Source organism: Pseudodesulfovibrio cashew, from assembly GCF_009762795.1.
GTDB classification, from domain to species: domain Bacteria; phylum Desulfobacterota; class Desulfovibrionia; order Desulfovibrionales; family Desulfovibrionaceae; genus Pseudodesulfovibrio; species Pseudodesulfovibrio cashew.
The window spans coordinates 597,501-655,171 of the sequence record NZ_CP046400.1; the positions used below are offsets into that span (position 1 = coordinate 597,501).

Genomic DNA, 57,671 nt, shown 5'->3' on the forward strand with positions numbered 1-57,671 from the left:
GAACACGGACGCGCCTTCATCCTCAGCAGGTCAGGCGATCTCATCGCCCACGCCGACGTCGACAAGCTGAAGCACCACGGCGACGACGAGAAGATACGCCTGACAAAGATCGACGAACTGGATGACACCGTCGCCCGGGAGGCGTTGCGCTCATTGAATAAGCCCCACGGCAACCTGAGCCTGACCGAACCGGTCTTCACCTCCTTCACCCTGGAGGGCGAAAAATACAACGCCATGTTCGCACCCTTTGTCGAGTCCCAGTGGCCCTGGATCATCGGCATCTACATGCCTGAGGACGACTATCTCGGAGCCATCAAGAAGAACAGCCTGCTGAATATCCTCATCGCCGTGTTCGCCGTGGGAATCGCCCTGTCCGCCGGACTGATGGTGGCCCGCAAGCTGAACACGGCCCGCGAGACTGCCGAGTCGGCGGGGCTGGCCAAATCCCAGTTCCTGGCACGCATGAGCCACGAGATACGCACCCCCCTCAACGCCATCCTCGGCGCCGGGGAACTGCTCGCCGAGACAAAGCTGGACTCGGAGCAACGACGCCTGGTCGCCATAAACCAGTCTGCTGGAGAACACCTTCGCGACCTCGTCAGCGCAGTACTCGACATCTCCAAGATCGAAGCCGGGCGCTACCGCCTGGAGATCACCCCCTTCGACCTCTACGCCGTTACGGAAAAGGCCTGCCGAGTATTCACCCTGGCCGCACGGGAAAAGGGTATCGACCTGAAATGGACAATCGAACCGGGAACTCCCGAACGCCTCATGGGCGACCCTACCGTTTTCCGCCAAATCCTGGTCAACCTGCTGGGCAACGCCGTCAAATTCACCCATGAGGGAGCGGTGCGCCTTTCCGTGAACACCCTGGAGCGAAGGACCTATGCCGACGCCCCGGACGAGGTGGTACTGGAGTGCCAAGTCGAGGACACGGGCATCGGCGTCACCGAAGACCAGATGTCCGTGATCTTTGAGCGCTTCACCCAGGCGGACGGCTCCACCTCGCGCAAGTACGGCGGGTCGGGCCTCGGCCTGTCCATCAGCCGGAACCTGGCCAGGCTCATGGGTGGTGAATTGACCGCGTCCAGCCGACCCGGCAAGGGTAGCGCCTTCCGTTTCACCGCGCCGTTCACCGTGGATGATAGCGCCGAGTCGACCCAGGACAACAACGGAACGGAGCAGGCGTCTTCCTCCCCCGTCCAGCCCAGACGAGTCCTGCTGGTCGAGGATGACGAGCGTAACCGGCTGCTCTTCTCCATGTTCCTCATGGACATCCCGCACACCCTGGAGACGGCGGAGTCAGGCGAAGAAGCGTTGAAACGGCACTTTTCCGAACCCTTTGACCTGATCTTCATGGATATCGAGATGCCCGGCATGGACGGCTACCAGACCACCGAGGCCATCCGGGCCCGCGAGGCAAAGGAAGGACTGCCGCCCGTCCCCGTGGTGGCGGTCACGGCCCACGCCCTCCTGGAGGCCGAGGAACAGTGCGCCAGGAGCGGCTGCACCGGCTATCTGCCCAAACCCTTGTCCAAAGAGGCGCTACGGCAGGCCGTGGACGACTACCTCAAGGGATAGCGGTCTAAACGGGCTTGCCGAAGGTGTCGGTTATCCGCTTGATCTCGCGCAACACCTCGGACGCCAGCCGGTACTGCTTGTAGGCGTCCCCTTCCTCCGGGTGGCCCATGACCAGGATATTCTCGTCATTGAGCAACGTGGCGGGCCTGGTGTAGTTGAAACTTCCCGCAATGACGATGCGCTCGTCGATGACCATGATCTTGTGGTGCAGCTTGCGCACGCCCTGCCCTTTGGGAATGGTGAACAGCTCGGCCCCGGCCGCCTTGACCGTATCCTTGGGGGCCCAGGACTGGGAGGCCATGGTCCCGTCCATGGCGCCGACGATCCTGACGCCCACCCGTGCCAGCTTGATCATGGTGTCGTCGATGCCCGAAGAGCGGGCAAAGGTGAAGATGGCGAAGTGAATGCTCTTCTCGGCGCGCATCATCTGCTTCATGATCTCCATCTCCGGGTTGTGATCCGGGGCGAAGAGCACCTTGACCGGGATGCCGGAGACCTCCACCGTGGACGGAGCCGTGTCATGCTCGCTCCACTTGCCGAAACGCCCCCTCCGTATTTCACGAAACTCGCGGGCATACTCGCCGGCCACCTTGCGGTCATGAATGACCACAATGTGGTTGAGGTTGGTACCGACCCCGGTGTCCGTGAAATTGGTCGAACCCGTCAGCAGGGACTCCCGGTCACGAACGACGAATTTCTGATGGAAGATAGCTCCGTTGTAATCGGACTTGACGTCTATCCCGGCCCTGAGCATGGCGCTCATGATCTCCAGGTTGGGCTCCAGCTTGCCCCTGGGAGTGGGGGTGAAGGGCTCGCCCTTGGGCGTGCCGAAACAGAGATAGTCACCCTCAAGCACAACCTGAACCCGTACGCCCCGCTGCCGGGCGCGGACAACGGCATGGGCGATCTCCATGCAATCCAGTTCCTGAACCGCGATCTCCAGGGTCTTGACCGCCCCATTCACGAAATCGATGATCACTTGCTTGAGATCGTCAGGGCCGCCGCATTCGCGAGGCCCAAGGTACATTTCCAGATTGCCGATCCTGCATCCCATGCCGCACCTCCGGGAAAGATTTTATCCATACTACATATAGATAAACCCGCCCGCCATGGCAACAGGCAAGGCATGACGGATGCGCAGGCGCAACAACAGCCCCACTAAAGTCATCTTCTTAGACAATGCAGCCAGTTGAAACGCTCGACAAACGCAGCAGGCAGCACTGGTGACGGCAGGTTCAAATCAATAGACTCGGGGCAGAATCCAGGCAAGCCATCCGGTGATGAGGACGGCGGCGGCCAGATTCAAAACCACGCCGAGCCCGAGCATGATCCGTAGCGATGCCCCGCGCATCTCCCCGAACGCCAGGGCGCTGGTCGGGGTGGCCACCGGAGTCATGAAGGCGCAGGTTGAGGCAAGGCTTATCCCGACCATGAGCGGAAGCGGGTCCATGCCGTGCCCTTGCGCCGCGTAGTAGGCGATGGGGTAGAAAGCGGCCACCACCGTGGTGTTGGACAGGACTTCGGTGAGGAAGATGACAGCCAGGACGAGCAGGAAGAACAGCGCGAGTCCCGGCATATCGCTCTGGAGCGTCTCATGGGCAAGAACCGCCAACCGCTTGTCCATCCCGAGCCACTGGGCCAGACCGATGAGCACGGCCAGCCCCAGCAGGAAGATGAATCCGCGGCGCGGCAGGGAAGAGAGCAGGTCGATGGGTCGAAGCAGCGGGCCAATCCCGGCTGGCGAGGTCGGAGCCCGGCGGATGAAGACGAAAAAAAGGAAAAGGACGGTAAACGCGACGCAGACCCACGGAGCCAGGAGCGCGAACCCCGGTATGGCCTCCTGGGCCACGGCCTCCAGTATCCAGAACCCCATGTACACCCAGAAGAGCGTGCCCGCGTATCGCTGGCGGCCCGTGGTCCCGCCGCCTCCGGTCAGGCACTCCAGGTGTACGGCCTTGCCTCTTGCCGAGGCGGGCAGCCCGAGCCCTGCGGCCACCCCCCACGCGACCAGCACCAGCATGGCGGCCAGGGGCAACGACCAGAGGAACCAGTTGAAAAAGGTGATCTGCTCCCGCCCCGCCACCTCGAACAGGTCGAGCGCGCCGAACAGGATGGCGTTGGCGGGCGACCCGATCATGGACCCGAACCCGCCGATGGCCGCACCGTAGATGGCCGCGCACATGAGCACCGTGGTCATGCCCCGGCCCCCGTTCTCCCGGAACGTATTGTCCAGCCGCTTGAGCAGGGGCAGCATCGTCAACACCGTAATGGCGTTGGGGATGAACGACGACAGCGCCGCCGCCGTGCCGATGACATACAGCAGCAACAGCGCGGGCCGTCCCCCGCTCTTGCGCAGCGCCCAGCAGACAAAGGCGTCGGTCAGCCGCGTCACGGCCATGATCTGGTAGACCAGATACCCGCCGCCAAAAAGCAGGAGCAGCGGCAAACGCTGCCAGAGGTAGCCAAGAATATCGCCGTTCAGCTCCACGCGTCGGTCCTCGAAAAAACAGGGTTAAACGTCAGGGTAATGGAGCCTTTTCAGGCAATGCTGTCAATCGAAAACCGGGGCACCATTCCCCGCTGGAACTCCGAGCGAGATTTCGCTATCATCGGCCCCTTAACCAGAGAGGATTTTTCAAGTGGCCGAATTCGTTCATCTTCACGTCCATACCGAGTACAGTCTGCTCGACGGCGCCATTCGCATCAAGGACCTGCTCTCCAGGGCCAAGGACCTGGGCATGCCAGCCGTGGCCATAACCGACCACGGGTCCATGTACGGGGCCGTGGCCTTCTACATGGCGGCCATGGATATGGGCATCAAGCCGATCATCGGTTGCGAGGTGTACGTGGCCCCCGGCGATGTGGACGAGGAAGACGCGCATCTCAAAAAGAACAAGCCCGGCGGCTATCACCTGGTGCTTCTGGCCAAGAACCAGCGCGGCTACAAGAACCTGATCAAGATCGTGTCCGGCGGCTACCTGGACGGCTTCTACTACAAGCCGCGCACCTGCAAGAACGAGCTGAAGAAGCACTCGGAGGGGCTCATCGCCCTGTCCGCCTGCCTGGCGGGCGAGGTGCCGCGCAAGCTGATGAACGAAGGGCTGGACGAAGGCGTGGCCATGGCCAGGGAGTACGAGGCCATCTTCCCCGGCAACTTCTACCTGGAGCTTCAGGACAACGGCATCGGCAAGCAGACGCGCCTGAACGATCTGCTCATCCAGTGCGCGGAAAAGACCGGCCTGCCCCTGGTGGCCACCAACGACTGCCACTACCTGACCGCCGAGGACTACGAGGCACACGACACCCTGCTCTGCATCCAGACCCAGACCACGGTGGACGCGGAAAAACGGTTCCGCATGGACACCAGGGAACTCTATTTCAAGACTCCCGAGGAGATGGAGCAGGCCTTCGCCCACGTGCCCGAGGCCATCGCCAACACCCAGCGCATCGCCGAGCGGTGCAACCTGGAGATCGAGCTCGGCAACTACTATTTCCCCGAGTATGAGCTCTCCGCCGACGTCTCCAACCTGGACGAGGAGTTCATCAAGCTCTGCCGCGCGGGCCTCAAGAAGCGGCTGGAGACCATCACCTACGAGGTGGACGAGCAGAAATACTGGGACCGCCTGGACTACGAACTGGGCGTCATCACCGAGATGGGCTTCCCGGCCTACTTCCTCATCGTCCAGGACTTCATCAACTGGGCCAAGGACAACCGCATCCCGGTGGGTCCGGGCCGCGGCTCGGCGGCAGGTTCCATCGTGGCCTGGTCCCTCAAGATCACCAACCTCGACCCCATCCCCTACGACCTGCTCTTCGAGCGCTTCCTCAACGTGGAGCGCGTGTCCATGCCGGATATCGACGTGGACTTCTGCGAACGGCGGCGGCTGGAGGTGGTCAAGTACTGCGCCCAGAAGTACGGCCACGACCGGGTAGCGCAGATCACCACCTTCGGGACCATGAAGACCAAGGCGGTCATCAAGGACGTGGGCCGCGCCCTGGGCATGACCTTCGGCGAGACAGACCGCATCGCCAAGCTCATCCCGGACGACCCTGGGGTCATGGCCAAGCTGCTGGGCGTGGAGAAGGCCAAGATCAACGTGCCCAACGCGGTCAAGGGCGTGGTCGAGCTGGGCGACATGGTCGCCACCGACCCCAAGGTCGAAAAGCTCATCGATATTTCAACGAGGCTGGAGGGGCTCTGCCGCCACGCCTCCACCCACGCGGCGGGCGTCGTCATCTCGGACAAGCCCATGACCGAGTATCTGCCGCTCTACAAGGGCAAAAAAGAGGAAATCGTCACCCAGTTCGACATGAAGAAGGTCGAAAAGGTCGGACTGATCAAGTTCGACTTCCTGGGGCTGCGAACCATGACGGTCATCGAGGACTGCCTGGACATCATCCGCGAGCAGGGCAAGGACGCCCCGAACCTGGACACCCTCCACCTGGACGACCCGGACACCTTCGCCATCTTCGCCAAGGGCGACACCGACGGCGTGTTCCAGGTCGAGTCCTCGGGCATGCGCAAGTATCTCCGCATGCTCCGCCCGGACTGCTTCGAGGACATCGTGGCCATGCTCGCCCTCTACCGTCCGGGCCCCCTGGGCATGATCGGCGCCCACGGCGTAAGCATGGTGGACGAGTTCATCATGCGCAAGCACGGCGACATCGACGTGACCTACCCGCACCCCTCGCTGGAGGACACCCTCAAGCCCACCTACGGCGTCATGGTCTATCAGGAGCAGGTCATGGCAACGGCCATGACCATCGCCAACTACTCCCTGGGCGAGGGCGACCTGCTCCGCCGCGCCATGGGTAAGAAGATCGCCGAGGAGATGGCCAAGCAGCGCTCCCGGTTCCTCGAGGGCGCACGGGAAAACAAGATCCCCGAGAAGACCGCCAACGAAATCTTCGACACCATGGAGAAGTTCGCGGCATACGGCTTCAACAAGTCGCACTCGGCCGCCTATGCGCTCATCTCCTACCACACCGCCTACCTCAAGGCCCACTTCCCGGTGGAGTTCATGGCCGCCCTGATGTCCTCGGAAATGAACAACACCGAGAAGATCATCATGTACATCAACGCCTGCCGCGACATGGACATCGCGGTCCGGCAGCCGAACATCAACGCGGGCATGGCGCGTTTCTCGGTGCGGGAGGGCGAAATCCTCTTCGCCATGGCCGCCATCAAGAACGTGGGCGAAGAGGCCATCAACGAGATCGTGGTCGAGCGCAACGAGGGCGGCACCTTCAAGGATATTTTCGACTTCTGCGAGCGTGTCAACCTCAGGCGGGTGACCAAGCGCGTGCTCGAATCGCTGATCAAGGCCGGAGCCCTTGACTGCTTCGACTGCCCACGCGCAGCCCTGATGGAGGACCTGGAAAAAGCGGTGGCCCTAGGCCAGAAAAAGGCCAAGGAAAAGGAGTCCGGCATGCTCAACATGCTGGACATGCTCGGCGGCGACGGCGGGAGCAAGTCCGAGGCGATCACGCCCACCTGCTCCTCCTGCGAAGAGTATGACGACAAGGAAAAGCTCCAGTTGGAGAAGGAGGTCCTCGGCTTCTTCCTGTCCGGGCACCCCCTGCTGGCCTACCGCCAGGACATGGCACGGCTGCGCACCTCCACCCTGGACGAGTGCAAGTCCATACCCAACGGCACCGAGGTCCGCGTGGCCGTAATCATCCCGGACTTCAAGCAAATTCTGACCAGAAAGGGCGACCCCATGGCCTTCTGCACTGCAGAGGACCTGACGACCTCGGGCGAGATCACCATGCTGCCCAACGTCTGGGAGGAGGCCCGGGAGAAGGTCGAGGCGGATCGCCCGTTGTTCGTGCAGGGACGCATTGACCTGCGAGAGGAGCCGGGCCAGGAGGAAGCACCCAAGACGGCCAAGATCCTGGCGGAAAAAGTCCTGTTCCTGGCCGACGCGGCCCACGGGTCGGACAAGCCGGTCCCCCTGTGGATTGGCGAAAAACACGCCACAGACGAGCACCTTGATGCGCTCAAGGTCATCCTCAAGCGCTACCCCGGCACCACTGCCGTGAACCTCGGCGTGATCACCAGGGAATCGGTGGTCAACCTCAAACTGGGCAACGGCTGGCAGGTCATTCCCAGCCGGGAGTTCTGGAAAGACGTGGAAAAGTGGCAAAACGGAGACGCCCTGCGCCACTTGGCCGCCCCAAAATAGAATATTTTACAGAAAGACCGTCGGAAGACTTTACATCCAGCCGTCTGTATTTTTCTATTGATCTAGAATCAATGAACTTTTTGCCTGGAATAGATTTTGCTATTCACTGGCAGAGGTTCGCTATGCATAAATCAACCATACTGCTCCATATCTGTCTGTCCGCGTTGCTGGTAATGGCCCTCCATTCACCGGCGTTCGCCTATATTTATATCGAATACAACGAAGTCTATACAGGCGATACTCCCGGCGGCGATGCCCCGTGGCTTAAGGCCCTGTTCGAAGACGCGGGAGAAAACATCTTCTATAACGGGGACTTCAACTTCAGCTCCGGGGTGCTCCTGACGCTTTTCACGGACAATCTGGTGGCTGAAGAGTTCGTTTCCGACTGGTATTTCACCTTCAATCCGGACAAGAACGTCGAAGATCTGGTCTTTACCTATATCTCCGGCGTGGAGCCCAACGTCAAAAAGAACGTCGATTGGACTGACGCGGACGGCTTCACCACCACGGGTGCCGCCATCCCGCTGGAAATCAATGTCCCGTTCCTGAACGGCGACAGTGACCGTTTCGACGCCGGTCTCATCTGCCAGATCTGGATAACCGGCATTGACGACCTGACCTCCGAGGATTTCCATTTCCTCATTGATGCCAAGGATGAAGAGTTCATTTCCGTGGCTCACATTCAGGGTATCGACATCTCGGAAGACGGCGCCGAGGCGAACTCTGAAGGCAGCGCTTGGGTCAAGGGTTACGACCCGCCGCTCCCGACCCCCGAACCTTCTACCTGGCTCCTTCTGGGCGTTGGGTTGGCACTCCTGCCATTGGCTCGTAGAAGACGCCGCTAGCATTCCTGACGCGGAGTTCTGCTCATAGTGATTTTATCTATAGCAGCGATAGATAGTTGCAATTGTAAAGTTTTTTTCGTTTGTCGGAAAACCTCACACATTTCCCGCCGCGGTCATTTCCCTTTTTATGTAAAATTAAGGTGTTATCTTTCGGCTTGATTTTTGCTTACTCTTCTTAACATAGCTTCTCACATTTTTACAAAAGGAAGCCACCATGAAGAGAGCAATCATAGCCATTCTTTTTATTGCCAGCATATTCCTCGTTGCCCGCCCCAATAACGCTAAGGCATTCACCCTGCCTCCTGCAACGGATCCGGGCCTCACCCATACTTATGGCGACTTCTACTCGTACTCCCTTCCCATCCTCGAGGAGTTCTATGGATCTGAGTATGCCGTAAAGTCCTCCGCCGGACAGATCAAGGACGCCATCGTCATCGCCACAGGTGCTACGGGACAGGACATCAGCACCAACGACGGCGACATGGATGATCCCTATCAGACCCCTGGCGGCGAAAGCGGCGGCCCCGAATTCGAGACCGCTATCGCCCCTGATCCGGACCCCGACCTGGGGGCGAATGAAAACTTGACCACCTGGGACTCCACCTTGGCGAGCCTCACTGCATATCTCGATGGACAGGCGCCGATATTCTTCTTCAACAACAACCAGGAGAACAGTGGCGACGCAGTCAACCAGAGCCTTTGGGTCTGGGCCCAAATCATTCTCTGGAGTTCCGAAGGATTGGCCAATCCCATCTACTTCGAATTGACCAGCACCACGCGGGACGGCGCCGGTGATGAGAACGGCGATCCCTACGCCTTCGCCGCCAACATCTACAGTGATCCTTCCTACGTTCCGGAAAAGTACGATCCGCTCGATCCGGATGCAGGCACCGATTATGTTCTCTCCGGCGGCGCCGTCTGTCTGGATGCCGCCTACTCGACCGTCAATTGCGGCAGCGCGGAAGCCGTGTATGGACCTTTCAACCACAACCTGGGTGAAAACGAAGCTGCCTATGCGGTCATAGCGCCCGAACTGAATGATTTCCTGTTCGCTTGGGAACGGGGCGATTACCAGGAGTACGACACGTTCTCCATGGACCTCAAGATGACCGAGCTGAACGCCGGTTACGAACAGGCCTTCATCCTGCCCGGCACCGTGCAGAGCGCCGTGCCCGAGCCCTCCACCTGGCTGCTCCTGGGCCTCGGCATGCTGGCCCTGCCCTTTGCCCGCCGGTTCATCAGCTGACGGACGCTTGAACGAAAAGATAAATATGGCCCCGCTTCGGCGGGGCCTTTTTCGTGAGGCGTTGGGACAGGAAACGGCGAAGCCGGGAAGCGCCCGCCACCTCCCTTCTTCGGTTGACAAACCGTTCGGCTCGACACACCATGCCTCCATGCATGACTCTCTGAAAGAACTCACCAAGCGGCACCGTGTCTTTGTCGAGGAACGAAACTGGCAGCAACATCAATCGCCCAAGAACCTGATCATGGCCCTGACCGGCGAGGTCGGAGAGCTCACTGAACTCTTCCAGTGGCTCACGCCGGAGGAGAGCTGGAAAGTCGAGGGTGAGCGCAGGCAGGCCGTGGCCGAAGAGATGTCGGACGTACTGCTCTATCTCGTGCGCATCGCCGACGAACTCGACATCGACCTGGTTGCGGCGGCCCATGAGAAATGCGAAAAGAACGACCGCAACTACCCTAGGGAAGAATTTCTGGACGGCAAACGCCGTCCGCACGAATACAAGGAAACCACAAGCAGGTAACCATGGCAGGAAAATGGCGTCTGACCATCACCCGGGACTTCTCGGCCTCGCACCAGCTGCGCAACTACGGCGGCAAGTGCGAGAACATGCACGGCCACAACTTCGGCGTCGAAGTGGCGGTTGAAGGCGACAAGCTGGACGACAAGGTCCACTATCTGATGGACTTCAAGGAGCTCAAGCGCCACACCGACTCGGTGCTGGACAGGCTGGATCACAAACACCTCAACGAGGTGGAATGTTTCACCGAGGCCAACCCGTCCTCGGAAAACATCGCCCGGTTCATCTATCGCGAACTCAAGGGGATGCTCCCGGAAAACGTCCGCCTCGTTGAAGTCTCGGTATCTGAAAAGGCCTCCTCCAAGGCGACATATTGGGAAGAATGATGGCAGGACGCAAAGAAAAGCGCGAATCCGGGGAGATGTCCTACGGCAGGATCATGACGTCCCTGCTTATCCCCAAGGACTCCCGCACCAATCCCAAACGCATCCTGTCCGGCATCGCCTTCCTGGCCTTTGTCTGCTTCTTTCTCTTTGCCGCCATGGGCAAGAGTTGCCAACGGACCGACGCGCCGGCGCAGGACGAGCAACGCGTCAGCGTCCTTGCCGTTTCCCCGCACAGGAGTTGACCCGTGCGCATGGTTATCCAACGGGTATCGGACGCGAAAGTTACGGTGGGCGGCAAATCCCTGGGAAGCATCGGAACAGGCCTGCTGGTCCTGGTCGGCTTCGGCAAGCGCGACACCGCCGAGTTGCCCGATTCACCGGCCTGGAAAAAGCTGCTCGACAAACTGACGAACCTGCGCATCTTCCCGGACGACGAGGGCAAGCTCAACCTCTCTCTGGCCGATATCAAGGGCGGATTGATGCTCGTCTCGCAGTTCACCCTCTTTGCGGACTGCAAGAAGGGACGTCGCCCCTCGTTCACCGACGCATGCCACCCCTATCTGGCCGAATCCCTGTTCAACCGGTTTGTGGAGGACGCCCGGTCCCTGGCTCCCGGCGACTTCGCCACGGGACGATTCGGAGAGGAAATGCACCTCGACTTCACCAACTGGGGACCGGTGACCATCATCCTGGACTCCGAAGACATATAATCGGGTTGCCCATTCCAGTCGACTCCCCTATCACTGTTTCATGAGCATCAAAGCCCGCCTCCTCACCGCTCTCTCAGTCATCCTGGTGGCCGCGTTCGTGACCAGCAGCCTGATTAACTATTACGTGACCCGCCGGGCCGTGCGTGCAGAGCTGCTGACTTCCTCGCTCCCCCTGACCGGCAAGAACATCTATTCGGAAATCCATTCGGCCATGATGCGTCCCATCCTGGTCTCCTCGTCCATGGCCTCGGACACCTTCCTTCAGGACTGGGCGCTCAAGGGCGAAAACGTCGACGAAATCACGAAATACCTTAGCGAGATACAGACCAAATACGGTTTCCTTACCGCCTTCTTCGTTTCCAGCACAACTGACCGGTACTTCTACCAGAACGGCGTGCTGAAAAAGGTGGGACCGCGCGATCCTCACGACGTCTGGTACTACTCCTTCGTCCGCACCAACAGGGAATACCGACTTGACGTGGACACCAACGAGGCGGAGCAGGGCAAGCTGACGATCTTCATCAACTACCGCGTGGAAGACAGCAACGGCAGGCTGCTGGGCGTCACGGGCGTCGGCGTGAGCATGGACCGGGCAACAGCCATGCTGGCACAGGCCAAACGGCAGTATCACCGGAACGTCTACCTCGTGGACCGGGATGGCCTGGTTCAAGTCGATTCGGACAAAAGCCGCATTAGAAAAACCTACATCACCATGGAGGACGGCATCCGCGACGTGGCGGCCAGCATTCTCATACCAAGAGAAGACGCAGCCAACTTCGAGTACGAACACGACGGACGTCGCATCCTGCTCTCCACCAGCTACATCCCGGAATTCAGCTGGCACCTCATCGTGGAACAGGACGAAGGCGAAGCCCTGGTCACGGCCCGGAGCAATCTCGCCCGCAGCCTGATCATCGGCCTGGCCTCATCCATCCTGATCATCATCGTGTGCATGATCACGGTCAACCACTTCCAGAAGCGGCTTGAGCGCATGGCCAAGACAGACCCGCTGACCGGTGCGGCCAACCGGCACGCCATGGAGGAGCGGTTCGAACTTTCCTCCTACCGGGCGGGCCGATACGGGGAGACCTTTTCCGTCATCCTCCTCGATCTGGATGACTTCAAGGCCATCAATGACAGGCACGGCCACCTGGAGGGCGACAGGGTCCTCCGCGATGTGGCCCGAACCATAAGGGACACCATCCGGCCCGGCGACCTGCTGGCCCGCTGGGGAGGCGACGAATTCCTGATTCTCATGGATGGCGCGCCCAGCGACGCAGAGGCTCTTGCCGAACGGGTGAGAGAGGCTCTGACCAGCCCTTCAATGGAGACACCCGTGGCCTTTTCCTGCGGCATCGCGGGCTACCGGAACGGCGACGGCATAGACGTCCTGACCCAGCGCGCCGACCGCGCTCTGTACCTGGCCAAGGCTGACGGCGGCGGGAACACGCAGGCGGAGTAGCCCCCAAGCCACGGCAAAGAGAGTCTTTCTTCACGTCCGGGGACGGCGCAGAGCCTTGGAACGTCTAACGGGTCCGTGCCCCAAGAGTTCATTTTCCCTCGACACCGCAGCCAGTTGAAATCCCGGCCTCCAAAAGCCGGAATGACAATTGCCGACACGCCCTAGCGCAGCAGCAACCGCTGTGCGGGAGAGAAGCAGCGACGCCGCACCAGACCGGTGACCAGCACCGCACCCAGCGAGGTGGCGGCCACGATCATGAGCATAACCACGATCTGGTAGCGGATGGCCATGAGCGGGTCGGTGCCGGACAGGATCTGGCCGGTCATCATGCCCGGCAGCGAGACCAGGCCCACGGCCATGAGCGAATTGATGGACGGGATCATGCCCGCCTTGACCGCGCCGCGCAGGATGTCCTGGGACGCCTCGCGGTAGTCCGCGCCCAGCGCCAGCTTCATCTCCACCTCGGCCCGACGGGCCTTGAGGTCGGAGAAGAGCCGTTCCAGGGCGATGGCGATGGCGGTCATGGAGTTGCCCACGATCATCCCTGCCAGCGGAATGAAATACCGGGGCGTCCACCACGGCTTCGCTCCCACGATCACGGCCGTGACCACGGTGGTGACCAGCGCGTAGGAAAGGAGCATGGACACGAAGGTGGGGACCACGAACGGGATGGACCGCTCCGAAACCCTCCCCCGGATGATATGCACGGCGGCGGTGATCATGCCTGTGAAGATGAGCATGACCAGCCAGCTGAAATTCACCTCGAAGACAAACTTGAGCACGTAGCCCATGAGGAACAGTTGGGCAAAGGTGCGGACCGTGCCCACGGCCAGATCCCGGCCCAGGCCGAGCCTGTGGTACAGGGACGCGCCCCCGGCCAGCATGACGAAGCCCAGGCACAGGGCGAGCTGAAGGGGGCCGATCTCGATGACGTGCTGCACGGGACTCATGCATACTCCAGTTTGTGGTCACGGATAACGATGGTCCGGGAAGCGCCGTCTGGAACGGTTTCCGAGTGGGAGATCATGATAACGGTCATGCCCGCCGCGTTGAGTTCGGCGGTCTTGTCCAGCACCACCCTGGCGCTTTCCGCGTCAAGCGAAGCCGTTGGTTCGTCCATGAGGATGACCTCCGGGGCGAGGAGCAGGCTGCGGATCAGGCACAGCCGCTGCGACTGGCCCACGGAGAGGGTATCGGCCCGCGTCTCAGGGGTCACGCCATCGAGCAGAAAATCCCTGAGCCGCTCCAGGATGGCCTCATCACCGGGCGGCGTCAGCGCCTCGTTGGCCTTGAAGGAAAAGGGCAGCAGCAGATTCTCGCGCACCGTGCCCCGCAACAGGGTGGGCATCTGCTGGACGTAAGCTACGGCCCGCCGCAGGTCAGCGGGGGCGAGTTCCTCCACGGAGCGGCCCTGAAACAGGATCGCGCCGGACTGCGGTTCCTCCAACCGGCAAAGCAGCCTGAGCAGCGTGGATTTTCCCGCGCCGGAGGGGCCACGAACCAGGGAGTAGGTTCCGGCCTCAATGTGCAGGGACGCGTCCTCAAGGATAACAGGGCCGCCCTCATAAGCGAAGGAGACCCGGTCGAGGGCGAGGGACATGGATCAGCCTCCGCGTTTCTCCAGGTACTCGAGGAACTTCTTGGCCTCGTCAAAGCCGGGATGGATTTCCAGTGCCTTGGACAGGTTCTCCCGGCACTGGTCCACATCGCCCCGCTCGAAGTAGGCACGGGCGATGTTGTAGAAGAGATTTTCGTCGTTTTCGGTGAGCTCCAGGGCGCGGGAATAATAGGCCACGGCCTGGTCCAGCAGCTTGGACTTGCGCAGGTTGATGCCGAACTCGTTGAACAGGTGTTTGTGCTCCGGCGCAAAGGCCGCGTCCAGGCCGACCACGCGCTCGAACAGGTCCGCAGCCTTGGCCGCATCGCCCCGCTCCATGTAGGTCAGCCCGAGCCCGAAGTTGGCTCGAACGTTCTCCTCGTCCACAGCCAGGGCATTGGAGAACTCGAACTCGGCGGAGTAAAGCGCTCCCTGGTCACGCTGGGCCTCGGCACGCTGGATGGTGGTGCTGAGCTCCTTCATCTTGGGGAAGACCACCTTCTGGTGGTACTCGATCTCCGGGTTGAACCGGTCGAGAAAATCGGAGAGGGGGACCTCGTCCTTGGGGCCGGACGGCACGTTGTTGGTGTTCAGGGGCTGGACCACGACCACGGGCTCCTCGCCGGGGGCAGGCGCCTTCTCCTCGGCGAACCAGTAGGCCTTCTGGATGGTCTTGCGGGTGGTGGTGCCGGTCCCGACCTTGGCCACGGTCTGACTGGAAAAAACGCCGGAGAGCCGCTTCCGTTTCACTCCGGGGGGAATGGGAGTCCCTCCCTTCTCATCCTTCCCGGGCGCGGCCTCGGATGAAGGTTCGGACGGTTTGTCGGCGGACTTGCTCGGCTTATCGAATGATATCTTGATCTCGTCGGCGCTCACGGCTGTTCCTTGATGAGGTGTACCTTAGCCAATAAAATAACACTTCTACGGAGTTCTTGGCAACCTGCCCCGAGGCCCAAACCCGAATTTATCGCAATTGACCTCCTTTCCACCCTCTTTTCAGGCCCGAAAGCGGACCATACAGGCGCCGGACAGCAGGCCGCTTTGCGGAATTGTCAAAAAACAAAATGCAAAACAGTACAATTCATCGAGCCGATACCGACCAAAAGCGAGGCAGACCGAGTCATTCAAGTACGCAAGCGGCATTGCGAGCCCGGCTTCGGACAATTCCGTCCTTTGCCGGATGACATTTTTTCCGGTTTCGGGTACAGGCAGGGGCTGCACAGTATTGTCTTCCGGCCAGCCTCGTTCCAGAAGATTGCACATATAGTCGTATTCATGAAACCGTTGAGGAGAAACAACGAATGAGCACCATCGGTAAAAGGATTCAGTCCTACCGTGAAAAACAGAATCTGTCCGTCGAGGACCTGGCCAACCGCACCGTCCTGCCCGAGGACTTCATCCGCGCCGTGGAGGAGGACGACATGTACCCCTCACTGCGCCCCCTGGTGAAGATCTCCCGCGCCCTGGGTGTGCGTCTCGGCACCTTCCTGGACGACCATATCTCCAGCGATCCGCTCATCATCAGGCTGGCCGAGCGCGAGGAGGAACTGGTCATGCATCCGGACGGCGAGGAGCCGGGCATGATTTTCCATTCCCTGGGTAAAGGCAAGACAGACCGCCACATGGAGCCTTTTTTCATCGAAATGCTGCCGGAATCCGCCAAGGACACGACCCTTTCCTCCCATGAGGGTGAAGAGTTCATCCTGGTCCAGTCCGGCAAGATGCGCCTCATCTACGGCCAGGAGGAGTCGATCCTCGAGCCGGGCGATTCGGTCTACTTCAACTCCATCGTCCCGCACAATGTTGCCTGGGCCGAGGGAGAGAAGGCCGAAATCTACGCTGTCCTCTATTTCCCGGAGTAGGCCTCCATGTCTGCACTCCGCGAAATCACCCTCGGACAACTGCTGGACGAAACCGTCGCCAACAACCCGGACACCGAGGCCGTGGTCTATGTGGACCGCGACTTCCGGCTGACTTACCGGGAGTTCGGCGAACTGGTGGACACCGTGGCCAAGGGGCTCATGGCCCTGGGCGTGAAAAAGGGCGAAAAGGTGGCCGTCTGGGCCAACAACGTCCCCTATTGGGTGACCCTGCAATTCGCCACCGCCAAGATCGGCGCGGTCATGCTCACGGTCAACACCCACTACCGCTCCCACGAGCTCAAGTACCTGCTGGAGAACTCGGAAACCGAGAACCTCTTCCTCATAGGCGAGTATCGTGACCACGACTATCTGAACACCGTCTACGAGCTGATCCCCGAACTCAAGGTTCAGGAACGGGGCAGGCTCAAGACCAACAAGTTCCCCAAGCTCAAGCGGGTCTTCTACCTCGGCCACGAGAAGCATCGCGGCCTGTACTCCATCCCCGAGCTTCAGGCCATGGCTTCCATGGTCTCGGACGAGGAGTACAAGGCCCGCCAGGACGAGCTCGACCCGCACGACGTGGTCAACATGCAGTACACCTCGGGTACCACCGGGTTCCCCAAGGGCGTACAGCTCACCCATTACAACATCGCCAACAACGGCTACTGGATCGGCAAGAACCAGAACTTCCAGCCCGGCGAACGGCTCTGCCTGACCGTGCCGCTCTTCCACTGCTTCGGCTGCGTGCTCGGCGTGCTCGCCTGCATCAACCACGGCGTGACCATGGTCATCCTGGAGGACTTCGTGCCGCTGGACGTCATGCTCGCCATCGACCAGGAAAAATGCACTGCGGTCTACGGCGTGCCGACCATGTACATCGCCATCCTCGACCATCCCATGTTCGAGCGCTTCAACTACTCCTCCCTGCGCACCGGCATCATGGCCGGTTCGCCCTGTCCGGTTGAGGTCATGAAGCGGGTCATGGACAAGATGAACATGAAAGAGATCACCATCTGCTACGGCCTGACCGAGTCCAGCCCGGTCATGTCCCAGACCAAGATCGGGGACACCATCCGGCAGATGACCGAAACCGTGGGCGCCGCCATGCCCGAAGTGGAACTCCGCATCACCGACCCCGAGACAGGCAAGGAATGTCCCGTGGGCACCGTGGGCGAGATCTGCTGCCGGGGCTACAATGTCATGAAGGGGTACTACAACAACCCCAAGGGAACCGCCGAAGCCATCGACGAAGACGGCTGGCTGCACTCCGGCGACCTCGGCGTCATGGACGAGGACGGATATCTCACCGTCACGGGGCGGCTCAAGGACATGATCATCCGCGGCGGCGAGAATATCTATCCCCGCGAGATCGAGGAGTTCCTGTACACCATGGACGGCGTCCTGGACGTGCAGGTGGCGGGCGTGCCCAGCGCCAAGTTCGGCGAAGAGGTCGGCGCGTTCATCATCCTCAAGGATGGTGCGGACGTGACCGCCGAGGACGTGATCGACTTCTGCCGAGGCAGTATCTCCCGCTACAAGATCCCCAAGTACGTGGCCTTTGTCTCCGAGTACCCCATGACGGCCTCGGGCAAGATCCAGAAGTACAAGCTGCGCGACATGGCCCACGAGATGTGGCCGGACGCGTAGGAACGTGAAACAAACCGGGGACGCCCATACAGGCGTCCCCGTTCCCCCTCCCCCGGCCGCCGAGGAAACAGAGGGCAAAGCGACAAGACTGGCGGCGAATGGATGCGCAGGCCCCATCCGGGAACCCGGGCCCGCGCACCGCAAAACCTGTTTGCGAGCAAGTTGGAGGCTCAAATGGAACAGTACAAGGATATCGCGCCCCGCCTGATCGGCGTGCGCGAAGGCATCGGCTGGACAGTGGAGGAAATGGCCGACCTGCTCGGCGTGTCCGCTGAGAAGGTGACCCAATACGAGTCCGGGACCGAAGAAATTCCGGTGGGCTACCTGCTGGACGTCTCCCGGCTCTGCCGGGTGGACCTGACCACCCTTATCTCCGGGCGTGAACCCCACCTCAAGTCCTACTCCCTGGTGCGCAAGAGCGAAGGATTCTCTGTGGACCGGCGCAAGGACTACGACTACAAGTCCCTGGGCTACAAGTTCGCGGGCCGCGAGATGGAGCCCTTCCTGATCACCGTGCCGCCCAAGTCCGGCGATGACATGGCCGAGACCAGCCACCGGGGCCAGGAGTTCATCTACGTCCTCGAAGGACGGCTGGAAGTCCGCCTGGCGGGCGAACCGCTCATCGTCGAAGCCGGAGACTCCCTCTATTTCAACTCGGAAACGCCCCACGCCCTGCGCGGCCTGGACGGCAAGGACGTCAAGTTCCTCGACGTGATTCTATAGGGCCGGACAGCTCGCCAGCGTCCCGCCCGAACCAAGTGTGCCGGTTCGTTACCAACATTCAGACATACCAACACGGAATCACGGAGTAAAACCCATGCTCGTCAAGGAACAATACGACAACTACGAGGACTTCTGCCGCCGCTACAAACCCGAAGCGCCGGCCAACTTCAACTTCGCCTACGACTTTCTGGACAAGGCCGACCCGGACAAGCTCGCCCTTGTCCACCTGGACGACGACGGCAACCGCCGCGAGTTCACCTACGGCTTCTTTCAGGAGCGCTCTGCCAGGCTGGCCAACGCCCTCATGGCCAAGGGCGTCAAGAAGGGCGACCGGGTCATGCTCGTGCTCTACCGCCGCGTGGAGTACTGGACCGTCATGCTCGCCATGCACCGCATCGGCGCGCTGCCCATCCCCTCCCCGTCCCTGCTGACCAGAAAGGACATCACCCAGCGCGTCAACTACGCGGGCATCTCCGCCATCATCTGCGAAGACTCCATCTGCGAACGCGTGGATGAGGCCAAGGGCGACTGCGAGGGACTGAAGATCTTCGTCCAGGTAGACGGTGAGACCAACGACGGCTGGCTCGGCTACGAAGCCCTGCTGGCCGAAGGGGACGCCTCCTGCCCGCGCACGGACGCCACCCCCTGCGGCAGTGATCCCATGGTCATCTTCTTCTCGTCCGGCACCACCGGCCTGCCCAAGATGGTCATGCACACCTTCGACTACCCCTGCTCCCACTTCACCACGGGCGCGCACTGGCACGACCTGGAGGACGGCGACCTGCACCTGACCCTGTCCGACACGGGCTGGGCCAAGTCGGTCTGGGGCAAGTTCTACGGCCAGTGGATGGCCGGCGGCGCGGTCTTCGTCTGGGATTTCCGGGGCAAGTTCGAACCCGCCGAGCTGCTTCGGATCATGGCCGAAAACAAGATCACCACCTTCTGCGCCCCGCCCACGGTCTACCGCTTCCTGGTCCGCGAGGAGCTCACCAAGTACGACCTGTCCGGCCTGCGCCACTGCACCACGGCGGGCGAACTGCTCAACGACTCGGTCTTCCACGCCTGGCAAAAGGCCTTCGACATGCCCATCTACGAGGGCTATGGCCAGACCGAGACAACCCTCCAGGTGGGCACCTTCAAGTTCATGACTCCCAAGCCCGGCTCCATCGGCAAGCCCGTGCCCGGCTGGGATATCGCGCTCCTCGACGAAGAGGGCAACGAAGTGCCCCAGGGCGAGGAAGGCGAAATCTGCATCCGCATCGACAAGCCGGTCCTCGGCCTGTTCGACTCCTACATGGATGAGCCCGAGAAGACCGCCGCGGTCAAGTTCGACGGCTGGTACCACACCGGCGACAAGGCCTGGGCCGACGAGGACGGCTACCTCTGGTTCATGGGCCGCACCGACGACCTGATCAAGTCGTCCGGCTACCGCATCGGCCCCTTTGAGGTCGAGTCCGCCCTGGTCGCCCACGAGGCGGTCATCGAGGCGGCGGTCACCGGCGTGCCCGACGACGTGCGCGGCCAACTGGTCAAGGCCACCGTGGTCCTGGCCCCCGGCTACGAGGGCAACGAAGAGCTGACCAAGGCCCTCCAGGCCTTTGTCCGCGAGCTTACTGCGCCCTACAAGTACCCGCGCATCATCGAGTATGTGAGTGAGTTGCCCAAGACCATCTCCGGCAAGATCAAACGCAAGGACATCCGCGAGGCCGACCTGAAGAAAATGGCCTAACGAAATAGGTGAGAATGAAGAGCCCGGCCCGCCGTCGATACGGTGTGGCCGGGCTTTTTTGCGCCTGCGGCGCGGCCGGAGAGTCAGTGTTGGGGCCGGCGGCCCCTCGCTTCCGGGTTCGTGCCTGTGGCGCAAAAAGAGCCGGTGTTGGAGCGTGCCGCTCCTCCCCCTCCGGGAATCGCGCTTGCAGCGCGAGAGAGCCGGGTTTGGGAGCTGCGCTCCCAAAAGCCCTCCATGCCCTCCCGGCGGGGTCCATTTCTTTTGCTGCGCCAAAAGAAATAGACGAAAGAAAAGGCGCTTGGAGTGGTATCCCCGCCCCGGAGCTCCCGGACAAGAATCTCATCCAACCCGGTCGGCTCCGGACTTCGTTGAGTGGCGCGCACTGCCAGTTTTATCGTGCGGAGGCCGTCCCGCTCCGTGCGGGTTCCGACAAAAGAGCCGCCGCCCGGCTTGGTGAGCTTCTAGGCCCGTGAGCAAGGGGCTCAGGGCGGACCTCCGAAGGGAAGTCGAAGAGCCGAATGGCTTCTTTCCTATTTGTACAGAGGGGCTAGCCCAACTTGGCGAACCAAGGGCAGTCACCCGTATTACGTAGTTGGGCGCTAACCCGATCGGTCGGACAAAGACCGCTTGCCCCATCCGGCAAGTTACCAATCACCCAGGCAGCGACCGGTCATCGAGCTCGGGGCTTAGAGCCGCTTGCACACGGCTGAAGAGCAGCCCGAAGCGCGCCTGCCCGCAGGCTTTCGCTTTTCGGGCAGCGAAAGCCGTGTTCGGCTCTTAGGCCAGAGATCGCGCTGCAGCACAAAAAAAGAGCGACTTTTGCTTACTTTTGGGCGCTCCGGTCCAAAAGTAAGTCGGCCCGAAAGGGCCGAAACCCTTCATCCATCAATCGCCGCCTAAGAGGCGGCTTCCTTATCTCTTCTCAGCACCTCAAAGCAGAACGGCCCGGCAATTTCTTGCCGGGCCGCCTGCTTTCGATGTCCCGCGCTGGTCAGACGCGGAACGCTTGGAGAAGGAGTCTTTCAGTATGGGTTACTTAAGACCTCTATTGACTTAACGCTTCATGGCGATAACTTCGCCGAGCATGGAGTCCGTTGTCGTGATGACCTTGGTGTTGGCCTGGAAACCGCGCTGTGTGGTGATCATGCGCACGAATTCCGTTGCCATATCCACGTTGGACATCTCCAGGGCGTTGCCGTCGATGGTGCCCTTGCCCGCGGACCCGGCCTGACCGGTCAATGCCGGTCCCGACTCGTTGGTCTGCGAGAAGAGGTTGCCGCCTTCCCGGCGCAGCCCGTGCTGGTTGGTGAACGTGGCAAGGGTGATTGCATAGAGTTCAAGCACCTGGCCGTTGGAATAGTTGCCGGACAGGATGCCGTCGCGGTTGACGGACACGTTCTGCAGGATGCCTGCGGAGTAGCCGTCCTGGCTCTGGAACAGGGTGGAAGAACCGCCGGTGTCGTAGGACTGGGTTGCCAGCGCGCTGACGGACGGCGACTTGAAGTTGGGCAGCCAGCCGGAGTTACTGATGTAGGACAACTGAGAGGCAGCGGCGGTGGTGGGCAGAGTGCCGAGAGCGGCGTCCCAACCCTTGGAGATGGCGCCGGAGCCATCACTGGACAGGTCCTTGTTGATCAGGCCGAAGTCAACCTGGATGGGCGAGGCGTTGACCGCCTCCGCCGTGCTGGCGTTGGACTTGCCCAGGAAGTTGGCGGTCATGACCGGGTAGCCGCTGGTGGAAAAGTCCGCCAGGGTCCAGTTATCCAGGTCCTTGACGCCGCCGTATGCGCCGCCGTTACTCTTGAGCGTATAGGCGGACATGCCGGAGAGCTGCCCCGAGGTGAAGGTCAGGGTGCCGATCATGAGCACGCCCGCCGCGCTGGTCAGTCCCTGGCCGATGCTGGTCGTGTTGCCGTTTGCTCCAGAGAGCATGCGGTGATCCGCTGTAGGATCGACGGTGGCCATGAATTCCCAGACCGTATCGCCGCCCGCGTTGCTCAAGGCGACCTGGTCGAAGTAGAAAGTCAGGTTGTGGGCGGTGCCGATGTCATCATAGACCTTCAGGGTGGTCGAATACCCGTACAGGGTGGAGGCCAGCGGAGTGTCGGCCGAGCCGTCCCAATTCTGGAACATGGCAAAGTACGGGTTGGTCGAGGACACCGAGTTATCCGGGGAGGACGGGTCCAGGTTGGTAACGATGGACACGCTGCTGGTCGCCTTGGGCGGCGACTGGAAATTCTCCAGGCGAATGTCGGTGGGCACACCGATGATGCGCGTGGAAGAGGCGGAGCTCGACGTGTTCGAGCTGGTGGTGGACACCGTGGTCGAGGACTGCTCCACTTCCCATCCCTGGAGCACGTAGCCGTGGGGATCGGTCAGGTAGCCGTCGCTGTCGAAACGGAAGTTGCCCGCCCTGGTGTAGAAGGTGTCCTCCTCACCCGCCGGTGAGACGATGAAAAATCCGTTGCCCGAAATGGCCATGTCCGTGGACTCGGTGGAGTTCTCGAAGGACCCCTGGCCGTAGTCGGAATAAATGGACGACACGCGCGCGCCGCGACCCACCTGGCCCACGCCGTTGACCGTGGCGTAGTCCTGGCTGAGCAGGTCCTCGAAGTACATGCGCGAACCCTTGAATCCGGTGGTGTTGACGTTGGCGAGGTTGTTGCCGATGACCGTCATTCTTTCGGAATGCACCGTCAGGCCGGTGATGCCCGAATACAATGATGCTCCTAAACCCATAATGACCTCCTGTATCTTCTCCAAGATCCCGGGCGTTTCCGCCCGGTGAAAATGCGCGGTTGGCGGTTACTGTTCTTCCGTGGTTTCCTCGGCTTCGACGACCTCGCTGCTGCCGGGGTCCACGACTTCCGTGATGTTCTCGAAACTCAGGAAACGACCGTCCTTGAGGCGCAGGTACTGGGTCCCGCTCTCGTTGACCACGGCATCGACCGTTCCCGAGACTTCGGTCTGGATCATGACGGCCTTGCCGTCCGCGTCCGTGCCGAGGATGCCGATGCCGTATTGACCGTCCGGCAGCGATTCCCCGGCCTCGTTCTTGCCGTCCCACTCGTACTGGTAGGAACCGGCTTCCTTGCTTCCCAACTCCACAGTGCGCACGATGGCCCCTTCGGAGTCGTAAATATTCATCATGATGGCCGAAACCGTCTCGCCCATACCGTAGTAGATGGAGGACACGTTGCCGTCATTGATGGAAATCTTGTAGCCCTCGGCCTTGACCTCCTTGCCGATGAAGCTGACCGCGGTGAGCATGTCGTCCTTGGTCATGGTATCGCCCAGGCTCTTGACGTTCTCATTGATGTTGGTGAGCTGCTCCAGGGAGGAGAACTCGGCCAACTGGGAGGTCATCTCCGTGTCTTCCATGGGGCTCAGGGGGTCCTGGTGGGTAAGTTGCGCCACCAGAATAGTCAGGAAATCGTCCTGATCCAGGCTGGTCTTGTGCTCTGGCGTGTTGGAGGCCGCGAGTCGCGACTCCTGCTGGCCGAGTATGCTTCCGGTGCTGTCAATGTAACCCATGATAGACCTCGCTTACGCGATGATGTGTAACCCTTGGTCGGCAACCATTGCCTGCCTGCCTACACTTTGCATGTCCTGGGCCAGAGCCGAGCCGTTTTCACGCATCTGCTGCATGTGCTTGCGCATGGCGACCATTGCCTCCCGCTCGCGGGACAGATTGTGCTCGTTCTGACCGAACCAGTCGTTATAGCTCTGATTGTTGGCCAGCCCGGTCTGGACATCCAGCTTGTCCACCTTGAGTCCCTGGGACTCCAGGGAATGGCGAATCATGTCGATATTGTCGGCGATGAGCCTGGCCGCATCGGCGTTCTCGGCCCGAATGGAGGCGGAGACTTCCTTGCCGTTGACCTGAAGCAGGATGTTCAGCTTGCCCAGGTCCTCGGGGGTCAGCTGCAGGGTGAGCTGCTTGCCGCCGTTGGCCATGTTTTTGATGACTGCATTTTCCACCTGGCGCATGACCTTGGGGGCGGAAATCTTTTCCATGGTCTTGGAGGCGTTCTTGGAAATCGAGTCGGTCAGTCCGGCCTTGAGCAGGGACTCGGTGTTCTCGGTCTTGCCGCCCAGCTTGTTGGCAGCCGCCTGCGACGAATCATCCCTCAGCTTGCCGAAAAAGTCGTTCCAGGTGTCGTCGGATTCCGAGGCATCCTGATCGGCCATGTCGGCCTGAGCCTGTTCGGGCATGGCCTTCTGCTCGGTCTTGCGGGCGTTATTGGCGGGCAGGGAGTCCTTGCGGTTATCCACGGCATCCTTCAGCTCTTCCTTGGGCTGTTCCCTGGGGGCGTCCTCGCCCACCCTGGGCTTGAGGTCCACGGCCTCGCCGATATCCTTGGCCGCCGTGGTCTCCTTGCTCTCGTCACCCATGGCCTTGACAAACGCCTTGCTCACGGAGCGAACCAGGTTGCGGTCCTTCTCATCCATGTCGGCCAATTCCTGGCGGATCAGGGTGAAAGCCTCCTTGATCTCCTTGGGCAGCACGTTCTGGCCGAGCGCCTCCTTGATCTTGGAGGTGAACTCCTTGGAAAAATTCATTGCCGCGGAAAAGGCTTCCACCTCGTCCTTGGTCAGCATCAGCTGCTTGCCGTCGGGCATGGCGTCCAGCTTCTTCTGCAGGGCAGCCATGACTTCCTTCTGGTTGCCGTTCTCAAGTTGCTTGATCAGCTTGGCGGACTCGTCGGAGGAGAAGCCGAACTTGGCGAAAAAGTTTTCGAGCTGGGCCACCTGATCGTCGCTCAGGGAAACCTTGCGCATCTCCTTCATCTTGTGGGCGAGGGTGGAGACGAACTCACCCCAGGTCATGCCGTCCTCGGAGTTAACCTTGTCCTCGATCTCGGAAATTTCCTCTTCGGAGAAGCCGTACTCCTTGAGATCGTCCCGAACCTCGTCCAGGTCCTCCTGGGTCATCTTCTCGTCCTTGCCGTGCTGCTCCTTGACCTTGGCGCTTTGCTCAGCGCTCTTGTGGACGGAATTATTGTCCTCGGTGTGGGTGGCCACGGAGGATGTCGAGGCGGTGGAGGAGGAAGTGCTTGCGGGTTCGGCGATAGTCTCGCTGACAACATCGAGCATCTTCTCGTCGGACGTAACCGGAGTGAGAGCCAGTTCGTTCTCGATCCGGGAGGAATGCTGATCAAACAGCTCGGAGAACAGCTGCTGCTGATCCTCCTTCTTGACCGATGAGTAGCTCACGGTCTTGATCTGCTCGTTCACCTTTTCCGCTGCGATGCCGGGAATATTTTGCATGGTTCACTCCTTCGTCCTCCTTTTCATCAAAAGGCGTGCCAAAGTGAAACAAGCAATATTCCGGCAAGTTAAACAGGAAAGAGGTGGGAAGAAAACGCCACTTCACCCCCCAAAGGGCTAGCGGCAGCAGGCAATAAGGGCTTCAAGATCGGCCATGGCCCTGACCCAGGAAGCGCGAGAATGGTCCCCATTTTCCAGGGCCATCTGCGCAAATCCGGTCAGGGGGCGAATGACCGTCGGGCTCCCAGACCAGAACGCGCCGTCACGGAGGCTTCCCGTCTTGAGGCCGTGGCTGAACTGGCGACCCATCTCCGGCAGGTGGGCGAGCAGGATGTCGGCGGCCTGCGGAGCATGTCGGGCCGCATCGGCCCAGGCGCGCGCGGGGCGATCCTCTCCCCAGAGGCCGAAGCGCGAGCCGAAGAACGCCTGCCAGAACCGGGCGAGCAGACGCTCCTCATCGGGATCGGTCCGGGCCACCCTCTCCAGGTGGTAAAGGCCGTCCCGCCTGCCTGTGACAAACAGGTCCAAGCCCGGCAACCGCAACCCGGCCAGCTTGGCGGACGCAGCCCCGGCCACCAACCGCGCGGCCAATGCGGCGATCCTGCGGGGTTCGAAGGCCTCGTGGCAATGCAATTTCGAACGCGAGCAGTGCCAGCATCCTCTGGCGCATTCCAGGTCAGACCGCAGGACGTAGTGTCCCTCCGGATAGGGACCGGTCTCCCACGGATTGACGTGCCCCATGGAGAGATTCAGGCACTTGAGCCCGGTCCAGGCGGCCAGGTGCATGGGCCCCGTGTCCGGGGTGATGAACAGGGAGAGGGTCTGGCCCACAGCCCCGAACTCCTCCAGCCCGAGCTTGCCGCAGAGGTTGAGCACAGGCACCCCGGCCCGCCGCTCGATATCCGCGCCCAGCTCCTTTTCGGCGGGTCCGCCGAAGAGCACGGGACGCAATCCCCGGTTCAACAGCTCGCGCAGGAGATCGGCCTGAAACGCCGCGTCCGGGCGCTTGGCCTCCTCACTAGCCCCGACGAACACGCCCACCTTGGCGTTGTCCGCGGGCATCGTGCGCGGCGGCTGGAACCGGGTGGCGGCCATGTCCGCATGGGGCACTACATCCAGGGCGTTGAGATCGGCCCAGTGGAAGCGGTTGTAGAGATTGTTGCCCACCAGCGAGGTCCGGTAGAGCTGCCAGTCACCATGCACGAAGCGGGAACCGTCAGGGGCCAGGACCGGGCCTATGACGCGGTCGGCCTCCAGTTCGTGCGCCAGGCGGGCCGCCCTGTCCCGGATGGAGAGATTGATCACCAGTTCGTAGCGTTGCCCTCGAAGAACGCCTGCCCCTGACCAGGGGAAGTAGGTCGCCGCGGGGGAGAGCTTCATGAGCGGTTTGTAGAAGTTCTCCTCTGCCGCCACATAGAGCGGGTGGCCGGGATAGCGCCGGGCGAGCCAGAGCAGGAGCGGATAGGAGAGGATGAGGTCCCCCATGCGCTGCATCTGAAGAATCAGGATCGGCTTTTTGGACACGGCTTACTCGAAGGTCCGGCGCATGGTCTCCACCAGCGCGGCCATGCGGTGGTCGTAGGTGTGCTCGGCCAGGACTCGTTTGCGGGCGGCCTCGGCCACGGCCCGCCGCCGCTCGGGGTCGTTCAGGTAGAGGTCCACGAGGCCGGGAATCTGGTCAGGATGCTCGTAGTAAACGATCTCCGAACCAGGCTCGAACAACTCCTCCATCTGGCGGCGATAATCGGTGAGCAGGAACGCGCCGCAGGTAGGCACGTCGAAGACCCGCTGATTCACCGCGCCCTTCATCTGCTGGCTGGTGCAGTTAAAATTGATCTCGCTCAGGGGATAGAAATCGGGCAGGTCGTCGTAATATGAGAGTTCGCCATGATAGCGCCACCCCTTGCGGTCCTTGAGCAGTTCTTTCCAGCCCGGATCGCCCACGATGAGCGGGTCGAAATCGAGAATGCGCAGGACGCAGTCCAGTCGGTACATGAGCGTGGACTGCCAGGTGAGGAAAGTCTCGAAAGCCTGCTTGCGCTCGGGGCCCAGCGCTTCGAACTCGTCGCGCAATTCGGGGAAATGGCGGATCAGGAAACGGCCCGAACAAGGCTCATCGGATTCCCCGAAGGCCTTGGCCACCATCAGCCCCGCCTCCACCAGCCGTTCCGAGGGGCGTGCCGCGGCGATGCGCTTCACCGTCTTGGTCAGCATGGAGTTGCCCACAAAGGAAATGGGCGCGCGCCACTCCTCCACCGGTTCGGTGCGGCGAGGCACCAGCCGGGTGGGGTCGGCTCCCAGAGGGAGATGAAAGACATTCCGGAAGCCCATCTCACGCAGGGAGTCGAGGTTGTCCGCGTCCCAGGAAAAAATGGCCGTGCGCGCGCCGTGCAGGTTGCTGTAGACCCCGAGGATCAGGTGGGGGTTGTCCACGAACCAGGAGGCCAAGGGCACGTCGAACTTGCGCAACAGCGAGGCCAGGACCCCCTCCCTGTCCACGCCAAGGTGATTGACCGTGAGCACGAAGTCCGGCTTGAACTGGGTCAGGGTGGAGACCATCCGGGAGACGAACGTATCCATGTCCATCTCCTTGGTGTCCAGATCCATGAGCAGATGCTCGATGCCCAGCCGCTCACAGGCGGCCTTGAGCTCGCCGATGAGAAAATACTGGCTGGTCAACAGCAGAATGCGGGGCAGCTTGCCCCGAAATTTTGGCCAGGCGGAAGATTCGTGCATTGCACCTCCCTATCGGCAGGAGCCCTTTTTGTCCATAGGGCTGGCCGAGATATGGCGGACGGAACAAAAAAAGACACCCGCACGGATGCGGGTGTCTCATATATTCTATAGTAGTGGCTCCGATCAGCGCTGGATGGCGAAGGGCCAGGCCATGATGCCGCCCTCCATGACCTTGACGTTGGTCCAGCCGTTAGCTTCCAGCACCCGCTGCGCTTCATAGCCGCGCATGGATATCTTGCAGAAGGTGATGATCTCGGCGTCCTTGTCCTGGGGCAGTTCGTCCAGGGCGTTACGCAGCTTGCCCAGGGGGATGAGCTTTTCGCCCACGCCGAGGCGCATCTCCTCGAACTCCGCCGGGGCGCGCACGTCCAGGATGAACGGCGTTTCGCCGGAATCAACCAGCTTCTTGACATCGGCGTTGCTGATGCCCGCCATGCGGCCGTCGATCTTGTTGCCGAGGATGTGCGCGGTGGTGATGAAGTGGTCGATGGCCAGGGAGAACGGCGGCGCGTAGGGAAGGTCGGCCACGCCGATGTCCCAGACCGTGTTGCCGTTCATGACCGCCATGGCCGCTTCCGCAACCTGCCGGTTGACCTCGCCGGGGCCCACGCACTGGAACCCGAGGATGCGCCCGGTCTTGGCGTCGGCGACCATCTTGGAGACCAGCAGCTTGGCGCCCATGAAACCGGGCTTGTCCATGCTGGCGTTGGTGGCGGTGACCACCTCGTAGCCTTCGTCGATGGCCCGCTTCTCGGACAGGCCGGTGGAGCCTGCGCTGAGATCGAAGACCTTGCAGATGCCGCTGTTGATGGTGCCGGGGAACACGGCCTTGTCGCCAAGGATCATGTTGTCGGCCACCACGCGGGCCTCCAGGTTGGCCAGGTCGCCGTAGGGGGCAAAGGCTTTCTTGCCGGTGATCCGGTTATTGATCTCCACGCAGTCGCCCGCAGCGTAGATGGAGGGATCGGAGGTGCGCATGTGCTCGTCAACCGCAACAGCGCCGGTCACGCCGATCTCGAGTCCGGCTTCCTTGGCCAGGGAGACGTTGGGGACCACGCCGATGGAGACCACGGCCACTTCGCACGGGATGATCGTGCCGTCCTTGAGCTTGACGCCCGTGAGCTTGCCGTTCTCGCCGACGAACTCGGACACGCCGTTCTCGGTGTGCACGGTGACGCCCTTGGAGCCCACGTGACGCTCCACCAGCTTGGCGATCTCCCAGTCAAGAAAGAGGAGCAGCTGGGGCAGCATCTCGACCACGTCGACCTTCATGCCGGAATCGGCCAGGGCCTCGCAGACCTCGATACCGATGAGGCCGCCGCCCACGATGACCGCGTTGTTCACCTGACCGGAGTCGCGCAGCTCGCGGAGCTTGTCCGCGTCCCGCATCTCGGACAGGCCACGCACGCCCTCCAGGTCGATGCCCGGAATGGGCGGACGGCGCGGAGTGGCGCCGGTGCACAGCACCAGCTTGTCGTAGGGCAGCGTGCCGGACTCGCCGGTGGCGCTGTTGGTGAAGGCCACGGTCTTGTTGTCGCGGTCGATGGCCGTGACTTCCGTGTTCACGCGGGCCTTGACGCCCTTGGCCGCAGCAAAAAAGGCCTCGTCGCGGACCACGCCGGTGGGGGTGGCCAGCAGTGCGCTGCGCTCGTCGAAGTTGCCGCCGATGTAGTAGGGATAGCCGCAGGAGGCCATGGACAGCTCGGGGGCCTTCTGCAGCAGGGTCACGTCCGCGCTTTCGTCAAGCCGTTTGGCGCGGGCCGCGGCCTTGGGACCGGCGGCGGACCCGCCGACGACGATGATTTTCTGTTCGCTCATGTGAAATCTCCTATGTTCGATTCGCTGCCTTGCAGCGATTGCAATACATGCCCGGATGGGCATCGGATGAGTCCTTGCCAGGCCGTCTCCCCAAAGGGACGGCGGACGCGTCTTGCGGAACTCTGCTGCGAATAAGGCCGCATGGCTTTTGTAGCCAGCCATGGCCGATTGTCTCCGCCGGACGCAACTAGGGTCTACTCAATCCGCCATGCGATAACATTGATTGAGATCAACGGGTTGATTTTTTTTGCGGTCCTCCACCGCGCCGCGCCATCCGGGCCATTTCTTTTCAGGATCACGTCTTGTCCTTTGCACGCCAAACGGGTAATTTCCCCCGAACTCGGCACGCGCCCTCCAGAATAGAAACCGCAACGGGAGAGAACATGTCAAACCCATCCGTCACCGCCGTCATCCTCGCCGCCGGCAAGGGCACCCGAATGCACTCGGACAAGCCCAAGGTTCTGCAGACGCTCCTCAACGAGCCCATGCTCCACTATGTCTACGCCGCCCTTAAGCCGGTCCTGGACACGGCCCTGACCGTGGTGGGACACGGCGCGGAGATGGTCGAAGCGGCCTTCCCCGACAAAAAAGACGGCTTCGTGGTCCAGGCCGAACAATTGGGCACGGGCCACGCCCTCCAGGTGGCCTGGGACGCGGTCAAGGCCAGCGGCGCCGAGTACTGCATGGTTATCAACGGCGACACCCCGCTGGTGACGAGCGAGGCGCTCTCCCGGCTGGCGGACGTGGCGGGCTGTTGCGACCTGGCTTTCCTGACGATCACGCCCAAGGACCCGGCCTCGTTCGGGCGGGTGGTCCGGGACGAAGACCGGAGAATAACCGCCATCGTCGAGGCCAAGGACTACGACATCAACGAACACGGACCTGTCACCGGCGAGGTCAACGCAGGTCTGTACCTGCTCAGGGTTGCGACCATCGAGCCGTTGCTCGACGAATTGCGCAACGAGAACGCCAGCGGCGAATACTACGTCACCGACCTGGTCGGCCTGGCCGTGTCGCGCGGCTTGCGCGTGGACGGCGTGCAGTGCGGCGACGACCTGAGCCTCATGGGCATCAACTCCCCCAGGGAGCTGGCGGCTGCGGAAAGCGCCCTGCGGCGAGGCATCGTGTACGACCTCCTTGATAAGGGAGTGCTCATCCACAACCCGGAGACCGTGATCATCGGCCCCGAGGTGAACGTGGAGCCGGGCGCGGAAATTTTCGGTCACTGCGAGATCTACGGGCGATCCACGGTAAAGCGCGGCGCGCGACTGGGCTCGTACACCTACATCACCGACGGCGTATTCGAGCCGGGCTGCGACGTCAGGCAGTTCTGCCACATCGAGGGCGCGCACGTGGGCCCCGGCGCCTGGGTGGGCCCCTACGCCAGGCTCCGTCCCGGCGCGGTGCTCAAGGAAGGAGCCCGGGTGGGCAACTTCGTGGAGATGAAGAAGGCGGTCCTGGGCGAAGGCTCCAAGGCGAGCCACCTGACGTATCTGGGCGATACCGAGGTGGGAGCCGGGGCCAATATCGGCGCGGGCACCATCACCTGCAACTACGACGGCAAGAACAAGTTCAAGACCGTTATCGGCGACGGCGCGTTCATCGGTTCCAACACGGCCCTGGTGGCCCCGGTCACCGTGGGCAGGAACGCCCTGGTCGGAGCGGGCTCCACCATCACCAAGGATGTCCCCGATGAAGGTGCTGGAATAGCCCGGGGCAAGCAGGTAAACATCAAGAGGCGATTGAAAAAATCAGATTGATTTTTCATGGAAGCGAGGATAGATAAGAAGTATGGAAATTGTTGAGAGACTTGAAGAAAAGTTTAACGGCTTATTAAATAAAATCAGTGAGTTGAGGGAAGAAAACCAGCGCTTGAAGGAACAGGTCGAAACCGAAAGGCAGACACGGCGCGACATCGAATCCCGCATCGATACACTTTTGGAGAAAATCCAAGACGAGCTGGAATAACGGCGATATACGATGCCACGCTATACCCTGAATCTTTTTGGGCTCGAAATATCCTTCAAGACGGACGCGGAAAACGACCGCATCGAGGCTGCGCAGGAGTACCTGGAAAAGAAGTACGGCGAACTGACCGTAGCGGCAGGCGACCTGAGCAAGGAGAAGGTACTGACCTTCATGCTCCTGAGCCTGGCCGACGACTACCTGGTCAATCGGTCGCGGCTTGCGCAGTTGGAAGAGAGGATCGGAGAGATTTTGGAAAAGGCCGAGTAGTCCCAAGCCGATGATAGGAACGGACGAAAGGCTGGCAAAGAATTTACCCCTGGGACGTTAGTGATCGCCTGGAGTGTTATTGAGCCAATACTCCCTAAAAGGGCGACGACTCCAGCGTGCTGGTGTGCAGGCCCGGCTTGGCCGGGAAGCCTGAAGGTGCGCGAGACATGCCCACCTGGACATACCAGGTTCAAAACAAACTGGCGACACGGCCTCCCGGGGACTTTTCCCGACCGGGCGCAAGCCCGGCGGGATGATATAATCCACATTCAGCCTTCCATTCTCCTCCCGACACCTGCCCTTTCAGGCCCTTCATGGGCGATGGGCTTTTTCCAATAATCCCGCTGGACTGCGGCCGCGAGGCCAAATGTTGATCCAGAGGCGTCGCCTTGTGCGGCGCTCCAGACCCCGCCAGGCCCCAGCCGCGCGGCGGTTTAGGCGCAGGTAAAACCCGCGCTGTCCGGATTGGCGACAACACCGCGGAAGGCTCCGGTCATCCGCCACAGTAAAGGGCGAAAACAGGCCGCCCAAAGCCTGTCAACACTATATATAAGGAGAACCCCATGTTAACCGAAATCGCCATGATCGGCGCTGGAGCGGTTGCCGGCCTCGGAGCCGGGTTCATGCTCCATCGATACATATCCGAAAAACAGATTTCTGATTCGCGGGGCTTGGCCGAACGCATCGTCGAGGAGGCCAGGAAGGAAAGTGAAGCCCTGAAAAAGGAGGCTCGCCTCCAGGCCCAGGACGAAATCTACAACCAGAAGAAGGAGCTGGAACGGGAATCCAAAGACCGGGAAAACCAGCTCAAGAGCGAACAGAAACGCCTCCACTCCAAGGAAGAGAGGCTCGACGCCAAGCGGGAACAAGTTGCGGACAAGGAAGCCCAGGTCGTCGAACTGGAAAAACAGCTCATCAAACAAGAAAAGCACCTCGCCGACCTCGAAGAGGAACTGGACCAGAAGGCCGGTGAGCACGAACGCAAATTGCAGGAAATCTCCGGGCTGACCGTGGAGGAAGCCAAGGAAAACCTGATGACCGAAATCGAATCCCGCACCCGCCACGAAGCCGCCAAGATGATTCGCAACATCGAGATGGAGGCCAAGGAAAACGCCAGCAAGAAGGCCAAGGAGATTCTTTCCCTGGCCCTGCAGCGCTACGCGGGCGACTATGCGGGCGAACAGACCGTCACCGCCGTGACCCTGCCCTCCGAGGACATGAAGGGCCGGATCATCGGCCGCGAGGGCCGGAACATCCGCGCCCTGGAAGCGGCCACCGGCGTGGACCTGATCATCGACGATACCCCGGAGACCGTTGTTCTCTCCGCCTTCTCTCCCCTCAAGCGAGAGGTGGCCAAGCTGGCCCTGGAGCGGCTCATCCATGACGGGCGCATCCATCCCGCCCGCATCGAGGAGATCGTCAAGAAGGTCGAGGGCGAGATGGACACCAAGCTCAAGGAGATAGGCGAGCAGGCCACCTTCGACGTGGGCGTGCATGGCATCCACCCCGAGCTGGTCAACCTGCTGGGCCGCCTGCACTACCGGACCTCCTTCTCCCAGAATGTGCTCCAGCACTCCATGGAAGTCGCCTTCCTGTGCGGCGTCATGGCCGCCGAGCTCGGCCTCAACGAGAAGGAAGCCAAACGCGCGGGCCTGCTTCACGACCTGGGCAAGGCCGTGGACCACGAGATCGAAGGCCCTCACGCCATCATCGGCGCGGACATCGCCAAGAAACACGGCGAATCCAAGGAAATCATCCACGCCATCGCCGCGCACCATGAGGATACTCCGCCCATGTCCATCCTGGCCAACCTGGTCCAGGCTGCGGACTCCCTGTCCGGCGCCCGCCCCGGCGCGCGCAAGGAGCTGCTGGAAAACTACGTCAAGCGCCTTGAAGAGCTGGAAGGCCTGGCCACCAGCTTCGACGGCGTGTCCAAGGCCTACGCCATTCAGGCCGGGCGCGAAATCCGCGTCATGGTCGATTCGGACAAGGTCGGCGACGAGAACACCTATGTCCTGTGCAAGGACATAGCGGAAAAAATAGAAAACAACATGACGTATCCCGGACAGATACGGGTCACCGTCATCCGCGAAAAGCGGGCGGTCGGCTACGCCAAATAATGACACTACGGGGGCCCGGTTCGCATCTGCGGAGCGGGCCCCTTTTCCGTCCCCCCCCTCGCGTTCGGGAGGACACAAGTCGCGAAAGATTATCATGGCGTAAAATGTCCGCCATGACATAAAGTGGCATCGCTAGACGGTTTCGCATTCCGCCCGGCAAGGCCACAGGAAAGGCGATGAACAGGAAACATCTTTTCAACGACAAAAAGGCCGCCCCCATGGACAAGGACGACTTGAACAAATCCATGAAGAATACCATGCACATCTTCCGGGCGGAGATGGGCGATGACGAATTCAGCCGTTTTGCACAGTTGATCCAGAGCGAGTTCGGCATCAAGATGCCGCCCACCAAGAAGACTCTGCTCCAGTCCCGTTTCCAGAAGAGGCTCCGCGCCCTTGGCATGCAGTCATACAAGGAATACTGCGACTACGTTTTTTCCGAGAAGGGACGGGAGATGGAACGCTCCCACCTCATCGACGTGGTGACCACCAACACCACCCACTTCTTCCGCGAACCCAAGCACTGGGATATTCTGGACCGTCTCGTCATGCCGGACATCTGGCGGCGCGGCATCGGACGCAGCAAGCCGCTTCAGATGTGGAGCGCGGGATGCTCCAGCGGCGAGGAGCCCTATACTCTGGCCATGATCCTCTCGGAATACCAGGCCACCCACAACGGCTTCGACTACACCATCCTGGCCACCGACATCTCCAACGAAATCCTCCAGAAGGCGGAACGGGCCATCTATCCCCTGGAAAAGGCCGACGACATCCCCATGGAGCTGAAAAAGAAATACCTGCTCAAGTCCAAGAAAAAGCCGCTGATCAAGATCGACGACTGCCTGCGCAAAAAGGTCCGCTTTCAGCGCCTCAACTTCATGGACAACTTCAAGCTCCAGGAGCAGCAGGACATCATCTTCTGCCGCAACGTGGTCATCTATTTCGACCGCGACACGCAGGTGGTTCTGTTCAACAAGTTCTGCAACAATCTCCGGCAGGGCGGCTACCTGTTCATCGGCCACTCCGAATCCCTGTCCGGCATGCAGCTTCCCATTCGGCAGGTGGCCCCCACGGTCTTTCAGCGGATTTAGAACAAGTTCGCTGCCGTAAGCCAGGGTGACGTCTCAACCGGGAAAGGGATCGCAGCCGCACTTATGGCGACGCGCCCTAAAACCCGCTCTAGCCGGTTGACCTCCCGCCGCCGTATGATTATGCCATCCCTGACGTGAATCAACTCTCTCCTCAAGGACATAATCCGTCATGCGAGTACTCTATCTCGGCGACATCGTGGGCCGCCCCGGTATGCAGGCCATCAAGTCCGATCTGCACCGCATTCGCAAGGAACAGGAACTGGACCTCGTCTTCGCCAATGGCGAAAACGCCAACGGCGGCTACGGCATCACGGCGAAACAGGCCCGCGACCTGCTCAATTGGGGCGTGGACGGCATCTCCGGCGGCAACCACATCTGGCGGGTCAAGGACCTCTATTCCATGCTGGAGACAGACGGACGGGTGCTCAGGCCGCACAACTACGCCGACCACCTGCCCGGCACCGGCGTGCGCATCTTCCGCAAGAAGGGGCTGCCCCCCATTGCCCTGATCAATCTCATCGGGCGCACTTTCATGCCGCCCATCGACTGCCCCTTCGCCGCAGTGGAGACCGCCCTGGACGAGCTCTCCGCGGATATCCCGGTGATCATCGTGGACTTCCACGCCGAAGCCACTGGCGAGAAGATCGCCATGGGCTATTTCCTCGAAGGCAAGGTCTCGGCCATGGTCGGCACCCACACCCACGTGCAGACCAACGACGCCAAGCTGCTGTCCGGCGGCACCGCCTATATCACCGACCTCGGCATGTGCGGGGCCAAGGATTCCTGCCTCGGCATGAAGCCGGAAATCATCCTGGATCGCTACCTGACCGGCCTCCCCCGACAGCTGGAGGCCGCACCCGGCCCCGGGGTTTTACAAGGCGCGATTTTTAACATAGAGGATACCACCGGACGGGCGACTTCCATCGCCGCGTTCCAGCAGGACAAGATGCCGCAGAAACGCGGCTGATCACAGGGAATACGAGGACTCAATGAATATCTACGACGACTTGAAGTGGCGCGGGCTGATCAACCAGGTTTCCGACGAGGACAAGGTGCGCGAGTACCTCTCCACCCCCGGCGCAAGCATGTATTGCGGCTTCGACCCCACCGCCGAATCCCTGCACGTGGGCAACCTGGTGCCCCTGCTCTGCCTCGTGCGCATGAAGCGCGCCGGACATCACCCCCTCTATCTCATGGGCGGCGCAACCGGACGCATCGGCGATCCCTCGGGCAAGGACAAGGAACGCGAGCTGGCCGACACCGAACTCATGGACACGCGCCTGGAGAAGATCAAGGCCCAGGTCCGCCGCTTCGTGGAGCGCAACACAGGCGAACGCCCGGATATCGTCAACAACTACGACTGGACCAAGGACATGACCGCCATCGAGCTGCTGCGCGACGTGGGCAAGTTCTTCACGGTCAACTGGATGCTCCAGAAGGAGTCCGTCAAGGGCCGCATCGGCCGTGACGAGGTGGGTATTTCCTACACGGAATTCTCCTACATGATCCTCCAGAGCTACGATTTCTACCATCTCTACAAGAACCGGAACTGCAAACTCCAGATTGGCGGCGGCGACCAATGGGGCAATATCACCGCCGGTTGCGAATTCATCCGCCGCCGCGAGGCCCACGACGGAGAGCAAGGCGAGGCCTTTGCCCTGACCTTCCCGCTCATCACCACGGCCTCGGGCAAGAAGTTCGGCAAGTCCGAAAAGGGCGCCATCTACCTCAACGCCGAGGTCACCGCGCCCTACGCCTTCTACCAGTTCTTCATCAACACCGATGATCGCGACGTGATCAAGTTCCTCAAGCTCTTCACCTTCCTCGACAAGGCCGAAATCGAGGCCCTGGAAAAGGAAATGGAAGAGGCCCCGCATCTCCGGTCCGCCCAGAAACGGCTGGCCGAAGAGGTGACCCGTATGATCCACGGCCAGCCCGAGCTGGACCGCGTCCTGTTGGCCACCGAGGCCCTGTTCGGCAAGGGTGACATCCGAGGCGTGGACCCCGCCACCCTGCGTGCGGCCCTGGAATCCGCCCCCACCTTCCGCTACGCACCCGGCGACGTGCCCGACCTGCCCCAGATGCTGCTCGACCTGAACCTGGTCAAATCCAAGGGACAGGCCCGCAAGGACATCAAGGGCGGCGGCCTCTACATCAACGGCGAACGCGTGGAGGATGGCCAGGAAATCCAGGATACCGACTTCATCGGCGGCGAACTGCTGGTTATCCGCAAAGGCAAGAAGAACTACGGCCTGATCACCAAAGGCTGATCACACGCAAGCCGCTCCAAAGACCTTCCAGAGGCATCCCGTCAACGCGGGGTGCCTCTTTTTTTGTGCATGCCGCGTTCTTCCGGATCAGGGAGAACCTCCGGCGCCCTACCGGGGGTCGCCTCGCCGGCGGGCGTCTCCGACGGCTTAAGAACCCTTTAGGAAAAGGGTTCTTAAGCATCTCCTAAACCTTTCAGGTTCGCTTCGCTCAGAGCCGTGCGTAGCCATGTCCGTGCCATATTTACGGGGACAGAATGTTCGCTCGGCCCCGCCGTGCCGGATCGCGAGGGTTGTTTTTTACAACTTGTCGATAACCTTATGATTCCTTTCCAAGCAGAACAATGCATGAGATCAGAAAGCACCAAAGGATATCTCTAAAGAGGGCTCAACAAACTACCCCGATCTCGCCGAAGGCGGGCCAAAGAGTTTAGGAGGGGAGATGGGGTTGGGGGAGCCAGGGGGCATCACCGCAATCCGATAATACCGCGTTGGCCCAGGGTTTTGAGGAAAGCGGTGACGCTGAGTTCGGCTTCTCGGGGCTGGACTTCGTATTCCTCGACAAGGGCTTGGGCGATGGCGCGGACGGATCGCCTGCCGTCGATGCGTTGCCAGACGAAGGAGCCCATTTCGTCGAGTTCGAGTTGCTTGATCATGGGTCGTCCGTCCCAGAGGCCGACCTTATCCGCGAGCCTGCCGAACCACGGTTTGACCGCGAGGGGGTAGGCGAGCCGAATCAGGCCGCCGTCCAGGGGCGTCTCCTCCACCTCGGTGTTGCGTACCGGCACCATGCCCAGGGCCTCGGCCCGGGAGACGGTGGGTTGTGGGGAACGTTTCTCAAACCAGGACATAGGACTCGCACACGGTGTTGAAGGTTTCCTCGATCAGGGGAACGCTGCCGGAGGCGCGGACCGCGAGGATGGCGTTGCCCGCACCCGTGGTCCAGACGCGTCCCTGGCAGTGGACGCGGCGGCGCAGGGCGGCGCGGAGAAAGGAGTCCTTGGCGAATCCGGTCCAACGGACGGCTTCCCGACTTTCCTTGTGCCCGGCCTGCATGGGCAGGGATTCGGGCGGCGGGTCCTCCAGGGTATCGCGCACCCAGGTCTCAAGGGTCGTCCCTCTGAGCAGCACGCCTGCAGGCGCGAAGCGCTCGAAGACAAGAGAGGTTCCCGGTCCCTTTCCCATGGGCGCCCGGCCCGCGTTGCGGCCGGAACGGGGCCGCCAGTATTTCACGGCGTAGTGCCCGGGCCGAAAGGAGAAGGTGTTCAAAAGAAAGTCCGCGGGCACCCTCGCGGCCAGGCCGAACAGAGACCAGGGGACGGTCTTTCCGGCTGAGACGTCGCGGAAGGAGGCGAGGACCTCGGCGGCCAGGGCGTCTTCGCTCTCGGCACGAAGAAAAAACTGGATAAGCGCGGCCAAGCCCGTGCCCGGATTATGCAGGGCGGCCCCGATGCCCTGGTCGACCTCGGTGCGCCAGAGAAAGGAGTGGGCCGAGAGTCCGGAACCGGCCAGCCGGGCGAGGCTTTCGCGCCATGGTCCCGGCGTGTCGGCAGATTCCAGGGGGCGCATGTCCACGCCCTTGTGTCCCTTTTGCAGCCGTTTGAGGTGCTTTTCAAAAGAAAAGGTTCCCTGCACGTTCCGCCACTTGAGCTCGCACCGGGGGCGTCCCTGTTCCTCCAGCAGAAAGCCGTCACGCTCCAGGGCCGAAACCTCCCAGTCGTCGGGCGCGGACAGCCCCACGCCGTTCCAGCGGTACTCGATCATCCTAGCGGGGCAGGAACTCGTCGAGGCTCTTGATCCGGGTCGGGCCGCCGTTGCGCGCCTCCCGACGGTTGAACTCCCTCATGAAGGCCTTGTATTCGCTGTCCACCAGGGAATCGAGGGTCATCTTGATGGACACCCCGGGCCGCATCTCGGATTCACGGCTCCACATGAGCAGCACGGACACCCGCTCCTTGCCCCTGGAAAAATTCCATTTCCAGGCGATGACGTTACGGAAGGCATCGCCCTCGTAGCTGTCCGGCTTGCCAAAGGCGTTCTCATACCGCCTCAACAGCTGGTCGAAAAATTTTTGGCTGCGGTTATGAAACTTCAGCTTGATGCGCACCAGCTTTCCTTCTGCCTCGGCATTGGCGAAGGTCAGTGAACCGCCGCGAATACCGGGGATGGAGTCGGATTTGAGGTGTACTTCGGTCAGGTACGGCGCATCCGGAATGGGGCTGGCCCTGTCCATGTCGCAATGCTGGGAAAAGTCGTCGAAGTCCTGTCCCAGCGTAAATCCGGCCAGGGTGGTGGGGAACGTCCCGCCGCCGTGAGCCAATGAGACGGAGAGCACCATCGTCACCAATATGAGAGAGCATGTCTTGATCATCGTGATTCGTCACCTTCTTGAAAAGACTTGTCCACTTCGTCCGTGGTGTCTTATGATTAAACGAGAAATCAGCCGTTGGCAAAGGGGAGAGATAAAAATTGAAGACAATTCGGAGAAGAGGAGTGCCGCCGTGGCGAGTGCTGGCCTATGCGCTCGTGGCCGTTGTAGGCGGCGCAGTCTACGGCGGCCAGGTCTGACCGCTTCTGGTAAGCCTCCCGGTCTGGGAGTTGGGCATAATTATTCTGATTCCGCTGGCCGCGGCACTTTCGTTGCGGTCGCCACTGGAGCGGCGATACGTGGACCGGGCCGCCCCCATCCGCCGGACCGCCCTCCAATTCCGTCTGGACCTGGGTCTCTATCTGGCCGCCGGACTGGTTATGGCGCTGATCCTGCTCCTGCGATATCACTTCCCCCTTTTGCAGAGCGGCATGAAGCTGGTCCTCGGCGTGTTCACGGTGGGGCTGTTCGCGGCCCTGGACCTGGCCCTGGCCCGAGAGCGCGACGTCATTCACCTGGCCCACCATCACGGCCCCTTCTCTCCGCCAAAGGAACTGACGCCCCTTTCCAAACGCTTTATCCTGGTCACCGCAGTAATCCTGGGACTCATCACGGCCATCCTGCTGCTGGTGCTCATCCGCGACGTCAACTGGCTGGCCTCGCAGGGGCTTAACCAGGAATCCATCGGCACTCTGGGGCGGTCCGTGCTGCAGGAAATCCTGTTCATCATGGGATTTCTCCTGCTGATGACCATCAACCTCGTCTTTTCCTTCGCCCGTAACCTCAAGATTCTCTTCCACAGCGAGACCCGAGTCCTGAAGGCGGTCAGCCGGGGAGACCTCTCCCGCCGTGTTCCGGTGGCCACCAGCGACGAGCTGGGAGTCATCGCCGGATACACCAACACCATGATCGCGGCCCTGCACGAAGGAGTCCGCATGCGCGAAGGACTGCTCATCGCCCAGGAGGTACAACGCAACTTCCTGCCCGACGAATCCCCGGAACTGCCCGGACTGGACATCGCCGGCTCCGCCACCTTTTCCGACGAGACGGGCGGCGATTTCTACGACTTCGTCCACTGCGAACCCGACGGGTGCTCGCGCATCACGCTGCTGGTGGGCGATGTTTCAGGGCACGGCATCGGCGCGGCCCTGCTCATGGCCTCGGGCCGGGCCACCCTGCGCCAATCCGTGAACCAGGACGCCGGACTAGCCCGAAACATCGCCGCCGCCAACATCCATCTGTCACGGGACCTGGACGGCACCGGACGCTTCATCACCCTGTTCGCCCTTGGGCTGAATCCCCTTGAGCGCACGGTCTCCTGGGTCAACGCAGGGCATCAGCCCGCCCTTCTCTACGACCCCGCCAGCGACCTTTTCGCGCAGCTCAAAGGGGTGGATATTCCCCTGGGCGTAATGGAGGATTGGGACTACCATGAATTCTCCCTACCCTATCCGAAGCCGGGCCAGGTGCTGCTCATCCTCACCGACGGCGTGCCCGAGGCTCACAGCCCCGACGGCGAGATGTTCGGCCAGGAACGACTACTGGAAACGATTCGGGGAAACGCGGAGCGGGACGCCGAAGGCATCATCCGGGCCGTGTCGCAAGCGGTGGCCGGATTCACGCGAAACGCCGTCCTTGAAGACGACCTCACCCTGGTCGCCATCAAGGGAATCTGAGAAGCGAAAAAGAATCGCAATACTTGATGTAGATCAACGACGGCCCGCGCGAATGGAGCTAGAAAGTATTCAAGACGTTCAAACAGCCATCAACAACGTCCGTCACACTCGCCGAGCCCTTCTATCGGCATCCTGACCTCCTCTACCAGGACAAGCCCCGCAAGGGGCTCGTCTTGTTTCGGACCTCTGGCCACCTCTTCACGATTTGCTGGATTGTTGCCGGGAAAGGCTTTATCCCATGGGCATGGCACACACGAACCCCACCCAGCCCGAGATCCTGAAGGCCGCCGAGCGACTCGGCAGGCGCGTCACGCCGGATCAGGCCGAGAGCCTGGCCGCCTACCTGGACCAGCTCGTCAAGTGGAACCGCAAGATGAACCTGGTCGGCAAGGCGGACTGGCGCGAGGTCTTCGACAGCCTGGTGGTCGATTCGCTGTTCCTGGCCGATTTCCTGGGCGGAATGCGGCTGCCGGACAAGCCACTGACCCTGGACCTCGGAGCCGGAGCGGGCCTGCCCGGCATTCCCCTGCGGACGCTCTGGAGCAATGGCGATTACTGGCTGGTGGAGGTCCGCGAAAAGCGCGCCCTGTTCATGCGTTCGGTGCTTGGCAGGATGAAGCTGCCAGCCACGCACGTCTTCCACGGCAAGGCCGAGGACGCTCTGGACCGCCTCGCCGAAGCAGGGCACCACGCCACTGCGGACGTGATCCTGAGCCGAGCCTTCATGCCCTGGGAAAAGCTCCTCGACTTCACCCGCTCCATGCTGCGCGAGGGCGGCGTCATTATCATCCTGGCCAACGAGCCTCCGCCCGAGGAAACAGCCCTGCCCGAGGGCTGGGAACTGGGCGACGTGGCCGCCTACCCCGCCGCCGGGACGCAACGCTATTTCTGGTCGCTGATAAAGCGCTGAGCCTGCCTAGATCTTGCAGGCGAACGATCTCCTGCCCCGCTCACCTCTTTCCCAAATGAAAAGCCCCGGACCGCTCTGCGATCCGGGGCGTTGTTTCGGCGTCGGGTCCGCCTAGTAGTGGATGTCGCCTTCCGCCATGGGCGTGGCGAACTTCTTGTAGACCCAGAACTGGTAGGCGATGACGATGGGCACGAAGACCAGGGCCACGCCGAGCATGATCTGCAGGGTCAGCTGGCTGGACGCGGAGTTCATGATCGTCAGCGAGTTTGCCGGGTTGGGGTTGGACGGGATGATGGCCGGGAAGATGCCGACCACGCCGAACAGGGCCGTGCCCGCGATGTACACGCAGGAGGCCGCCCAGGACATCCAGTACTGACCGCTTCCCAGGTAGGTGCGCATGAGCACCAGGCCACCCACGGGCAGGGCCAGAATGACCAGAAGCACCGGGTAGAGGAAGTAGTTGCTGAACAGATTGGTGGCGAAGGCGGTGTAGGCCAGGAAGAGCACGGTCAGCACCACCAGCAGGGGCCAGGTCACGCGCGCCGTGGTCAGGGCCCTGGCGTGCAGGGCTCCGGTGGCGCGGATGGTCAGCCAGAGAGCACCGTGCATCAGGAAGATGACCACGAACAGGACGCCGCCGGCCAGGCCGTAGGGATTCAGGAGGCCGAAGAGCCCGGCCTGGCTGAAGCCCGTCTCATCCAGGGGCAGCCCCTGGAAGATGTTGCCGAAGGCCACCCCAAGCAACAGGGCTGGCAGAAAGGAGCCCAGGAAGTGGGCCGTATCCCATATCTTTTTCCACGTCTCGCTCTCGACCTTGGAGCGGAACTCGAAGGACACCCCGCGCACGATGAGCGCGAAGAGCAGGAGCATGAGCGCGGTGTACAGCCCGGAGAACATCTGGGCGTACGCATAGGGGAAGGCGGCAAAGGTGACGCCGCCCGCCGAGATGAGCCACACTTCGTTGCCGTCCCAGAAGGGGCCGGTGGAGTTGAGCATGGCGCGTTTTTCGGATTCATCCTTGGCCAGGAAGGGCAACAGCGTGCCCACCCCGAGATCGAAACCGTCCAGGATGAAGTAGACGGCCCACAGGACGCCCCACAGGACGAACCAGATCATAGCCAGATAGTAGTGCCAGGTACCTATTTCCATGATGTCAACCATCGTCAGATCTCCTTTTTTATCAGTATCTCAGGCTAGACCTGGATGGGGGTGTTGTCTTCGGGGCCCTTCTTGGCCAGCTTGATCATCAGCCAGATGCCGACGGCGCCGAGCAGTGCGTAGAGCGCGCACATGAACAGCAGGGTGAAGCTCACCTGACCGGTGGTGATCGGGGAGACGGCGTCGGAAGTGCGCATCAGCCCGTAGACGATCCACGGTTGGCGGCCCACCTCGGCGAGCACCCACCCCGCCTGCATGGCGATATAGGGGATCGGGATACAGAAAGGCAGCATTTTCAGATACCAGGGATACTTATCAAGCCGGTTGCGCATGACCCAGCCGAACAGGGCGATGAGCGGCATGATTGTGCCCAGGCCGACCATGATGCGGAAGGCGGCAAAGGTGATGAGCACGGGAGGACGGTCTTCCTTGGGGAAGTCGTTCAAGCCCTTCACCTCGGCGTTGAAATCATTGTAGGCCAGGAAGCTCAAGGCGCCGGGAATGGGCAGGGCCTCGATCAGGTTGCCCTCGGAACCGGGCACGAGAAGCAGATACATGGGTGCGGACTTCTGGGTCTCCCAGTGGGACTCCATGGCCGCCAGCTTGGCGGGCTGCTTCAGGGACATGTTGTTGCCGTGGATGTGCCCTTCCGCCGCCACGAAGACGGAGAAGATGACCGCCACGGAAACGGCCAGGTTGAAAGACTTCTGGAAGAAGGCGGTCTCGCTCTTGCGGATGAGGTGCCAGGCGGAAATGCCCATGATCAGGAACGAGGCCACCAGGATGGCCGCAGGCACGACGTGGAAGAACTCGAGCCAGGCCCACTTGTTGGTGATGACCGCCACGAAGTCGGTCAGTTCGGCGCGGCCGTTGCGCAGCACGTAGCCGGTCGGGTCCTGCATGAACCCGTTGGCGATGAGAATCCAGATGGCCGACAGGTTGGAGGCTCCCGCCACCAGCCAGGCCACGATGGCGTGCGCCTTGGGAGAAAGTTTTTCCCAACCGAAGTGCCAGACGCCGATGAAGGTGGACTCCAGGAAAAAGGCCGCCGTGGCCTCGATGGCCAGCAGCGAACCGAAGATGTCGCCCACGAACATGGAATAGCGGGACCAGTTGGTGCCGAACTGGAATTCCAGGGTGATACCGGTCACCACGCCCAATGCGAAGTTGACCAGAAAGATCTTGCCCCAGAATTTGGCCATTTTCTGCCAAATCTCGTTGCCGGTGCGCGCGTACGCCGTCTCCATGCACGCGATGAGAATGGAGAGCCCGAGCGTCAACGGGACGAAAATGAAGTGAAACATGGTGGCTGCCGCGAATTGCAGCCGGGAAAGCATCAATACATCCATACAAACCCCCTTGCGGATATACCCTTATTGCATCTGCCAAATTAAAAAAATACTCAACAGTCCGAGCAAATTACATGAACGATTTCAAGAAGGCAAGAACAATTATCATTCCTGTTTAGCTTTTATCATTCCTCATGCTGATGGGCTGGCCAGTGGATTCGAGCACCGCCCGCCAGTAGTTGGAACAGGTTGAGATACGCTTTTTGCACCGGGTGACCTCCTCCATGGGGATATGCACATAGCGGCCGTTCCAGCGCGAGATGACCAGTCCGGTGCGGCCCGACATGCCCGCATGCACGGCGTTGATTCCGAGAAAGGAGCAGTAGATGCGGTCGTTGGCATTGGCCGGAACCGAACGGATGATGTAGCTCGGGTCGATGTATTTGAGGGTCGGATCGACGCCCTTCTCCTTGAAATACTGGATGATTCTTTCCTTAAGCAGCAGAGCGAAATCCCCCAGCTTGACGTTGCCGGAGGCGTCGGTCTTGCCCGAGCCCTCCAGGTGCTCCTGTCCCGCGCCTTCGGCCACCACGATGACCGAGTTGCCTCTTTCATGCATGCGCCTCTCCAAGGCTGCGAGGAACCCGTTCTCCCCGTCGATGTCGAAGGGGTCTTCGGGAATGAGCACGAAATTGACTTCCTGGCAGGAGAGCGCGGACTGGGCTGCGATGTACCCCGCATGGCGGCCCATGACCTTGACCAGGCCAATGCCCCATGGCGCGCCCGTGGCCTCCACGTGCGCCCCGCGAATGGCCGTGGTGGCTGTCTCGACGGCGGTGTCGAAGCCAAAGGACGGCGAAGCGAAATTGATGTCGTTGTCGATGGTCTTGGGCAGCCCCACCACCGAGATGGCCAGCCCGCGCCGGGAAATCTCGGCCACCACCTTGCTCGCCGCGCGCATGGTCCCGTCACCGCCGATCATGAACAGGATGGAGACGTTCATACGCTCCAGGGCGTCCACTATGTCCTCGGGGTCCTGCGGGCCGCGCGAGGAACCGAGGATGGTGCCCCCGAACTCGTGAATGCGGCTGACGTAGTCCGGGGTCAGCTCGATGACGTCGTAGCCGTACTCCGGGATGAACCCTGCCAGGCCGTACTGAATGCCGAGCACGGACGGCACGTTGTACTGGTGGTAGGCGGTCATGACCACGGCGCGGATGACGTCGTTGAGGCCCGGGCAGAGGCCGCCGCAGGTGACCACGGCGCACTTGGTCTTGCTGGTGTCGAAATAGACCTTTCCCCTCGGCCCGGCGGATTCGAAATACTGGTGTACCACCTTCTTCCGCGATTTCGCACTCTTGTCCATATACCGCTTGGAAATGTTCACAAGTACCGCGTCGTCCTCCACGACGAATCTTCCGAACTTGATGGGGTTCTTGATCTTGGCCTCACCCACCACCGGGATGGTGGTATCCTTGGGTTGGCTATTCTCATCAACACATGTTTTCATTATTTCCCTCACAAAGAGCAATATTCCGAGATTACAAAACATTGTTATCCCCATTTCAACTTTGGCGCAATGGTAAATCCATTTTTGGACCGGTTGTTTCCAGGGGGACAAATAATCATTGCGCCCGACACTCCGATGAGTAGGATGCCCGCATGAAGCTACTGCGATACTTTTTCCTGGCGGCACTCTTCGCCGTATTGCCGCTTCGAGCAGCCACGGCTGAAGACGCCACCCTGCCCATCGTGTTCGAAGATTACCCTCCCTACGAGTACGTTGAGGACGGAGAGGTCAAGGGCATCAACCTGGACCTCATCCGAGAAGCCTTCAGACGCATGGGGGTCACGCCCTATTTCGAGCCGCGCCCCTGGAAACGGGCCATCTACCAATTGCAGGCAGGCGAAATCCTGGCGCTTTCCTCCGGATTCAAAACCCCCGAACGCGAAAAATTCGCCCTTTTCCCCGCTCCCCTGGCCATGGAAACCAACGTCATAGCCTGCCGCGCCGGCCTGAACGCGAACGTGCACTCCCTAGAAGACATCCGGGACCTGCGGGTCGGGGTGGTCAGTGCCTATGTCTACGGCGACCCTTTCGACTCCATGACAGGCCTCAACAAGGTCGAGGCACAGTCAAGCGAACACCTGTTGCGCATGCTCCTGGAAAACCGCGTGGACGTGGCCGTCGGCAACAAGGCGGTTTTCCGCTACCTGGCCCTCAAGCTGAACCGGGAAAAGGATATCCGCATCGCCTACGTCCTGGGGAGCCAACCGCTATACGTCATGTTCTCCAAAATTCGAGGCCCCAAGACCGCCGAGCTGGCTAAACGGTTCGGCAACGTCATGAAGGGCATGGTCAAGGACGGCACCTTCGACAGGATTCTCAAGCGGTACTGATTCCCCTCCCAAAACAGCCTTGACGCCTCCCTCGGGAGGACGTGCATATTTCGGCGCACACTTGACCTGGCCGCTCGAATTCCTATCTTTAGCGAGCAATCAATTTTCGGAGGAATTCCCAACATGACCAGTCAGATAAAAACCGTCTTGCTGCTTTCCCTGCTCACCGGCCTGTTGATGCTTATCGGCGGGTTCATGGGCGGCAGGGCCGGACTCGTCCTGGCCTTCGGTTTCGCCATGCTCATGAACGTGGGCAGCTATTGGTATTCGGACAAGATCGTCCTCAAGATGTACAAGGCTCGCCCCCTGTCTCCGGGCGACGCGCCGCACATCCACCGCGTGGTGGAGGAGATGGCCGCCGCAGCAGGCATTCCCAAGCCGCGCATCGTGCTCATCCCCCAGGATGCTCCCAACGCCTTTGCCACGGGCCGCAACCCGCAGAACGCCGTGGTGGCCGTCACCCGAGGCATCGTCAACATCCTCAACCCCGACGAACTCAAAGGCGTCCTGGCCCACGAACTGGGTCATATCGCCAACCGCGACATCCTCATCCAGACCATTGCCGCGGTCATGGGCGGAGCCATCGTCTTCATAGCCAACATGCTCCAGTTCACGGCCATCTTCGGCCTGGGCGGAGACGACGATGACGGCAACCCCCTGGCCGCCCTGGCCATGGCCTTTCTCGCGCCCATCGCGGCCGGGCTCATCCAGATGGCCATCTCCCGCTCCCGCGAGTACCTGGCCGACGAGACCGGCGCGCGCCTCTCGCGCAACCCGCTCTTCCTGGCCAGTGCCCTGGGCAAGCTCGACTCCGCCTCCCGCCAGGTCCCCATGCAGGGCAGCCCGGCCACGGAAAACATGTTCATCGTCGCCCCGTTCAGCGGACGCGGTCCGGCCTCGCTCTTTGCCACTCATCCGCCCATCGAAGACCGCATTGCCAGGCTGCGCGCCATGGCCCAAGGAAACAACCGATGAAACGCCACACCACCTCGCTCACCCTCGTCCTCTCCCTGGCGCTCTGTCTGCTCCTGGCCGCTCCGGGCCACGCCGCCGACCGGCGGACCCCAGTGGTCCGCGCCGTAGAGTCCGTCTCGCCTTCGGTCGTCAACATCACGGTGGTCAAACAGACCCAGGCAGGCGCGGTCTCGCCCTTCGGCGACCCGTTCTTCGACCAGTTCTTCAAGCATTTCCAGGGCGGTCGTCCCCGCCAGTCCCGTTCCCTGGGCTCCGGCGTGATCATCGACGGGCACAAGGCTCTGGTCCTGACCAACGCCCACGTGGTCGCGGGCGGCGCGGCCATCACCGTCCGCCTCAAGGACAGCCGCGAGTTCCAGGCAGAGCTGGTGGGCTCGGACACCGACTTCGACCTGGCCGTGCTCAAGCTCAAGGACGCCCACGACCTGCCCCAGGTCGCCATGGGCGACTCCGACGGCATCTACATCGGGGAGACCGTCATCGCCATCGGCAACCCCTTCGGCTACTCGCATACCGTGACCACCGGCGTGGTCTCCGCCCTGAACCGGCCCATGCAGACCAGCAACGGTTCCTACGGCTCCTTCATCCAGACCGACGCGGCCATCAACCCCGGCAACTCGGGCGGCCCGCTGCTGAACATCAACGGTGAACTGATCGGCATCAACACCGCCATTCAGGCACGGGCCGAGGGCATCGGCTTCGCCATCCCGGTGAACAAGGCCAAGGTGGTGATCAGCGAGCTGCTCGACACCGGCCACGTGGCCCCCATCTGGCTCGGTCTCTTCGGACAGGACCTGAACCAGGGCACGGCGCGCTATTTCGACCTCAAGGATCTCAACGGCATGCTCGTGGCCCAGACCTATCCCGGCACACCTGCGGCGAACGAGGACATCCGGCCCGGCGACGTGATCCTCGCCTTCAATGATGCAAGAATCCATAATAAGCAGGAGTACCTTAACAAACTCTTCGGAATGACCCAGAACGAGGAAGTCCGGCTGACCGTCCTGCATGAGGGCGACAGGCGCACCGTAACCCTCGCCCCCCAGGCCCTCGACAAGGCCAAGGCTCTGGAACTGGTGCGCACCCGCTGGGGCTTCGAGCTGGCAGACCGCAGTCAGGGCCCCGGCGCCGAGGTGACCATGGTCGTGTCCGGCGGGCCAGCCGAGCGCCTCGGCCTCGAGCAGGGCGATATCATCCACCGGATCGGCAATCGCCGCCTTGGCTCAGGCATCGACCTGCTCAACGCCTTCCTGCGCAATCGCATGCAGCAGACCGTGCTCATGCAGGTCCAGCGCGGGCGCAACCTCTACAACGTTCGGCTGCAGCTGTAGGGAGGCCGGACCGGCAACAGGATTTTTCCTGCCGGTTTGGCTTGCCCCCGCCGTCAAGGTGCAGTAAATCTGTACTCGTAATCCAAACTCCAGACGTTCGGAGGTATCGTCATAGAAGGTCAACGAACTTACTGGACGGAGAAAGGCCCGGACAAAACGTTCACCACTCCGTTCAATATCGATCTTTTCTCAGCCCATGTTCCCAGGGACGCCCGGATCCTCGATTTCGGCTGCGGCTATGGCCGATCCCTGGTCCAGTTACGCGACAGCGGCTTCACCGACCTCACGGGCATCGACTTTTCCGAGCCCCTGGTCCGGCGCGGGCTTGCGGACAATCCCGACCTGAACATGACCGCCTACGAGGGGGGTCCCCTCCCCTATGAAGCCAACGCCTTTGACGCGGCCCTGATGCTCGGGGTGTTCACCTGCATAATCGAAACCCGCAAGCAGGCCCAGGCGCTCATTGAGCTCAAGCGCGTCCTGCGCCCGGGGGGCTATCTCTACGTCACCGACTTCCTGCTCAACCGCGACAAGCGCAACCTGGACCGATACAGGATCGGCCAGGAAAAGCACAGCATCTACGGCATCTTCGAGACCTCCGACGGCGGCGTCATGCGTCATCACGACCGCAACCATATGGAAGCCCTGTTCTTCGATTTCGAGACCCTCGCCTTCGAAGAGGCCGTGTTCGAAACCATGCACGGCCACCAGTCTCAGGGATTCATCGCCATGCTGAGAATGCCGGAATAGCCGCCCGAAGGAAGTCCGGCGGCAGCTGCGAAGGCTAGCCCAACTCGGCCCGAGGCCCCGGTCGCGCGCCCTTCAAGGCGTGCGCGACGATACCCAGTCCGGGCGGAATGAACAGCCAGAAACCGGAAACCGGAAGCACGAGGCCGCCCACCAGGGCAAAGGCGAGAAAGGCGATGCCGAGAAAGATCGGCAGGGCTCCGGTCTTGCGGATAACCCACAGCGAGAGGCCCGCGATGGCGAACATGAGCAACCCGCTGAACATGAACCACAATGCAGCGAGCCGGTCGAACCGGGGCGCCTCCGCAGGCCCCACGCCTCCGACTAGCAGTCCGTGGAGGGCGTCTCCATAGATCGCCAGTCCCACGGCCGTGTGCAGGACTGCGGCGAACACCAGAAACCAGATACATCCCTTAAGCAGTCTCATCACGCCCCTCCTTGAGGTAGGGTTTCAACATTTCAGTCCACAAACCGAGCAACTCGCGTATGCGGGCCTTGTCCAGCCCGGGCATGATCTGCCGCGAACCGACGAAGGCGGCGTACTCGAGCAGGGCGAAAACCGAGGCCCGCTCCGATCCCCCGAGCATCTCCGAGTAAAGCTTTTCCAGATATTCAATACGCATGCGATCGATACGTTCCTGGTACTCCCGGGCCTGCGGGTCGCGCTGCGCCCAGGTGCGTACAGCGACTTCCACGTCATCGTCGGTTTCCTGGGAAACCGCGTCCAGATTGCGATACCGTTCCTCTGCGGAGTCCTCCCGATCACAAAACTCGATGAACCGCCAGGTGTGCTCCCGGGCCCAGTAGTCGAGCAGATGCCGCCTGAAGTCGTCCTTCGAACCGAAATGGTGGTAGAACGACCCCTTGGTCACATTCAACCGCTTGCACAGCGATTCAATGGTCAGGGCTCCTTCCCCGTGGCGGGCCAGGATGTTCAGCCCTGCCTTGAGCAGGTCCTCCCGGGAACGGCGTTTGCGTTTTCCTTCGTGTTCCATTTCCACCTCCTAAACATACCATACTTTATGGTATGTTTAGGAGAAAAGGACAATCGAGTCAAGACGGCCTGGATAAAAGCATCAACTCTCAGAAAGAACAGCAATGGAATTGCGAGGCGAAGGGCCCCCTCCGGCTTCTATAGCCCGAAAAAGCGCCGGGCGTTGTCGCCGGTTATCTGCCAGAGGTCTTCCAGGGGGCGGCCCTTGATCTGGGCTATGCGTCTGGCCGTGAAGCCCACGAGGGCGGGATGGTTGCGCTTGCCGCGCCAGGGTTCGGGCGCGAGGTAGGGGCAGTCGGTCTCTATGAGCAGCCTGTCAAAGGGGATGCGGGCCACGGCGGCCTGGAGATCGTCTGTCTTGCGGAAGGATACCGGGCCGGGCACGGAAATGTGCCACCCGTTGTCAACCAGGGTCTTGGCCAGCTCAAGCCCCGCGCCGAAGCAGTGCCAGAGAACTGGATATCCCTTGAAGCCCTGCTCCTCCAGGATGGCAACGCAATCCTCGTTGGCGTCGCGTGAATGGATGATGACCGGCAGGGAGAACTCGCGTGCCAGATCGAGCTGGCGGATGAAGGCCTGTTTCTGGACGTCATGATCCACCCGCTCCCAGTAGTAGTCCAGGCCGATCTCGCCCACGCCCTTGATGCGGGGGTAGAGTTTCAGGTGCTCCCGCATGCGGCCGAGCGCCTCTTCGGTGAGCTTGTCCGCGTCGTTGGGGTGGACGCCGAGCAGGAAGGAGACCTGCGGGTGGTTGTCGAAGAGTCCCTTGTTCCGCTCAAAGGCGTCGGGCCCGAGAAAGACGTTGATGATATGACTGACGCCGCAGGCCATGGCGCGGGCAAGGATGGACTCGCGGTCCTCGTCAAAGTCCTCGAGGTCTAGGTGGGCATGGGAATCCACCCCGCACAGGGGCAGTTCCAGGGATTCGGGTTCCTGGCGGGCTTTCTTTCGTGACATGTCGGATGGCGTGAAAAGGTTATCGGCTCACAGGGCGTCCCACAATCGGAGGACAGCCCGGCGCTGCTCTTCGGTGGAGTATGCGGCGGCGGTATCCTGTCCGGCCAGGAGCGCGGCGTCAAGGTAAAGGCCGCCCTCGCGGATCATCGCCACGGCGTCCTTGAGGCACAGGGCCGCATCGAGCACGTCGCCGTCGGCGCACCAGAAGCCGTTGCCCGGCCAGTCCACCTCACGCAGGGGCCACCACGGGGTGAACCGAGGGGCTTCCTGAACCTGCCTCATGTAATCCCAGCCGCCGAAGCCGGTGAATCCCACGGGCAGGCAGCCACAGGCCATGGCCTCCAGGGGGGGCAGCGGGCACCCTTCGGGGTAGCCTGTTGCCAGGAAGATGTGGGCGCTGCGCAGAGCATCGGCCACGCCATGGGCATCCATGCCGTCGATTTCCAGCCAACGGATGTCATCCATGCCCGTCCCGCCGCACATGTGGTCGAAGATGGCCTTCACCTGAACAGAGGCGGCCTTGTTCTTGCGCGGCATGTAGGCAACGGTGACCCTGCCGGACGGCTTGGACTCGGGAGGATAGAAGATGGCCGGGTCTATGCCGGGCCGCAGCACCGGAGCGTCCTTGCAGGTGGTGTTCTTGATGAAATAGGAGACCGGGTCGGACACGGCCAGGAACTCCACGGGCAGGTTGTGCCAGTCCACCCCCGAAGGCAGGGAGGAAAAGAGGTAGGCCCAGTTCTGGACATAGCTGATGCAGGTGGCGCGCGCCTCCAGCCCCGGAGTCAGGGCGTTGACCCATCCCTCCGGCACGAGCCAGAGGTCCTCTCTGGAGAGCTTCAGGTCTCCCCAGGGGATAACCGGAGCGGCATCGACCAGACCTTCGGGCGTCCAGCCTGTGGCATCGCGGACCACCAGACAGGCATCGCGCCCGTCCTGATACAGGATGTCGGCCATCTGACGAAGGACCGTGACACCGCCGGTAGGCCTCTTCACAGGGGGCAGGAATATACATGTTTTCATAGCATCTCCAGTGAAACCACACTCAACCGGCTTTGGCAAGGGCGTTAGTCCGGGGAGGGGCTCCGGCCGTAGCCTGGTTTCGGGCCGGGAAGTGAAGATCCGGCAACAATGCGGCTGCCCAAAAAAAGCAGCCCGGAACCGCAAGGGTGTCCGGGCCGCTGTTTTGCTTGTTGCCGAAGGGCTATGCGCCCACGTGGAGCTTGAAGGCCTCCAGGGTGTTGACCATGAGCTGCGCTATTGTCATGGGGCCGACGCCGCCGGGCACCGGGGTGATGGCGTGGACCTTGTCCTTGAGCCCCTCGAAGTCGCAATCGCCGGCCAGACCTTCGTCGGTCCGGTTGATGCCGACGTCCACGACCACCGCGCCTTCCTTGACCATGTCGGCGGTGACGAAGTTGGGCACGCCCACGGCGGCGAAGACGAAATCCGCCTCCAGGCACTCGGCCTTGAGGTCCTGGGTGCGGGAGTGGCACAGGGTGACCGTGGCGTTGGCGCACGGGCCGGACTGGGAGAGCATCATTGCCAGGGGCTTGCCCACGATATTGGAGCGCCCGATGACCACGGCCTTCTTGCAGGCGGGGTCGAGGTCGTACCGCTTGAGCAGGTTGATGACGCCCGCCGGGGTGCACGGCTTGAAGCCGGGCAGGCCGAGGCTCATCTTGCCCACGTTGACCGGGTGGAATCCGTCCACGTCCTTGTCAGGATCGATCAGGTCCAAAATTTTCTGTGAGTCCAACCCCTTGGGCAGGGGCAGCTGGACCAGGATACCGTCCACGCTCACGTCGCGGTTCAGCTCCTGAATCAACCCCTCCAGCTCGTGCTGGGTGGCGGAGGCCAGACGGTGCGGGACGGACCGGATGCCGCAGTCCTCGCAGGCGCGCTCCTTGTTTCGCACGTAGACCTGGCTGGCCGGGTCCTCGCCCACCAGCACAACGGCCAGACCGGGCGCGCGCCCGTACTTGGCCTCCAGTTCATCCACCTCTTCCCGGATCTCGGCCCGTATGGTCTTGGCCGTTTCCTTGCCGTCCAGTAAAATCATGTCTCTCTCCACGCTGAAATATACCGATTTCGCCCTCAACCGCTGGCCGCCAACTAGACTAAAAGGAAACGGATTGCAACTCCGCCCATACCGTCCTTCGGGGAAAATCAGAGAAACCAGGTGCCCCGACGGAATCGTCGCATTGTCCCTCCCATACCATTCACCGCCCCGCCGAAGGCGCGACAAAAAGTTTGGGGGGTGAAAGGGGATGGGGGTCCGGGGGAAGGGGAGAGAGGCGACCCTTTACAAAGGGTCCCTCTCTCCCCTTCCCCCGGCCGTCGGAGACAATCTTATTCTTCGAAGAAGCTGCCGCCGAGGATGGGACCGTAGTAGACGCCATCGTCGCCCAGGTCTTCCTCGATGCGCAGGAGCTGGTTGTATTTCTCCAGCCGGTCGGAGCGGCACAGGGAGCCGGTCTTGATCTGGCCGGCGTTCACGGCCACGGCCAGGTCGGCGATGAAGTGATCGCCTGTCTCGCCGGAGCGGTGGGAGACCACGTTGGTGTACCCTGCGGTCTTGGCCAGCTCGATGGTGTCCAGGGTCTCGGACACGGTGCCGATCTGGTTGAGCTTGATCAGGATGGAGTTGCAGACGCCCCGGTCGATACCCTCGGCCAGGATGTCCGGGTTGGTGACGAACAGGTCGTCGCCCACAAGCTGGACGGTGTCGCCCATCTTCTCGGTCATGGCGGCGAATCCGTCCCAGTCGCCTTCGGCCAGACCGTCCTCGATGGAGACCAGGGGGAACCGGTCGGCCAGGTCGGCGTAGAAGTCGATGAGCTCGTCGGAGTCAAAGGTCTTGTTCTCACCGGCCAGGACGTACTTGCCGTCCTTGTAGAACTCGCTGGCCGCAGCGTCGATGGCGAAGCAGATTTCGGCACCGGGCTCGTATCCGGCTTCTTCCACGGCGCGGGTGATGTACTGGAAAGCCTCGGCATGGGACTGGAGGTTGGGAGCAAAGCCGCCCTCGTCGCCCACGCTGGTGACGTGGCCGTCCTTGTGCAGGATGGCCTTGAGCTTGTGGAAGGTCTCGGCGCCCATGCGCAGGGCCTCGGCAAAGGTCTCGGCGCCCACGGGCATAATCATGAACTCCTGGATATCCAGGTTGTTGGGGGCGTGTTCGCCACCATTGATGATGTTCATGAGCGGCACGGGCAGCAGCTTGGCGTTCACGCCGCCGAGGTACTGGTAGAGGGGCAGGCCCAGGACGCGGGCACCGGCGCGGGCGGCGGCCATGGACACGCCGAGCATGGCGTTGGCGCCCAGGCGCTCCTTGTTCTCGGTACCGTCCAGGTCGATGAGGGTATTGTCCAGGGTCACCTGGCGCAGGACGTCCATACCGATGACGGCTCCGGCGATCTCGCCGCGCACGTTCTCCACGGCGGTGAGGACGCCCTTGCCGCCGTAACGCTCTTCCTTGTCACGCAGCTCCAGGGCCTCGCGGGAACCGGTGGACGCGCCCGAGGGCACGGCAGCCCGCCCGATGATGCCGGACTCAAGAATGACCTCGACCTCAACCGTGGGGTTGCCACGAGAATCCAGGATCTCGCGCGCCCATACACCGGAAATAATACTCATGATCGACTCCTTGGGGATGTATTGAAAAAAGTGATTACCGCATTGAACGCGCGGATTCTATACGAAATCCTCACGATGCTCAATTCTATACGCGCCCTGTCCCGTCATGGCAGTTATAATCTGAAATAGAGCCTCCCTCTCAGAACTCGGCGAGACATTTCATACCGCCAAAGACCAAAATACAGCTTGCTTCGCAGGACTCGCAGAATGGAAAACATAGTAATAATTCTTATTAATTAAAATAAAGACGTTATAAATTGTATTCTTTTCTTGCGAAACACCAAAGAACTGCCACAGGATGACAATCGGAAAACCTTAGCTCTCAGGGAGGAACCATGAAACTGTCCACCAAGTTGTACCTGGGGTTCGGCACAACTCTGGTCCTGCTGCTGCTTGTGGCGGGCATTTCGCTTTGGGCCATCGACAACTCGACGCAAGGCTTCACCCAGTATCGGGGCCTTGCCCGGGACACCAATCTGAGCGGGCGCCTGCAGGCCAACATGCTCATGGTGCGGATGAACGTGAAGGACTTCGTCATCACCGGCTCGGACAAGGACCTGGAACAATACTCAAACTACTTCGCCAAGATGCAGTCATTCCTCAAGACCGCAGAGGAGGAGATCGTCCAGCCGGAGCGGGTGCGGCTAGTGAATCTCGTGCGCGACCACACGGCGGAGTACGGAGCGGAATTCGAAAAGGTCAAGCAGTTCCGCGATCAGCGCAACCACCTGGTCAACGACATCCTGAACAAGGTCGGGCCGAAAATGGAAAAGGACCTGACCGCGCTGCTCCTCTCTTCGGCGAGCGCCCAGAACCAGGAAGCGGCTTACCGCAGCAGCCTGGCCCTGCGCCGCCTGCTCCTCGGACGGCTCTATGTGGTCAAGTTCCTGGACGACAATTCCCAGGCTTCAGTGGACCGCGTCAACAAGGAGATGGGAGAGTTGCGGGATGAACTGGGCCGCCTGGACTCGGCGCTGGTCTCCCAGGCTCAGCGGACGCAACTGGAGCAGACGGTTGCCCTGGAAAAGGAATACAGCGCCGCCTTCAGTGAGTTGAGCAAGGTCATTTTCGACCGCAACGAGGTGATAACCGGCAAGCTCGACGTACTTGGCCCGCAGATCGCCAAGGAGGTGGAGGACGTCAAGCTGTCGATCATGGAGGAGCAGGACAGGCTCGGCCCCGAACTGCAAGCCGCCAACGAC

At 61.4% G+C, this 57,671-nt stretch carries 50 protein-coding genes and 1 other RNA gene (2 of these 51 cut by a window edge); 28 read left to right on the forward strand and 23 right to left on the reverse strand.

The window, feature by feature from the left end:
• Positions 1-1,581 carry the 3' portion of a hybrid sensor histidine kinase/response regulator gene (locus tag GM415_RS02620; RefSeq protein ID WP_158946276.1) on the forward strand. 693 nt of this gene lie to the left of the window's left edge, so only the last 1,581 of its 2,274 coding nucleotides appear in the window; its start codon lies beyond the left edge, outside the window; the stop codon is at positions 1,579-1,581.
• 4 nt (positions 1,582-1,585) lie between these two features.
• Here the strand turns inward: GM415_RS02620 and GM415_RS02625 are convergent, their stop codons facing one another.
• Together GM415_RS02625 and GM415_RS02630 are read right to left on the reverse strand one after the other, a co-directional pair.
• On the reverse strand, positions 1,586-2,635 hold the full coding sequence (locus tag GM415_RS02625) for a phospholipase D-like domain-containing protein (protein WP_158946277.1): 1,050 nt from the start codon (positions 2,633-2,635) through the stop codon (positions 1,586-1,588).
• 186 nt (positions 2,636-2,821) lie between these two features.
• Entirely contained in the window at positions 2,822-4,069 is a 1,248-nt protein-coding gene (locus GM415_RS02630) for an SLC13 family permease (protein WP_158946278.1), read from the reverse strand.
• 151 nt (positions 4,070-4,220) lie between these two features.
• Here GM415_RS02630 and dnaE point away from each other — a divergent pair, with 151 nt between their 5' ends.
• The 8 genes from dnaE (at position 4,221) to GM415_RS02670 (ending at position 12,929) form a co-directional block, all read left to right on the forward strand.
• Positions 4,221-7,766 (forward strand): DNA polymerase III subunit alpha, encoded by a 3,546-nt coding sequence (dnaE, locus tag GM415_RS02635; RefSeq protein ID WP_158946279.1) that lies wholly within the window; start codon positions 4,221-4,223, stop codon positions 7,764-7,766.
• Positions 7,767-7,888: 122 nt separating this feature from the next.
• On the forward strand, positions 7,889-8,611 hold the full coding sequence (locus GM415_RS02640) for a PEP-CTERM sorting domain-containing protein (RefSeq protein WP_158946280.1): 723 nt from the start codon (positions 7,889-7,891) through the stop codon (positions 8,609-8,611).
• Between the two features lie 214 nt (positions 8,612-8,825).
• Positions 8,826-9,857 (forward strand): PEP-CTERM sorting domain-containing protein, encoded by a 1,032-nt coding sequence (locus GM415_RS02645; protein ID WP_158946281.1) that lies wholly within the window; start codon positions 8,826-8,828, stop codon positions 9,855-9,857.
• 148 nt (positions 9,858-10,005) lie between these two features.
• Positions 10,006-10,374: a nucleotide pyrophosphohydrolase gene (locus tag GM415_RS02650; protein ID WP_158946282.1), complete on the forward strand. Its 369-nt coding sequence runs from the start codon at positions 10,006-10,008 to the stop codon at positions 10,372-10,374.
• Positions 10,375-10,376: 2 nt separating this feature from the next.
• Positions 10,377-10,757 (forward strand): 6-carboxytetrahydropterin synthase QueD, encoded by a 381-nt coding sequence (queD, locus tag GM415_RS02655; protein ID WP_158946283.1) that lies wholly within the window; start codon positions 10,377-10,379, stop codon positions 10,755-10,757.
• On the forward strand, positions 10,757-10,999 hold the full coding sequence (locus tag GM415_RS02660; protein WP_158946284.1) for a hypothetical protein: 243 nt from the start codon (positions 10,757-10,759) through the stop codon (positions 10,997-10,999). Before queD ends, GM415_RS02660 begins: the two co-directional genes overlap by 1 nt.
• A 3-nt stretch (positions 11,000-11,002) precedes the next feature.
• Positions 11,003-11,467, forward strand: a complete 465-nt coding sequence (dtd, locus tag GM415_RS02665; protein WP_158946285.1) for a D-aminoacyl-tRNA deacylase — start codon at positions 11,003-11,005, stop codon at positions 11,465-11,467.
• 40 nt (positions 11,468-11,507) lie between these two features.
• On the forward strand, positions 11,508-12,929 hold the full coding sequence (locus GM415_RS02670; RefSeq protein WP_158946286.1) for a sensor domain-containing diguanylate cyclase: 1,422 nt from the start codon (positions 11,508-11,510) through the stop codon (positions 12,927-12,929).
• Between the two features lie 161 nt (positions 12,930-13,090).
• Here the strand turns inward: GM415_RS02670 and GM415_RS02675 are convergent, their stop codons facing one another.
• The 3 genes from GM415_RS02675 to GM415_RS02685 are packed head-to-tail and all read right to left on the reverse strand — an operon-like array spanning position 13,091 to position 15,402.
• Complete coding sequence (locus GM415_RS02675; protein WP_158946287.1) at positions 13,091-13,879, reverse strand: ABC transporter permease; 789 nt, start codon at positions 13,877-13,879, stop codon at positions 13,091-13,093.
• The gene (locus GM415_RS02680) at positions 13,876-14,529 is read right to left on the reverse strand and encodes an ABC transporter ATP-binding protein (protein ID WP_158946288.1); all 654 of its coding nucleotides are present in this window, start codon (positions 14,527-14,529) and stop codon (positions 13,876-13,878) included. Before GM415_RS02680 ends, GM415_RS02675 begins: the two co-directional genes overlap by 4 nt.
• Before the next feature lie 3 nt (positions 14,530-14,532).
• Positions 14,533-15,402 (reverse strand): tetratricopeptide repeat protein, encoded by an 870-nt coding sequence (locus tag GM415_RS02685; protein WP_422393760.1) that lies wholly within the window; start codon positions 15,400-15,402, stop codon positions 14,533-14,535.
• A gap of 425 nt (positions 15,403-15,827) precedes the next feature.
• Here GM415_RS02685 and GM415_RS02690 point away from each other — a divergent pair, with 425 nt between their 5' ends.
• The 4 genes from GM415_RS02690 (at position 15,828) to GM415_RS02705 (ending at position 20,487) form a co-directional block, all read left to right on the forward strand.
• Positions 15,828-16,388, forward strand: coding sequence for a helix-turn-helix domain-containing protein (locus GM415_RS02690; RefSeq protein ID WP_158946289.1), 561 nt, complete (start codon positions 15,828-15,830; stop codon positions 16,386-16,388).
• Positions 16,389-16,394: 6 nt separating this feature from the next.
• On the forward strand, positions 16,395-18,035 hold the full coding sequence (locus GM415_RS02695) for an AMP-binding protein (protein ID WP_158946290.1): 1,641 nt from the start codon (positions 16,395-16,397) through the stop codon (positions 18,033-18,035).
• Positions 18,036-18,209: 174 nt separating this feature from the next.
• Positions 18,210-18,758 (forward strand): helix-turn-helix domain-containing protein, encoded by a 549-nt coding sequence (locus GM415_RS02700; protein WP_158946291.1) that lies wholly within the window; start codon positions 18,210-18,212, stop codon positions 18,756-18,758.
• Between the two features lie 94 nt (positions 18,759-18,852).
• The gene (locus GM415_RS02705; protein ID WP_158946292.1) at positions 18,853-20,487 is read left to right on the forward strand and encodes an AMP-binding protein; all 1,635 of its coding nucleotides are present in this window, start codon (positions 18,853-18,855) and stop codon (positions 20,485-20,487) included.
• Positions 20,488-21,540: 1,053 nt separating this feature from the next.
• Here GM415_RS02705 and GM415_RS02710 read toward each other — a convergent pair.
• The 6 genes from GM415_RS02710 to GM415_RS02735 all read right to left on the reverse strand — a co-directional run bounded on the left by GM415_RS02710 (position 21,541) and on the right by GM415_RS02735 (position 30,312).
• Entirely contained in the window at positions 21,541-23,226 is a 1,686-nt protein-coding gene (locus GM415_RS02710; RefSeq protein ID WP_158946293.1) for a flagellar hook protein FlgE, read from the reverse strand.
• A 66-nt stretch (positions 23,227-23,292) separates the two neighbouring features.
• Positions 23,293-24,021, reverse strand: coding sequence for a flagellar hook assembly protein FlgD (locus GM415_RS02715; RefSeq protein WP_158946294.1), 729 nt, complete (start codon positions 24,019-24,021; stop codon positions 23,293-23,295).
• A gap of 12 nt (positions 24,022-24,033) precedes the next feature.
• Entirely contained in the window at positions 24,034-25,758 is a 1,725-nt protein-coding gene (locus GM415_RS02720; RefSeq protein ID WP_158946295.1) for a flagellar hook-length control protein FliK, read from the reverse strand.
• 117 nt (positions 25,759-25,875) lie between these two features.
• Entirely contained in the window at positions 25,876-27,282 is a 1,407-nt protein-coding gene (locus GM415_RS02725; protein WP_242012325.1) for a glycosyltransferase family 9 protein, read from the reverse strand.
• Positions 27,283-27,285: 3 nt separating this feature from the next.
• Entirely contained in the window at positions 27,286-28,494 is a 1,209-nt protein-coding gene (locus GM415_RS02730) for a CgeB family protein (RefSeq protein ID WP_158946296.1), read from the reverse strand.
• 123 nt (positions 28,495-28,617) lie between these two features.
• Positions 28,618-30,312 carry an FAD-dependent oxidoreductase gene (locus GM415_RS02735; RefSeq protein ID WP_158946297.1) on the reverse strand — a complete coding sequence of 565 codons (1,695 nt, stop codon included), beginning with the start codon at positions 30,310-30,312 and terminating at the stop codon, positions 28,618-28,620.
• A 383-nt stretch (positions 30,313-30,695) separates the two neighbouring features.
• On the opposite strand from GM415_RS02735, the gene glmU reads away from it, so the two are divergent.
• The 8 genes from glmU (at position 30,696) to tyrS (ending at position 38,028) form a co-directional block, all read left to right on the forward strand.
• The gene (glmU, locus tag GM415_RS02740) at positions 30,696-32,072 is read left to right on the forward strand and encodes a bifunctional UDP-N-acetylglucosamine diphosphorylase/glucosamine-1-phosphate N-acetyltransferase GlmU (protein WP_158946299.1); all 1,377 of its coding nucleotides are present in this window, start codon (positions 30,696-30,698) and stop codon (positions 32,070-32,072) included.
• 31 nt (positions 32,073-32,103) lie between these two features.
• Positions 32,104-32,280: a hypothetical protein gene (locus tag GM415_RS17950; protein ID WP_199244328.1), complete on the forward strand. Its 177-nt coding sequence runs from the start codon at positions 32,104-32,106 to the stop codon at positions 32,278-32,280.
• 12 nt (positions 32,281-32,292) lie between these two features.
• A complete protein-coding gene (locus tag GM415_RS02745; protein WP_158946300.1) occupies positions 32,293-32,547 on the forward strand; it encodes a cell division protein ZapA in 255 nt (84 codons plus the stop codon).
• A 43-nt stretch (positions 32,548-32,590) separates the two neighbouring features.
• Positions 32,591-32,774, forward strand: a non-coding RNA gene (gene ssrS / locus GM415_RS02750) — 6S RNA.
• 336 nt (positions 32,775-33,110) lie between these two features.
• Positions 33,111-34,667 (forward strand): ribonuclease Y, encoded by a 1,557-nt coding sequence (gene rny, locus GM415_RS02755; protein WP_158946301.1) that lies wholly within the window; start codon positions 33,111-33,113, stop codon positions 34,665-34,667.
• A gap of 176 nt (positions 34,668-34,843) precedes the next feature.
• The gene (locus tag GM415_RS02760; protein WP_242012326.1) at positions 34,844-35,758 is read left to right on the forward strand and encodes a CheR family methyltransferase; all 915 of its coding nucleotides are present in this window, start codon (positions 34,844-34,846) and stop codon (positions 35,756-35,758) included.
• A 169-nt stretch (positions 35,759-35,927) separates the two neighbouring features.
• A complete protein-coding gene (locus GM415_RS02765; protein WP_158946302.1) occupies positions 35,928-36,725 on the forward strand; it encodes a TIGR00282 family metallophosphoesterase in 798 nt (265 codons plus the stop codon).
• 22 nt (positions 36,726-36,747) lie between these two features.
• Complete coding sequence (tyrS, locus tag GM415_RS02770; protein WP_158946304.1) at positions 36,748-38,028, forward strand: tyrosine--tRNA ligase; 1,281 nt, start codon at positions 36,748-36,750, stop codon at positions 38,026-38,028.
• Positions 38,029-38,492: 464 nt separating this feature from the next.
• On the opposite strand, the gene GM415_RS02775 is transcribed toward tyrS, so the two are convergent.
• From GM415_RS02775 to GM415_RS02785, 3 genes are read right to left on the reverse strand one after another with little or no spacing between them, the layout of a single operon-like run.
• Entirely contained in the window at positions 38,493-38,876 is a 384-nt protein-coding gene (locus tag GM415_RS02775) for a PqqD family protein (RefSeq protein ID WP_158946305.1), read from the reverse strand.
• Positions 38,863-39,789: a hypothetical protein gene (locus tag GM415_RS02780; protein ID WP_158946306.1), complete on the reverse strand. Its 927-nt coding sequence runs from the start codon at positions 39,787-39,789 to the stop codon at positions 38,863-38,865. Before GM415_RS02780 ends, GM415_RS02775 begins: the two co-directional genes overlap by 14 nt.
• Before the next feature lies 1 nt (position 39,790).
• Entirely contained in the window at positions 39,791-40,396 is a 606-nt protein-coding gene (locus GM415_RS02785; protein ID WP_158946307.1) for a hypothetical protein, read from the reverse strand.
• 203 nt (positions 40,397-40,599) lie between these two features.
• On the opposite strand from GM415_RS02785, the gene GM415_RS02790 reads away from it, so the two are divergent.
• The gene (locus GM415_RS02790) at positions 40,600-42,069 is read left to right on the forward strand and encodes a PP2C family protein-serine/threonine phosphatase (RefSeq protein ID WP_158950725.1); all 1,470 of its coding nucleotides are present in this window, start codon (positions 40,600-40,602) and stop codon (positions 42,067-42,069) included.
• A 238-nt stretch (positions 42,070-42,307) separates the two neighbouring features.
• Positions 42,308-42,979, forward strand: a complete 672-nt coding sequence (locus GM415_RS02795) for a 16S rRNA (guanine(527)-N(7))-methyltransferase RsmG (protein ID WP_242012328.1) — start codon at positions 42,308-42,310, stop codon at positions 42,977-42,979.
• 111 nt (positions 42,980-43,090) lie between these two features.
• On the opposite strand, the gene cydB is transcribed toward GM415_RS02795, so the two are convergent.
• The 3 genes from cydB to GM415_RS02810 form a co-directional block, all read right to left on the reverse strand.
• Complete coding sequence (gene cydB / locus GM415_RS02800) at positions 43,091-44,140, reverse strand: cytochrome d ubiquinol oxidase subunit II (RefSeq protein WP_199244329.1); 1,050 nt, start codon at positions 44,138-44,140, stop codon at positions 43,091-43,093.
• A gap of 32 nt (positions 44,141-44,172) precedes the next feature.
• Positions 44,173-45,486: a cytochrome ubiquinol oxidase subunit I gene (locus GM415_RS02805; protein WP_158946308.1), complete on the reverse strand. Its 1,314-nt coding sequence runs from the start codon at positions 45,484-45,486 to the stop codon at positions 44,173-44,175.
• A 115-nt stretch (positions 45,487-45,601) separates the two neighbouring features.
• Positions 45,602-46,936, reverse strand: a complete 1,335-nt coding sequence (locus tag GM415_RS02810; protein ID WP_158946309.1) for an ATP-dependent 6-phosphofructokinase — start codon at positions 46,934-46,936, stop codon at positions 45,602-45,604.
• Between the two features lie 152 nt (positions 46,937-47,088).
• On the opposite strand from GM415_RS02810, the gene GM415_RS02815 reads away from it, so the two are divergent.
• From GM415_RS02815 to GM415_RS02830, 4 genes are all read left to right on the forward strand, one after another.
• A complete protein-coding gene (locus GM415_RS02815) occupies positions 47,089-47,826 on the forward strand; it encodes a substrate-binding periplasmic protein (protein ID WP_158946310.1) in 738 nt (245 codons plus the stop codon).
• A gap of 123 nt (positions 47,827-47,949) precedes the next feature.
• Positions 47,950-48,801 carry a zinc metalloprotease HtpX gene (locus GM415_RS02820; protein ID WP_158946311.1) on the forward strand — a complete coding sequence of 284 codons (852 nt, stop codon included), beginning with the start codon at positions 47,950-47,952 and terminating at the stop codon, positions 48,799-48,801.
• On the forward strand, positions 48,798-50,132 hold the full coding sequence (locus tag GM415_RS02825; RefSeq protein WP_158946313.1) for a trypsin-like peptidase domain-containing protein: 1,335 nt from the start codon (positions 48,798-48,800) through the stop codon (positions 50,130-50,132). Before GM415_RS02820 ends, GM415_RS02825 begins: the two co-directional genes overlap by 4 nt.
• A gap of 177 nt (positions 50,133-50,309) precedes the next feature.
• Entirely contained in the window at positions 50,310-50,882 is a 573-nt protein-coding gene (locus GM415_RS02830; RefSeq protein WP_277872937.1) for a class I SAM-dependent methyltransferase, read from the forward strand.
• 34 nt (positions 50,883-50,916) lie between these two features.
• Here GM415_RS02830 and GM415_RS02835 read toward each other — a convergent pair whose 3' ends face one another.
• From GM415_RS02835 to eno, 6 genes are all read right to left on the reverse strand, one after another.
• Positions 50,917-51,306, reverse strand: coding sequence for a DUF6463 family protein (locus GM415_RS02835; RefSeq protein WP_158946314.1), 390 nt, complete (start codon positions 51,304-51,306; stop codon positions 50,917-50,919).
• The gene (locus tag GM415_RS02840) at positions 51,293-51,874 is read right to left on the reverse strand and encodes a TetR/AcrR family transcriptional regulator (protein ID WP_158946315.1); all 582 of its coding nucleotides are present in this window, start codon (positions 51,872-51,874) and stop codon (positions 51,293-51,295) included. The genes GM415_RS02835 and GM415_RS02840 overlap by 14 nt, the downstream gene beginning before the upstream one ends.
• A 137-nt stretch (positions 51,875-52,011) precedes the next feature.
• Positions 52,012-52,830, reverse strand: a complete 819-nt coding sequence (locus GM415_RS02845) for a TatD family hydrolase (RefSeq protein WP_158946317.1) — start codon at positions 52,828-52,830, stop codon at positions 52,012-52,014.
• A gap of 27 nt (positions 52,831-52,857) precedes the next feature.
• On the reverse strand, positions 52,858-53,853 hold the full coding sequence (locus tag GM415_RS02850) for a glycosyltransferase family protein (protein WP_158946318.1): 996 nt from the start codon (positions 53,851-53,853) through the stop codon (positions 52,858-52,860).
• A 181-nt stretch (positions 53,854-54,034) separates the two neighbouring features.
• Complete coding sequence (gene folD, locus GM415_RS02855; RefSeq protein WP_158946320.1) at positions 54,035-54,892, reverse strand: bifunctional methylenetetrahydrofolate dehydrogenase/methenyltetrahydrofolate cyclohydrolase FolD; 858 nt, start codon at positions 54,890-54,892, stop codon at positions 54,035-54,037.
• Positions 54,893-55,182: 290 nt separating this feature from the next.
• Entirely contained in the window at positions 55,183-56,469 is a 1,287-nt protein-coding gene (eno, locus tag GM415_RS02860; RefSeq protein ID WP_158946322.1) for a phosphopyruvate hydratase, read from the reverse strand.
• 335 nt (positions 56,470-56,804) lie between these two features.
• Between eno and GM415_RS02865 the strand changes: the two genes are divergently transcribed.
• A protein-coding gene (locus GM415_RS02865) for a methyl-accepting chemotaxis protein (RefSeq protein WP_158946323.1) crosses the window boundary here: on the forward strand, positions 56,805-57,671 show its 5' portion. 1,065 nt of this gene lie beyond the right edge of the window; only the first 867 of its 1,932 coding nucleotides appear in the window; its start codon is at positions 56,805-56,807; its stop codon lies off the right edge, out of view.

What these genes read in the sequence shown, in the direction of transcription:
- GM415_RS02850 (WP_158946318.1), bottom strand. Translation starts at nt 53,853, where the DNA reads ATGAAAACATGTATATTCCTGCCCCCTGTGAAGAGGCCTACCGGCGGT.
- GM415_RS02705 (WP_158946292.1), top strand. Translation starts at nt 18,853, where the DNA reads ATGCTCGTCAAGGAACAATACGACAACTACGAGGACTTCTGCCGCCGC.
- GM415_RS02625 (WP_158946277.1), bottom strand. Translation starts at nt 2,635, where the DNA reads ATGGGATGCAGGATCGGCAATCTGGAAATGTACCTTGGGCCTCGCGAA.
- GM415_RS02670 (WP_158946286.1), top strand. Translation starts at nt 11,508, where the DNA reads ATGAGCATCAAAGCCCGCCTCCTCACCGCTCTCTCAGTCATCCTGGTG.
- GM415_RS02805 (WP_158946308.1), bottom strand. Translation starts at nt 45,486, where the DNA reads ATGGATGTATTGATGCTTTCCCGGCTGCAATTCGCGGCAGCCACCATG.
- eno (WP_158946322.1), bottom strand. Translation starts at nt 56,469, where the DNA reads ATGAGTATTATTTCCGGTGTATGGGCGCGCGAGATCCTGGATTCTCGT.
- GM415_RS02700 (WP_158946291.1), top strand. Translation starts at nt 18,210, where the DNA reads ATGGAACAGTACAAGGATATCGCGCCCCGCCTGATCGGCGTGCGCGAA.
- rny (WP_158946301.1), top strand. Translation starts at nt 33,111, where the DNA reads ATGTTAACCGAAATCGCCATGATCGGCGCTGGAGCGGTTGCCGGCCTC.
- cydB (WP_199244329.1), bottom strand. Translation starts at nt 44,140, where the DNA reads ATGGTTGACATCATGGAAATAGGTACCTGGCACTACTATCTGGCTATG.
- GM415_RS02680 (WP_158946288.1), bottom strand. Translation starts at nt 14,529, where the DNA reads ATGTCCCTCGCCCTCGACCGGGTCTCCTTCGCTTATGAGGGCGGCCCT.
- GM415_RS02785 (WP_158946307.1), bottom strand. Translation starts at nt 40,396, where the DNA reads ATGATCAAGACATGCTCTCTCATATTGGTGACGATGGTGCTCTCCGTC.
- folD (WP_158946320.1), bottom strand. Translation starts at nt 54,892, where the DNA reads ATGATTTTACTGGACGGCAAGGAAACGGCCAAGACCATACGGGCCGAG.
- GM415_RS02720 (WP_158946295.1), bottom strand. Translation starts at nt 25,758, where the DNA reads ATGCAAAATATTCCCGGCATCGCAGCGGAAAAGGTGAACGAGCAGATC.
- GM415_RS02775 (WP_158946305.1), bottom strand. Translation starts at nt 38,876, where the DNA reads ATGTCCTGGTTTGAGAAACGTTCCCCACAACCCACCGTCTCCCGGGCC.
- GM415_RS02730 (WP_158946296.1), bottom strand. Translation starts at nt 28,494, where the DNA reads ATGCACGAATCTTCCGCCTGGCCAAAATTTCGGGGCAAGCTGCCCCGC.
- GM415_RS02690 (WP_158946289.1), top strand. Translation starts at nt 15,828, where the DNA reads ATGAGCACCATCGGTAAAAGGATTCAGTCCTACCGTGAAAAACAGAAT.
- GM415_RS02835 (WP_158946314.1), bottom strand. Translation starts at nt 51,306, where the DNA reads ATGAGACTGCTTAAGGGATGTATCTGGTTTCTGGTGTTCGCCGCAGTC.
- GM415_RS02780 (WP_158946306.1), bottom strand. Translation starts at nt 39,789, where the DNA reads ATGATCGAGTACCGCTGGAACGGCGTGGGGCTGTCCGCGCCCGACGAC.
- GM415_RS02795 (WP_242012328.1), top strand. Translation starts at nt 42,308, where the DNA reads ATGGGCATGGCACACACGAACCCCACCCAGCCCGAGATCCTGAAGGCC.
- GM415_RS02810 (WP_158946309.1), bottom strand. Translation starts at nt 46,936, where the DNA reads ATGAAAACATGTGTTGATGAGAATAGCCAACCCAAGGATACCACCATC.
- GM415_RS02815 (WP_158946310.1), top strand. Translation starts at nt 47,089, where the DNA reads ATGAAGCTACTGCGATACTTTTTCCTGGCGGCACTCTTCGCCGTATTG.
- GM415_RS02645 (WP_158946281.1), top strand. Translation starts at nt 8,826, where the DNA reads ATGAAGAGAGCAATCATAGCCATTCTTTTTATTGCCAGCATATTCCTC.
- GM415_RS02820 (WP_158946311.1), top strand. Translation starts at nt 47,950, where the DNA reads ATGACCAGTCAGATAAAAACCGTCTTGCTGCTTTCCCTGCTCACCGGC.
- GM415_RS02735 (WP_158946297.1), bottom strand. Translation starts at nt 30,312, where the DNA reads ATGAGCGAACAGAAAATCATCGTCGTCGGCGGGTCCGCCGCCGGTCCC.
- GM415_RS02760 (WP_242012326.1), top strand. Translation starts at nt 34,844, where the DNA reads ATGAACAGGAAACATCTTTTCAACGACAAAAAGGCCGCCCCCATGGAC.
- GM415_RS02715 (WP_158946294.1), bottom strand. Translation starts at nt 24,021, where the DNA reads ATGGGTTACATTGACAGCACCGGAAGCATACTCGGCCAGCAGGAGTCG.
- queD (WP_158946283.1), top strand. Translation starts at nt 10,377, where the DNA reads ATGGCAGGAAAATGGCGTCTGACCATCACCCGGGACTTCTCGGCCTCG.
- GM415_RS02765 (WP_158946302.1), top strand. Translation starts at nt 35,928, where the DNA reads ATGCGAGTACTCTATCTCGGCGACATCGTGGGCCGCCCCGGTATGCAG.
- GM415_RS02845 (WP_158946317.1), bottom strand. Translation starts at nt 52,830, where the DNA reads ATGTCACGAAAGAAAGCCCGCCAGGAACCCGAATCCCTGGAACTGCCC.
- glmU (WP_158946299.1), top strand. Translation starts at nt 30,696, where the DNA reads ATGTCAAACCCATCCGTCACCGCCGTCATCCTCGCCGCCGGCAAGGGC.
- GM415_RS17950 (WP_199244328.1), top strand. Translation starts at nt 32,104, where the DNA reads ATGGAAATTGTTGAGAGACTTGAAGAAAAGTTTAACGGCTTATTAAAT.
- GM415_RS02640 (WP_158946280.1), top strand. Translation starts at nt 7,889, where the DNA reads ATGCATAAATCAACCATACTGCTCCATATCTGTCTGTCCGCGTTGCTG.
- GM415_RS02675 (WP_158946287.1), bottom strand. Translation starts at nt 13,879, where the DNA reads ATGAGTCCCGTGCAGCACGTCATCGAGATCGGCCCCCTTCAGCTCGCC.
- tyrS (WP_158946304.1), top strand. Translation starts at nt 36,748, where the DNA reads ATGAATATCTACGACGACTTGAAGTGGCGCGGGCTGATCAACCAGGTT.
- GM415_RS02695 (WP_158946290.1), top strand. Translation starts at nt 16,395, where the DNA reads ATGTCTGCACTCCGCGAAATCACCCTCGGACAACTGCTGGACGAAACC.
- GM415_RS02825 (WP_158946313.1), top strand. Translation starts at nt 48,798, where the DNA reads ATGAAACGCCACACCACCTCGCTCACCCTCGTCCTCTCCCTGGCGCTC.
- GM415_RS02710 (WP_158946293.1), bottom strand. Translation starts at nt 23,226, where the DNA reads ATGGGTTTAGGAGCATCATTGTATTCGGGCATCACCGGCCTGACGGTG.
- GM415_RS02840 (WP_158946315.1), bottom strand. Translation starts at nt 51,874, where the DNA reads ATGGAACACGAAGGAAAACGCAAACGCCGTTCCCGGGAGGACCTGCTC.
- GM415_RS02745 (WP_158946300.1), top strand. Translation starts at nt 32,293, where the DNA reads ATGCCACGCTATACCCTGAATCTTTTTGGGCTCGAAATATCCTTCAAG.
- GM415_RS02650 (WP_158946282.1), top strand. Translation starts at nt 10,006, where the DNA reads ATGCATGACTCTCTGAAAGAACTCACCAAGCGGCACCGTGTCTTTGTC.
- GM415_RS02660 (WP_158946284.1), top strand. Translation starts at nt 10,757, where the DNA reads ATGGCAGGACGCAAAGAAAAGCGCGAATCCGGGGAGATGTCCTACGGC.